We start from the raw sequence: 53,287 nt of genomic DNA on the forward strand, positions 1-53,287 counted from the left end.
CAGCGTCGTCTTCCCGTGGTCGATGTGCCCCATCGTCCCTACGTTCAGGTGCGGCTTCGTTCGCTCATACTTCTGCTTGGCCATGCGTTCATTCTCCTTCGATAGTTGATAACCAAGACGATGTTCTCGTATAAACGGCTCAAAGAGCCCCCAATGGGATTCGAACCCATGACCTTGCCCTTACCAAGGGCACGCTCTACCTACTGAGCTATGAGGGCTTGCCGTCTTTGACCCTTGCGGGTCATTCATTTTTAAGGCTTTACAGCCCTGTGGGCAGTGAAGGATTCGAACCTCCGAAGGCGTCTGCCAGCTGATTTACAGTCAGCCCCCTTTGGCCACTTGGGTAACTGCCCATTTGAGAACCGTTGCCGGTTCGAAAGCGAGGTCATTCTTCGAACCACCCCGCTTGCCAACCTGCAACTGGAGCCGACGACGGGAATCGAACCCGTAACCTACCACTTACAAGGCGGTTGCTCTGCCGATTGAGCTACGTCGGCGTAGAGATTGTTAAGGCTCATAAAGCGGTCAGATTATACCAAAGGTCATTCACTACGGCAAGGATTTTTGACCATACTCTCTTGATCTGATTATAACCGGGTTCTGCGCTGGCAGGCAACCTGGTTTCTGCGTGGGAATATGGGGAAAGATTCCCCGTCAGGTATGCCTCCGGTTGAGGCGTCAATGCCGGAATCATTCTGCGATATAATTACCTCACACTGGAGGTTTCATGGAAATTAACTGGTATGGGCATTCCTGCTTCCGATTAACCGAACGCGGAATGGCAACGGTGGTAACTGACCCTTACGATCACCGGGAAACCGGTTATGAGCCGCTCAAGCTGCGGGCTGATGTCGTGACGATCAGCCACGATCATCCATCCCATAACTTTGTGGATGGGGTCAAGGGCATGGAGCATGTGATCACCGGCCCGGGCGAATTTGAGATTGGCAATGTTTTCATAACCGGGATTCAGACCAATCATCGCAGTGGTAAAGAGGCTGAACCGCGCAATACGTTATATGTATTTGATTACAATGGCATTACTGTGGCTCATTTAGGAGATATTAACCACGTGCCTTCACAGTCTGAGGTGGAGGCTCTGGGGAGTGTGCATGTGGCGCTGGTGCCGGTGGGAGACGGAAAGAGCCTGAATGCTGCCAAGGCGGCAGAGGTGATCAGCCTGATCGAGCCGAGTTATGTGATCCCTATGCATTTTGGAACTCCGGCCTGTAAGGTGAAGCTGGACCCGGTATCCAAGTTTCTGAAGGAAATGGGGTTGAGCGACGTGGAGACACTCCCCTCCCTGAAAATAACGAGCACGGCAGGGTTGCCAGAGGAGACTCGGGTGGTGATTCTCGATTACCAGCACGGGTAAAGGAGCGCAGGATGGCTTATAAACTGATCATGACCTGGGATATTCTCCCGGAGCGGGAACAGGAGTATTTTGAATTCGTAGTGCGCGAGTTCATCCCCGGGGTTCAACGGCTTGGTTTTGAGTTGACCGATGCGTGGGCAACGATTTATGGAAGCCGCCCGCAGATCATGGTCGGAGCAACCCTGCCTTCCCTTTCACGTATTCAGCATGTGCTGGCGTCGGATGAATGGAAGCGGTTGAACAGCCAGCTGCAAGATTTTGTCCTCAATTACAGTCAGAAAGTGGTGGAAGCACAGGGGGGCTTCCAGTTTTAACAGACGACGATGATGAGCGAGGTCTCGCGGCGCCTGCTGGAGTGGTATGAGCGATCGGCACGCAGGTTGCCCTGGCGAGGGGAGCATGACCCTTACAGGGTGTGGGTATCAGAGGTCATGCTTCAGCAGACCCGTGTTGAAACGGTGATCCCTTATTATTTGCGCTGGATGGAGCGCTTCCCAACTTTACATTCTCTGGCTGAAGCTTCTCTGGAAGAGGTACTTAAAACCTGGGAGGGGCTGGGGTATTACCGCCGCGCGGTGAATATTCATCGGGCGGCGCGCCTTGTGGTTGACAAGTACGGCGGTCAGCTTCCCAGAGATTGCTCCACACTTCAAAAGTTACCAGGAATTGGTACATATTCCGCCGCCGCCATTGCTTCGATTGCTTTTGGACAGGACGAACTCGCGCTCGATGGAAACGTCCGGCGGGTGGTTTCGCGGGTGTTCAATGTGCGTGAAGCACTGGATACAACCATTGGTGAGCGCACGGTTGGGGAACTGGCCCGGGCTCATCTTCCCCCGGGGCGGGCGGGAGAGTACAACCAGGCCTGGATGGACCTGGGTACAGCGATTTGTACTCCCAAAAAACCCGACTGCCCGCTCTGCCCGTTAGGGGAAATATGTGAGGCCAGAGCTCTGGGGGTACAGGAGCAACGACCGGTAACCCGCGGGAGGCGGCCTATTCCGCAGGTTACAGTTGCCGCCGGGGTGCTTCACCGTGATGGGCTGGTGCTGATCGCCCGCCGCCCTGAAGGAGGGTTACTGGGCGGGCTGTGGGAGTTCCCTGGCGGAAAGCAGGAGGGCGAAGAAAGTCTGAGTGAGTGTTTACAACGCGAGCTTTTTGAAGAGCTGGGGGTTAAAATAGAGGTAGGCGAAAAGCTGGGCGTTTTTAAACATGCCTACACTCACTTTCGGGTCACCCTGCACGCCTTTGCCTGCCGGATTTTAGAAGGAGAACCTTGCCCACTGCAACCCAGTGAACTACGCTGGGTAAGGTTATCTCAACTGGGGGAGTACCCCATGGGGAAGATTGACCGTCAGCTGGCCCGGTTACTTCAAGGGGGTGGGTGATGGAGGAGGATGAATTCAGGCTTGAGCGAGAGGCGATGGTACGTGAGCAGATCGAAAGGCGCGGCATCCGTGATAAGCGGGTGCTGGAAGCGCTGCGAAACGTGCCCCGCCATCTTTTTGTTCCACCGGAAGAACGCCGTTATGCATATCATGATGGACCGCTTCCGATTGGAGAGGGGCAGACGATCTCACAGCCGTATATTGTGGCGGTGATGACCGAATTACTCGAATTGCAAGGTGATGAGAATGTGCTGGAAATTGGCACCGGTTCGGGGTATCAGGCGGCGGTGCTGGGGCGGCTGGTGCGCACGGTGCACACAGTAGAGCGGTACGCGCGCCTGGCACAGCGGGCTGAGGAAATCTTACGCAGCCAGGGGATTAATAATGTGTTTGTGCACGTCGGAGATGGGTCACTGGGGTGGCCGGCTCATGCTCCGTATCATGCCATTGTAGTTACTGCGGCCGCCCCGGTTGTTCCTCCGGCACTGCTCGATCAACTGCTGCCGGGGGGACGGCTGGTGATCCCCATTGGAGGACCTGAAGGGCAGATGCTGGAACGCTGGGTGCGCAAGGCGGATCATCTTGAACGAGAAGTGCTTTTTGCAGTTGCTTTTGTGCCTCTGCGCGGGGCTGCTGGCTGGAGCGAAGGCGAGTGGTCACGCATGGGAGATTTTTAAATACAAAAACCCTCACCGGATTCAGGGTGAGGGTTGTGGTAACCGTTCTCTCAGATCGATCGCGAAATATTGACAAAGACCATGGGGCGGCGGCGGGTTTCTTTGTATAAAAACTCCCGCAGTGTGTCTTCCACCACCCGGCGTACGTTTCCGTTCGCGCGGCTGGCCGCCTGAATGATCTCGCGGCGGGCACTGGCCAGAAGCTCATCACTCTCTCGCGAGAGGATAAAGCCCTTGGTGATGATCTCAGGTTCGTAAACCACTGCATTAAAATCACGGGTGAGCGTCAGGTTCACCAGCACAATGCCGTCGCGTGAGAGCGCTTCACGCTCACGCATAACATCTGGATCGACATCGCCCACGCCGGAGCCGTCTACGAAGACGTACTGGGCAGGAACCTGTTCGCCAGTGAGGCGCATCTTCCCATCGAGGAATTCGATGACCTGGCCATTCTGGATGATCTGGATATTTTCTTCAGGAATGCCCACCTGCCGGGCAAGGCGTGCATGTTGATAAAGCTGGCGAAGTTCGCCGTGAATGGGGAGGACATAGCGAGGACGGGTAAGGTGGATGAGCAGTTTCATCTCTTCCTGGCTGGCATGCCCTGATACGTGCACCGGTGCAATGGTTTCGTAGATCACATTGGCTCCGAGCTGGAAGAGCCGGTTAATCACCCGGTAAACGCTTTCTTCGTTTCCAGGGATGGGATGGGACGAAAGCACCACGGTATCACCGGGGATGATATCGAACAGACGATTTGTACCCATCGAAAGCCGCCCCAGGATGGAGGTGGGTTCACCCTGCGAACCCGTGCACATGATGACGACCTGCTCCCTGGGCATGTTCAGTGCCTGTTCGATAGGAACCACCAGGTTTTCGGGAAAGTCGAGATAGCCAAGTTTAACGGCCATCTTCATGTTATCGATCATGCTGGTGCCCACGAAAGCCAGCTTGCGCTTGTGTTTGCTGGCCGCGTTGGCCACCTGTTGCATGCGTGAGATCAAAGAAGCAAAGCTGGCCAGGATAATGCGCCCCGACGCGTTGGTAAAGACGTCTTCAAAAGCGGCGTCGATCGTCTTTTCAGAGGGTGTCCATCCCGGGCGTTCGGCATTGGTGGAGTCGGCCAGCAAGGCGAGGACTCCCTTCTGCGAGAAACTGGCCAGGCGGGCGTAATCGGAGGGCTTTCCGTCAACGGGGGTGTGATCAAATTTGTAATCACCCGAATGCACGATTAACCCTGCCGGGGTATGGATGCCCAGCCCCACACCATCGGGAATGGAATGGCAGACGTGGAAAAATTCCACCTCGAACGGGCCGATGGACACAGTATCTCCGGCCTGCACGGTATGTAAATTGGCCTTACTGCCCAGTCCATTACGCCCCAGCTTTACTTCCAGAAGGCCCCGGGTGAGGGGGGTAGCGTAAATGGGGGCGTTTACCTCATTCAGCAGGTGATGAATGGCTCCGATGTGGTCTTCATGACCGTGGGTAATGACAATACCGCGTACTTTGCTGCGGTTCTGGCTCAGGTAGGTCAGATCGGGGATGATGTAGTCAATCCCCAGCATGTCATTTTCGGGGAACATTAAACCCGCATCAACGACGAGGATCTCGTCGTTGTATTCATAGACCATCATATTTCTACCTACTTCCCCTAATCCCCCCAGGGGAATGATCCGTAATGGCTTCGAACTCATATTAACAATAACCTCTTCTATTGTTCGGGGCAGTGCCCCGGCATAAAAAAAGCCCTGGCCTGAATTCAGCCAGGGCACGAATGACCCAAGAAATGCTCCAAAACAAAAGTTTCAGATCACCGGTTGCCCGGCCTTACGGAGATGATTGTAACACAGAGAAAAGGAAAAGTCAAAGTTTCGCATCCCGGGGTGATTGGCAGGGCTAGACCATGCTGACACTGCGCCCGTAAAGCCGCTCACGGATCTGGATTACCTGACGGCGCAGACGGTCATCGCGTTCGATCATATCGGCGATTTTTTCGCAGGCATACATGACGGTGGTGTGATCCCGTCCGCCGAGGGCCTCGCCAATCTGTGGAAGCGAGGCGTTGGCCTCTTCGCGCATCAGATACATGGCCACCTGGCGTGGGAGGGCGACGTCGCGTGAACGGCCCCGCCCGCACATATCATCGATGGAAATGCCAAACTCACTGGCAACCGCGCGGATGACCTGGTCGGTATCCAGGTTGTTGCGCTGGGGGAGGAGATCGGCCAGTGCCGTTTGTACGAGCTGGGTGGAGAGGGGCATACCTGATAGCTCCGAAAAGGCCAGCACCCGGGTCAATGCGCCTTCCAGTTCGCGGATATTGGATTGAACAAGGCGGGCAATCGTTTCCAGGATAGGGGCGGGCACGTCTTTGCCCGTGCGTTCGGCCTTTGAACGCAGGATGGCCAGGCGGGTTTCCAGGTCTGGTGGCTGGATATCGGCTGTCAGGCCCCACTCAAAACGCGAGCGCAGCCGTTCTTCAAGGGTGACGAGCGCTTTGGGAGGACGGTCTGAGGTGATGACGATTTGTTTTTCCTGGCCATGCAGGGTGTTGAAGGTATGGAAGAACTCTTCCTGGGTGGACTCCTTCCCGGCGATGAACTGGATGTCATCAATCAGCAGAACATCGATGCGGCGATACCGATCGCGGAAGGCGGGGGTGTTGTGAGTGCGGATGGAATTAATGAGATCGTTGGTGAATTCTTCCGAGGAGACGTAGAGAATCTGCAATCCACGTTGATGGGCGGCATTGCCGATGGCATGAAGGAGGTGAGTCTTTCCGAGCCCGACGCCTCCGTAAAGGAAAAGCGGGTTGTAGGCTTTGGCGGGGTTATCGGCAACGGCCATACAGGCGGCGTGGGCCAGCCGGTTGCTGGCGCCCACCACGAAATTGTCGAAGGTGTAACGCGGGTTAATGGTGAAGTTATGGGCTGGCGAAGAGGGGTTTTCCGCTTCAACCATGGAAGGTTCGGCCTCGGTTTCTTCTTCATGGTGGTGCACTACGAAACGAACCGATTGAGGAGATCCCATCAACCCGGTAAGCAGCCGGGACACGGTGCTGGAGAGGCGGCTTTCTAACCAGTCTCTGGCATAGGCATTCTGGACGCCAATGGTGAAGGTGCCTTCCCCGTACTGGAGGATTTGCGTATCGCGCACCCAGGTATCAAAAGATGCTTTGGGCATTTCCATTTGAAGCTGTCCAAGTGTTGCCTGCCATGCCTGGTGAGGGTTCATAGCGGTCCTCCTTGATGGATGAAAGTGGTCTTAATCGATCGCAGACAACAGGGCACAGAAACCCGCTGCCTCTGGTTCGCAGCGGGAGGTTCCCCCAAATGTGTACACCTGTTTATCTTGCTGGTGAAGGAAGGCGGTGGTTGGCCTTCGTGGATCGATCTAAAGAGTATTCTAACAAAAACCTCAGGATGAAACAAGTCGAGAACCCTACGCCAGTTTAAAAAGTTCACGGTTTTTAAGATGAGTAACCTTAAAAAATGATAACCCATTTACAACACTGTCCCTTCCCCATCAACCGTGCAGGGTATCCATATCTGTGGTTGGCAGCTCAGCAGAGTCCCTATATATGGGGGGTTGGCGAGAAATCCCGGGGTGGCATCATAGATATAGCCAGCTATGTGAAAAAAAGCCAAAATAAGCTTTGGCTTTTTTTCGTAGAGTCAGGCTCGGAAAATTGCATCACAGCTACACGCCCTTTAACATGAGGGCTGCAGCTTTCCGTCCGATTTCAATGGCAAAATTCGTTCCCCGGTCCCAGGGGTAGACCTGACTCATGCTGGCGAAAAAGAGGCCATGAATGGGGGTCTGGATGGGAGGGATGTTTCTGGAATGGTTGACCAGCGGGATCGGCTGGGCATAGGAAGTGCGCCAGAGCCAGCTTTTGATGAGCCAATCGGGCCGGAAGCCAGGATTAAAACGCTGCAACGCCGGCAGAAAACGCTGAAGGAGTTCTTCCTGAGAAAGGCGGAAATATTCGTGGTCGGGGTCGAGGTAATCTCCGATGTACACGATGTGCTCACCGCCAAAGTTCTCCGGGCTGACGAAATTGGTGTGCTCCACCAGCGCCAGGAACGGGAACCCGGCGGATTTGGGCAGGTTGAACCAGTAATACCCCTCGGTGGAGAGCTGGTGGCGTAAGGATAACACCATCACCACTGCTCCCATACTTTTCAGGTTCAACAGACCCTTCAGGTATTCATCGGGCAGGGAAGGGGTCAGCCGGGCCATGAGAGCAGGAGAGGTGGTTGAAAGACAGGCATCGAAGGTCTGTTCTCCATGCTCGAAGGTGAGGGTGATCTTTCCTTCAGGGGTGGGTGAAGTTTGCCTCACAGGGGTGTTCAGGTGAATTTCGATCCCTCTGGTGCGAAGGTACTGGGCAAAAAGGTCACAGAAGGCCTGGAATCCGCCTTCGAAGGTGGCCAGGCGGGTTGTCCTTGCTTTAAGCCGCGCCCACATCCAGGCCATGTTGACCTCTTCGTAGTGAGGGCCAAACTTGCCTACGAGGAGCGGTTCAAAGAGGGTGTTATAAATGCTTTCGCCGTACCAGGTACGCATCCAGTCGTGAGCGCGGGCCTTTTCCAGGGTTTGCCAGCGGGAGAGGAAACGCAGGTAAGCCGTTACCAGCCCGAAGCGAATCATCCCCAGTGGAAAACGAAACCCGGGAAAGGTGATAGCTGCTAACGGGCTATCCAGCGGGTAGAAACGCCCGTTGAAGTAGGCGACGGTTCGGGGTCGGGGCACCACCACGCGATCTCTGAGGCCCAGCTCATCCAGCAGAGAAAATACCCAGCGGTCGGTCAAAAACCAGTGGTGATAAAACCGTTCCACCGACCAATTCCAGTGAGGCTCTTTAAATCCGGCGGCCAGCCCGCCTACATAATCGGCGGATTCGAAAACCGATACCCGGTGTCCGGCTTTGTTCAGGTCGAGCGCGGCAGAAAGCCCGGCCAGGCCTGCTCCAATGATGGCGTAGTGTTTCATGAAGAGAAAGCCCCTTTCATGGTGGATGTGGTTTTCATGGGTTTGCCGATGTTGCACCCCGGGTAGATATTTCAAGTTGTTTCCCCCATCTCAGCGGTTGGCGCAGGTAGTAATAAGCGCCGAGTAAAGTGATGGGGAACCACAAAGCCGCATGAAGGACAAGGGTATAACCGGCGGCGATCTCCGGCGGGACAGCGTAAGCTACCAGAACAGCGATGCCCGGTGCGTCGAAGGTGCCCACGTAGCCCGGAGCGGATGGCAGAGTGGTGGCGAGGTTAACAATGCCATTCATGAGCATCAGACCGAAGAAGCTCACCTCGAAGGAAAAGGCATGCATGACGAACCAGTATTTGGCAGTTTCTAACAGCCAGATGATCACGGTGGTGATAAAAATCATCAGGGCTTCCAGAGGCGAGCGGAGTGACTCGAGGCCGGAGAGAAACCGCAAAGTGAGGTCGCGGGTTTTTTCTCGTAATCGAGCCGGGAGGATGGGGAGAATACGGTCGAGCAGGCGCTCGGTGACGTGCGGAAACATAGCCGCCAGCAGGAAAACAAGCAGCGCCCCGAAGAATGCCAGTGAACCGACCAGTGCCAGGGTGCGGATATCCATCCTGCCGATGACCCCCGAATTATGGGTCAGGCGGGCCAGCTCAGGAAGGTTGATAAATACGAATCCCAGCATCACCACGCCATCGAAGATGCGTTCCACGATGACCGTGGCCAGAGATGCCGAGACCGGCACCCCTTCCCGCTGTTTGAGGATAACCGCCCGCAGAATCTCTCCGGCACGTGCCGGATAGATGTTGTTGCCCATGTACCCGATGGTAACGATGGGAAACATGGTGGCGGTGGGGATTTTCTTCAACGGTCGCAGCATGTAGTGCCAGCGCCAGCTTCGCACCCATACCCCTACAAAATAGACCGCTACCCCCGGGATGAGCCAGAGATAGCGAGCCGATTGCATGATCTGCCAGACCTCAGAGAGCTTGAGGCCCCGCAGTGACAGGTAAATGAAAACGGCGCTGATGATCAGCCCGGCCCAGAATTGCCAGCGCTTGAGCATTAGAAGCGAACCAGGGAAAGCACCATCGCCAGGATCAACAAGACCGACAGGCCCATGAAAATCAACTGGTTTCGGCGCATAATACGCTGGTCACGGCTGAGCTTGGTCTTCCCGCTTTTCGATTGCTGTGCCATTTTCTTACTCCTTGACAGATTTCGCGCTTATTGTACTCGAATTTCGCAACAGCACAGGGGTGAACCATTATTCTTGAAATGCCGTCAGGGTGAGGATTTCTTCATCGGTGAAATTCTGCCCTTCCTTTGCCAGCACCAGTTTGTCGTCCTTGTCATCCAGGCGGTGGATGACGGCAATGCAAACCCCGAGGAATTCATGGAGAGGGTAATCAATCCCCAGCACATAGGCGTCAAGGTCTTCGCCATCAGGGGCGGGCACACCGGGTACGTACCCGTAATTCACCGGGTAGGTGAACCCGTGCTGCGGGTGTTGTGAACCAAGCGGACGATCGATTACAACCTTTACCGATTGACCGATCCAGGTGCGCAGTATGCTGGTCTCTGGCACGGCTTAGCCTGACCGATCTTCTTGAGATAACTGCCGCCGAAATTCGGCTATCTCCTGGGCTGAGAAGGGGGCCGGCAGGCGGATTTCAAGGTTTTGGAGGGTTTCAACCAGCAGGGTGCTGATCACCAGGTCACGATACCACTTTTTGTTTGCCGGAACGACATACCAGGGTGCCCATGGAGTGCTGGTTTTCTCAAGCACATCTTCGTAGGCTTTCATGTACTCTTTCCACAGAGCGCGTTCCTTGAGGTCTCCGGCATTAAACTTCCAGTTTTTTTCGGGCTTTTCCAGGCGCTCAAGCAGGCGTTCTTTCTGTTCCTGAGGATCAATGTGGAGGAAAAATTTGAGGATGGTCGTCCCTTCGTCAGTGAGGAGGCGTTCGAAGGCGTTGATTTGCTCATAGCGCTTCTTCCACACAGCCTCAGGGACAAGGCTGTGCACCCGGACTACCAGTACATCCTCGTAGTGACTGCGGTTAAAGATGACAATCTCTCCACGAGCCGGGGTTTGCTGATGCACCCGCCAGAGATAATCGTGGTCAAGCTCTACGGGTGTGGGCACCTTAAAGCTGGCCACGCGCACTCCCTGTGGATTGACACCCTCGAAGACACGTCGGATCACACCGTCCTTTCCGCTGGTGTCCATACCCTGCAATACCACAAGCACCCTGTGCTTATGCTCGGCATAAAGGCTTTCTTGCAGGGCTTCCAGCTGACGATTCAACTGAAGCAGGCTTTGCTCGGCGTTCTCCTTGCCGCCGGGGGCATAGCGGGTTTCGGCGGGATCAAAATCATCCAGGTTGACCTTTTTGTCAAGGTCGATACGATAGGTGTGCATGGGGTAATGCCTTTCTGTGGGAAGAGCTAAACCCATTATACTCCTCGTGAAAGGGGGCGGAACGCAGTGGGATAGCGAGAGGACGTTACCCTTTGTGAGGCTTTCTGGATATAATGATTTCATCAATCACCTCAGGAGTGTTCTATGGCTTTCTTTGATTTTCCTTTTGACCAGCTGGTTACCTACAAGCCGCCGCGCGGTGAGCCGGCGGATTTCGATGCCTTCTGGCAGTCCACGCTTGCTGAAGCCCGTCAGAAGCCGCTGAATCCGCGCTTCACCCTGTACCCGATGGGTTTAAAAGTTTTGGAGGTGTTCGATGTCACTTATGCCGGATACGGCGGACAGGATATCAAAGGCTGGTTGATTGTACCGGCCCGGCGGGAGAAGCCATTGCCCTGTGTGGTCGAGTATATTGGCTACGGCGGGGGAAGGGGTTCTCCGCTGAACTGGCTCACCTGGCCGTCAGCCGGTTATGCCACTCTGGTGATGGATACCCGCGGACAGGGGAGCTCCTGGCAACCCGGCGATACCCCTGATCCTGAACCTGATGGGAGCAATCCGCAACATCCTGGCTTTATGACACGCGGTGTGCTCCATCCGAAAACTTATTATTACCGGCGGGTCTTTGTAGATGCCGTGCGTGCGATTGAGGCGGCGCAAAGCTTCGAAGGGGTTGATCCTGAGCGTATTGCGGTCACTGGTGGAAGCCAGGGAGGCGGGATTACGCTGGCGGCGGCGGGGCTTTCGGCAGCGGTTAAGGCCGCGATGCCCGATGTGCCTTTCCTCTGTCATTACCGGCGCGCCACGCAAATTGTGGATACACACCCCTATGCGGAAATTGCCAATTTCTGCAAGGTGCATCGGGATAAGGTGGAGCAAGTCTTCCAGACTCTGGCGTATTTCGACGGTATGAGCTTCGCGGCCAGAGCCACAGCCCCGGCGTTGTTCTCCGTTGGATTAATGGATACCATTTGCCCGCCCTCTACAGTTTATGCGGCGTACAACCATTACGCCGGCCCAAAGGAAATTCGGGTGTATGAATACAATAACCATGAAGGCGGCGGTGTGTATCAGACGGAGGCAAAATTGAAGTTCCTCCAGAATCTCTGGCCGGTGTAGGATTAGGAGGAGGTGTTGCATGGAAGTTTTCCTTGGAATTGATGTCTCCACCACAGGAGTCAAGGCATTGCTGGTTGGACGAGATGGCAGTGTAGTGGGCAGTGCCACTACCGAGCAACCGCTCTTCACGCCGCATCCTTTATGGAGTGAGCAAAATCCTGAAGACTGGTGGAAGGGGGCTGTCCAGAGCATCCGTGAGGTGTTACGCAGTACGGGGGTTTCGGGGGCCGATGTGGTGGGGATTGGCCTTACCGGCCAGATGCACGGCCTCACTCTGCTGGATGAGGCGGGTCAGGTATTAAGACCGGCCATTCTCTGGAATGATCAGCGCACCGGACCTCAGTGTGATGAAATCCGCGCCAGGCTGGGACGGGAGCGGCTCATCCAAATCACCGGCAACGATGCGCTCACTGGCTTTACAGCACCGAAGATCCTCTGGGTGCAGGAAAATGAACCTGAGGTCTATCGAAAAATCAGGCACATTTTACTGCCTAAAGATTATGTGCGCTATCGGTTGATCGGAGAATTTGCGGTAGACCGCGCTGATGGGTCGGGAACGATTCTTTTTGACCTGCACCATCGGGACTGGTCGCCCGAGATGCTGGCCGCCTTAGGCATCTCACTGGACTGGTTGCCCAAAACGTATGAAGGCCCCGAGGTGACTGGCAGAATTACGGCTGAAGCCGCACAGCTGACCGGTCTCCGAGAGGGAACCCCTGTTTGCGCAGGTGGAGGCGATCAGGCGGCTCAGGCGGTGGGTGTGGGGGCAGTACGGCCCGGGATCGTGGCCCTCACCCTGGGAACTTCAGGGGTGGTGTTTGCCACTACAGACCAGGCCTATATTGAGAAGGAAGGGCGCCTTCACGCATTCTGCCATGCGGTGCCCGGGCGCTGGCATCTGATGGGGGTGATGCTTTCGGCGGCAGGGAGTCTGCGCTGGTACCATGATACCTTTACCCCCGATCTTTCGTATGATGCGCTTATTGCTCCGGCAGGAGATGTGCCTGCCGGTGCAGAAGGATTGCTCTTCTTGCCTTATCTCACCGGAGAGCGCACCCCGCACCCCGATCCGCTGGCGCGCGGGGCGTTTGCCGGGTTGACCATCCGGCATGGAATGGCTCACATGACTCGTGCGGTTCTGGAAGGGGTGGCGTTTGGCCTGCGGGATAGTTTTGAGTTAATGCGCTCAGCCGGGCTGACCCAGATTGAACAGGTGAGAGTCTCTGGAGGAGGGGCCCGAAGCCCCATCTGGCGGCAAATTTTAGCGGATGTGTTCAATGTTGAGCTTGTAACGGTCAATACCACCGAAGGGGCTGCGTATGGCGCGGCCCTGCTGGCGGGGGTGGGGGTTGGCGTCTGGCCGAGTGTGGATGCGGCATGTGCCGCCACTGTGCGCTCGACCGGTGCAACTCACCCACGGGCCGAACAGGTAAAACGGTATGAGAAAATTTACCCGCTTTACCGCCAGCTTTACCCGACATTGAAGGAGCTTACGCATCAATTGAGCAGCGTTTAGGTGGCTCGTTGGTTGTTCTGGTCTCCATCGCGGTACAGCCCGGGATATCCCGGGCTGTTTGACTGGAAAAGGCTGGCTTGAGAGGACGTAAAAACGGAGCTTCGCAAATCGTTCAAATCTACTACAATAAGGATATGGAAGATCATTATGCTCTTGCTACACAGGTTGGAGAGGCGTTGCGCCGACGCCGCCTGAAACTGATAACGGCAGAATCATGCACAGGTGGGTTGATCGGAGACTGGATTACCGATGTGCCGGGCTCATCCGATTACTACCTGGGGGGTGTGGTGGCATATTCTTATGCGGCGAAAATCAGCCTGCTTGGGGTGCCGCCAGGGTTACTGGCCCAGTTTGGTGCGGTGAGCGAAGAGGCTGTACGTGAAATGGCGCGCGGGGCTCAGCGGCTATTGACAGGCGAGTATCCAATCTCTGAGGTGGTAGCGCTGGCAGTAAGCGGGATTGCCGGGCCGGGTGGGGGCATGCCCGATAAACCGGTGGGGCTGGTGTGGATTGCCCTGTGTGCTCCGGATTTTGAGCAGGCTTACCGGTTCATCTGGAGCGGAAACCGGTTGGAGAACAAGGCGCAATCGGCGCATGAAGCCCTGCGGTTATTGCTGGAATATTTAGAAGGAACACCCCGGGAGAAGGCATGAAATGGCCCGTGGAGGAAATCCTGGTGCATTGGGAAGGGGATGGCTCCATTACTCCCCGGTGGTTTACTGTTCGCGGAGATAAGATTCAGGTCGATTCTACCGGCCGCTCCTGGCGCGATGCGGAAGGGTATCACGTCCTTTGCATGACACACACCGGAGCGGTTTACGAACTGGTGTTAACTCCCGTAGCCGCATGGGAAGCACGTTTTCCAAGAGAAATGAAGAAAGGGTAGTCGATGGATCAAGAAAAGAAGCGGATATTAATCCTGACCGCCGATGCCGGTTTTGGGCATCGCAGTGCCGCCAATGCCATTGCGGCAGCGCTTTCTGATCATTATCGAGACCAGGTGGACGTGGATGTGGTCAACCCGCTGGAGGATCGGCGGACGCCTTTCTTTCTGAGAGAAGCACAGTCCGATTACGATAAACTGGTGCGCAGCGTTCCAGAGCTGTATCGCTTCGGGTATGATGCCAGTGATACCACCGTTACCAGTGCGATTGTTGAAAGCGCCCTGACCGTGTTGCTTTATGAAGTGATGCGCGATGTGGTGCGTTATTACCGGCCGGATGTGATCGTCACCACTTACCCTCTCTACCAGGCGCCGCTGGGGGCGGTGTTCACAATGTTAAACCGTGATATACCCCTTCTCACCGTGGTCACCGATCTGGCTACGGTGCATCGCATTTGGTTCAACCGGAATGTGGACTACTGCCTGGTGCCTACCGAAATCGTCCGTGATCTGGCCATCCATTATGGCCTTTCGGAAGAGCAGGTGAAGGTGACGGGAATACCGGTCAACCCGGAACTTGCGCGCGAACAGCGTTCTGTCTCGGAGATTCGTCGTGAACTGGGCTGGCGTGAGGATTTAATCACGGTTCTGGCTGTAGGGAGCAAACGGGTAGACCGGTTGATGGATACTTTGAATGTACTCAACCATTTTGGTCATCCTCTGCAACTGGCGGTGGTTACTGGAAAGGACGTGGAAACCTACCGCGAACTCCAGCAGGTTGAGTGGCATATTCCGGTTCATTTATATGAATTTGCCAGCAATGTTCCGGTGATGATGCGTGCAGCAGATGGTCTGATTTGCAAGGCAGGGGGACTGATTATCACGGAGGCACTGGCGGCGGGTTGCCCGATGATGCTGATCGATGTTATCCCTGGTCAGGAAACAGGGAACGCCGAATATGTGGTTGACGCGGGAGCGGGTGATCTGGCACGGAGTGATATCGAGGTGCTGGAAGTGTTTGCGCACTGGATGTTAGACGGGCAGAAACTCCTCCGGCAACGCGCCGCCAGGGCGGCAGCGTTAGGAAAACCTCTGGCAGCGTATGAAGTGGCGGGATTGGCTTATGAGTGTGCGATCCGCGGAGCCTCATTGCACCATCGTATGTTCAGCCGGCGTACATTGATCGACCTGTTCAACCGTAACCAGATCCGCTGGGGAGATACCCGCGATCTTAAATGACGACAGATCTCGTGAAACCGGTGCTGGTATTCATTTCGGCTCATGCGGAGTGGAAGGTGGTTAAGGCCATCTACTCACCGGGGCGGCTGGAACAAACTCCCTTCGGTGAATGGTTCACGGCAAGCGTGGCCGGGAAGGATTGTCTGTTCGTGCAGGGAGGGTGGGGCAAAATTTCGGCGGCGGCTTCTACCCAGTATGCCATCGACCGCTGGCAGCCGGAATGGATGATTAATCTGGGAACGTGCGGGGGCTTTGCGGGCTGTGTGGAGCGAGGAACCATAATCCTTGTGGAACGCACCCTGGTCTATGATATTCTTGAACAGATGAGCGACCCGGAAGAAGCGCTGAAACATTACAGCACCACTCTGGATTTACACTGGTTGCGTGAACCTTTACCTCATCCGGTGTGGCGGGGAGTGCTGGTTTCTGCCGATCGTGATCTTCTCCCGGCTGATCTTCCCTGGTTAAGAGAACGGTTTGGGGCGGTGGCCGCGGACTGGGAGAGCGGTGCGATTGCGTGGGTAGCGGCGCGGAATCACCGCCGATGTTTAATCCTTCGGGGAGTGAGTGACCTGGTCTCGGCCCAGGGCGGCGAGGCTTATGGTGCTCCGGAGGTTTTTCATACCGGTACAGAATCGGTGATGCGCGCGCTGGTAGCTGGACTGCCTGCCTGGCTTCGCTGTATGGAGGGTGAGGCAGAAGCACACAGCCCTGTGTGAGAAGAAGGGGAACCGCCGGACGGCGGCGGACGTCTATTTGAAATGAAAAGAATCCCTTTTATCCCTTCTTTTTGTATTCTCCTTGCCCTGCTACTGGCCGGATGCAACCTGCCGGAAACCGGCAGGGCCCTGCCGACTGAAACCCTTACGGCCATTCCGGTACAGACGGCTATTCCTCCTTCGCCAACTGCTCTGCCCGTGCTCTCTCCAGCGGTCACCCTGACCGTCAACCCTGCTGATGTTTCTGCAAAGCAACAGGTTGAGGTGAACCTAACTCGCATCGTCATGCTGGACCTCCAAACAGGTTGGGCTACCGGCGTGGTTGACCATGAAAAAGGGGAAGAGGTTTTACGTACCCGGGATGGGGGCGATACCTGGGAGGTAGTGACGCCGGCGCGGGCTTTGCGAGGGGCCGAAGTGCGGGCGGTCGCATTTTTTAAGGACGCACAGCATGCCTGGGTGGCCTTTACCCTGCCCCCGTACACTAATGACCAGCCGGTATTCATCTGGCGCACAACGGATGGGGGAGACACCTGGGAGGGGTCTGCCCTGCAGATGAGTAACCTGATGATGGAATTCTTCGCCGTAGGGCAGATTGGTTTTCTGGATGAGCTGCACGGCTGGCTTCTGGCTCATCTGGGAGCGGGTATGAGCCATGATTATGTTGCTCTGCTGACTACCTCAGATGGTGGGGCCAGCTGGCGTTACGTGGTTGATCCGGAAAAGAACAATTTGCCCATGTCCTGTTATAAGGACAGCGCCTGGTTCCTGAACAAACAGACGGGGTTTGTAGCTGGCACCTGCGGTGGGGTCATTTATGGGCTATATTTCTACAGTACATCTGATGGCGGTGAGACCTGGAACCCGGTGAACCTGCCTGCGCCGGCTGAAATGCCCGATGCCTTTACCAGCCAGGCGGTGATCTGTCTGGGACAGAATCTGCAGGGGAGCAGTTCCGCCTTGAAAATACTGGTACGCTGTTACAGCCCAGATGCGGGCAAAGACTTCCGCTGGCTCTATGTGACCAACGACGGTGGCCTGAGCTGGAAGCCCATGCTCCTCCCCGGCTCGTGGGGTGAGCTGGCTTTTCAGGGAGAAACCCTCGGCTGGTATTTTGCCCAGCCAGCTTCCGACCAGACTGCCGGAACGAAAGTGTACCTCACCCGCGATGGTGGGCAAACGTGGCGGCAAATCTCTACAGTAAACTGGAACGGCCAGGCCACCTTTGTCGATGAGAAGCATGGCTGGGTAGTGGCCATGACTCCGGAAGGTGAATCGGCTCTGGTGCACACCCGGGATGGCGGCGTGACCTGGGAGCTGTTGCACCCGGTGGCCTGGCGTTGAAAGGGTCGGAGGAATCAGGCGGGTCGGCCCAGGCGGGAACGCTCCTCTTCGACGATGGAGGGGTCGAGCTTTTTGAACAATGGCTGCGGCTGGACAAGCGTACGCCCGGCTTCCAGGGAAGAAGGCTCCCAACGTCCGCTGGCATTGGCCGGGTAGTAACGAAGGCCTTTGTGAGAGCCTAACTCGTCCTGAATTTCTTCCACTCCCTGCTGGCCAAACAAGGGTTTCTCATAACCGAAATAGGCGTGTAATTTTTCGCTGCTATGCGGCAGGAAGGGTGCCAGCAAAATGGAGAGATTATCGATGCAACGCAGGGCGGTGTACACGGAGCGGGCCGCGGCCTGGCGATCGGTTTTGATCGTCTTCCACGGCGCAGTTTGATCGAGATAACGATTCACTTCGGTGGCCAGGCGCATGGCTTCTCCCAGGGCGTTGCGCAGATGTACAGCTTCCAGTTCGGCACCGACGGTGGCAAATCCACCTTCTACTACCCGGATGATTTCTTCATCCTGCGGGGTGAGGGGGCCGGGATCGGGAACGCGGCCCTCAAAGTTGCGCACGGCAAAAGAAAGCACCCGGTTGGCCAGGTTGCCCCATGTGCCTACCAGTTCATCGTTGTTGCGGTGTAGAAAATCTTCCCAGTCCCAGTCGGTATCGCGGTATTCCGGCATGGTCACCGTGAGGTAATAGCGCAGAGGGTCAGGATCGTAACGTGAAAGAAAATCGCGTCCCCAGACGGCCCAGTTGCGGCTGCCAGAAATTTTCTGCCCTTCCAGATTCATAAATTGATTGGCCGGCACATCGTAAGGGAGGGTCAGGCGTTTTCCGCTCTCGCCGGTAAAGAGTTCCATGAACTGCTCCCCGGCTCCCATCAGCTCGGCAGGCCACATGGCGGTATGGAAGAAGATGTTGTCCTTTCCGATGAAATAGAAGGATCGGGCGGCGGGATTGGTCCACCAGTCCTGCCAGGCGTCTTTCTGGCCGGTGATGGCGGCCCACTCGATAGCCGCGCTGAGATAACCGATGACGGCCTCGAACCATACGTAAAGCTTTTTACCATCCCACCCTTCAACGGGCACAGGAATGCCCCAGTCGAGATCACGGGTAATGGGGCGGGGTTTCAGACCTTCGCTTTCAATCTGGCCGAGAGCCTGTCCGACCACCGTTTCACGCAATGGCGGCGTGACCTGGGAGCTGTTGCACCCGGTGGCCTGGCGTTGAAAGGGTCGGAGGAATCAGGCGGGTCGGCCCAGGCGGGAACGCTCCTCTTCGACGATGGAGGGGTCGAGCTTTTTGAACAATGGCTGCGGCTGGACAAGCGTACGCCCGGCTTCCAGGGAAGAAGGCTCCCAACGTCCGCTGGCATTGGCCGGGTAGTAACGAAGGCCTTTGTGAGAGCCTAACTCGTCCTGAATTTCTTCCACTCCCTGCTGGCCAAACAAGGGTTTCTCATAACCGAAATAGGCGTGTAATTTTTCGCTGCTATGCGGCAGGAAGGGTGCCAGCAAAATGGAGAGATTATCGATGCAACGCAGGGCGGTGTACACGGAGCGGGCCGCGGCCTGGCGATCGGTTTTGATCGTCTTCCACGGCGCAGTTTGATCGAGATAACGATTCACTTCGGTGGCCAGGCGCATGGCTTCTCCCAGGGCGTTGCGCAGATGTACAGCTTCCAGTTCGGCACCGACGGTGGCAAATCCACCTTCTACTACCCGGATGATTTCTTCATCCTGCGGGGTGAGGGGGCCGGGATCGGGAACGCGGCCCTCAAAGTTGCGCACGGCAAAAGAAAGCACCCGGTTGGCCAGGTTGCCCCATGTGCCTACCAGTTCATCGTTGTTGCGGTGTAGAAAATCTTCCCAGTCCCAGTCGGTATCGCGGTATTCCGGCATGGTCACCGTGAGGTAATAGCGCAGAGGGTCAGGATCGTAACGTGAAAGAAAATCGCGTCCCCAGACGGCCCAGTTGCGGCTGCCAGAAATTTTCTGCCCTTCCAGATTCATAAATTGATTGGCCGGCACATCGTAAGGGAGGGTCAGGCGTTTTCCGCTCTCGCCGGTAAAGAGTTCCATGAACTGCTCCCCGGCTCCCATCAGCTCGGCAGGCCACATGGCGGTATGGAAGAAGATGTTGTCCTTTCCGATGAAATAGAAGGATCGGGCGGCGGGATTGGTCCACCAGTCCTGCCAGGCGTCTTTCTGGCCGGTGATGGCGGCCCACTCGATAGCCGCGCTGAGATAACCGATGACGGCCTCGAACCATACGTAAAGCTTTTTACCATCCCACCCTTCAACGGGCACAGGAATGCCCCAGTCGAGATCACGGGTAATGGGGCGGGGTTTCAGACCTTCGCTTTCAATCTGGCCGAGAGCCTGTCCGACCACCGTTTCACGCATATAGTGCTGCCGTTCTTTTAGAAAAGCGACCACTTCCGGCTCTAATTTGGAGAGGTCCATATAGAAATGTTCGGTCTCGCGTAATTCGGGGGTGGATCCATCCACTTTGGAACGAGGGTTGATGAGTTTCTCCGGCTCGAGGACATTCCCGCATCGGTCGCACTGATCGCTGCGTGCCCCTTCGAAGCCGCAAATGTAGCAGGTGCCTTCCACGTAACGGTCGGGGAGAAAACGCCCGGCAGAAGGAGAATACCACTGGGGGCGGGTTTCGGTATACAGAAAACCATTTTTAAGCAGTGCCAGGAAGATTGTCTGAGAGACTTTAAAATGGTTGGCGGTGTGGGTGGAGGTAAACAGGTCGTAGTGAATCCCCAGCTGTTGAAAGAGATCAAGGAACCCTTCATGAAAACGCTTATATACCTGTTCTACCGGCAGGCCTTCGCTATCGGCACGGAGGGTTACCGGTGTGCCGTGCGAGTCGGTGCCTGAAACCATGAGCACACGGTTGCCTTTCAGGCGATGATAACGGGCAACAATATCTCCCGGCAGATGAGAGCCGGTGATGTTCCCTACATGGATTTCGGCGTTTGCATAAGGCCACGCGATGGCAATCAGGATATTTTCTGGAGCGGTCATGTCGAAACCTCGAAGGATGATAGGATTAATAGAAAGCCGGCTGGCTTTCCGCCAGCCGGGCTGAATGACATGGAATTCAGAAACCCTGACGTGGCGGTGAGAAGAACCTCCCGCGCATGCTCAACATCGACATGCTCATCATCAGGCGTTTCATGGTTACGGTTTTCCTGGCCTCAATCATAGCATAGACCGCCCGGAAATTCAATCTTTGAAGAGGTTCAGGATGGATTGAAGGAAGGCCACTCCCTGCGGTGTGGTAACCAGAAGAACAATGACCACAAGGATGCCGATCACAGCCAGGATGAGTAAAAAGAAAAGGGTATCATTTTCAAACCATCCCCGTGGAGAAGCAGGGGCACTCTCGGGCTCAGATTCATCTTCGGGGAGCAGGTTGGAGATTGCATCGGCCAGCGGGGGTTCGGATGAGGGTTCTGCAGGAAGAGACTCCAGTTCGACAAGGTCTTCGCTAAAGAAAGGAGGAACCCCGGAAGTCGGCTCAGGCACTTCAACGTTCCGCAGGGCTTCGATGGCTTCGGGGTCATACGGATTGAGGCGCAAGACGTGCTCGTAACATTCCTTAACCTCGCGCGGATCATCCAGTGCGTGGGCCAGTAAACGCCAGGCGGCAATGTTATCAATATCCCGGCGGAGGATGGCTTCCAGTTCACGAACTGCCTCTTCACGCTGCCCCTGTTCGAGCAGGGTGATGGCCATGGATAAGTCGGACATGCTCCCCCCTTTCTGGCTGGTAAAATGTGTGCCAGCCGTTCCTTTATAAGTAATCCTTGAGTTGGCGGGCGCGGCGAGGGTGACGCAATCGACGGAGGGCCTTGCTCTCAATTTGCCGAATACGTTCGCGGGTGAGGCCAAATTTCTGGCCAACCTCTTCCAGGGTATAGGCCCGGCCATTCTCCAGCCCAAAGCGTAAGCGTAAAATGCGGGCCTCGCGTGGGGGAAGGGTTTCCAACACTTCCTGTACCTTCTCACGGAGCAGGCTGGAGTAGGTACTCTGAATGGGGGAAGGGGTCACCTGATCTTCGACGAACATGCCCAGTTCAGAGTCTTCTTCATCGTCATTGATGGGGCTTTCGAGCGAGAGGGGAAGCCAGCTGACGCGCAACATCCAATCCACTTTGTTGGGTTTGATGCCAATCGCGGCGGCGAGCTCGTCGTTGGTTGGGGTGCGGCCCAGCTTTTGCTCCATCTCATGTGTGGTGCGGTATAGCTGGCGGATGCGATCTACCATGTGTACCGGCACACGGATGGTGCGTCCCTGGTCGGCAATGGAGCGGGTGATAGTCTGGCGAATCCACCAGGTAGCATAGGTGGAGAAGCGAAAACCGCGCTGGTATTCGTATTTTTCTACGGCTTTCATCAACCCGAGGTTGCCTTCTTGAATGAGATCGAGGAAGGGCACGCCCCGGCCGATGTAGCGTTTGGCAATGCTGACGACAAGGCGGGTATTGGCTTTGATCAGATGTTCCCGTGCAGCCAGCCCATCGTTAATCAGGTTTTCAAGCTCCATTCTGCGCGCCGGGGAGGTGTTCCCGTTAGAGCGGGATAATTCCTTACGTGCTGTCCGCCCTCTTTCAATGCGCTGGGCCAATTCCAGCTCTTCTTCGCTTGAGAGAAGAGGCACCCGAGACATTTCTTTGAGATAAAGCCCAACAGTATCGTCACTGGAAATGCGACTGAGATCCATTGGAGGGCTTAGCTCGCCGGTGATATTGTCATCGATCTCATCCAGAATAGGGTCGCTCTCATCGTGGTCGAGGATATCTACCCCACGCCGGCGCAGGGCCATAAGAATAGCCTCAAAGCGTTCTCGATCATCGGTGACGTTGGGGCAGATCTCCATGAGATCTTCCGTGGTTAAATAACCCTGAATATCTGCTTTTTCGAGGAGCATATTCAGGATTTCGGTATTGCGTTTATGCCTTCCCGGATTCGTCACGCGCACCCTCCTGATATGACAGATTCCGGTAGATCGTAATCGTTTCCGGTCTATCAATAAGTTGATCGTTCACATAACCCATCAAGAAAAGAACCAGAGAACCAATGCGGTGCAACGGGCTAATCAGTCACGCGAACACTGTGTTCGCAAATTCCAAGGTTGAGATTTTGACCGCACTCCGGGCACAGGCCCAGGCAGTCGGGTCGGCAGAGTGGAGAAATAGGGATTTCGATGAGTAAATATTCCCGCGCCAGCGATTCGAGGTCAATGTTTCCGTCTTCACGTAAAACCAGGTTGGATTCGGTCGTTGAGCGCCGGTTGAAGGCATACAATTCACTGAACTCACAGTGCAATTCCTGCGCAAATTCCTCAAGACAACGCACACATTCTACAGTATGGAAAGCCAGAAAGTCACTCTGGACTAAAATTCCCTGTGGGGTACGATTGACCCGCACCATCCCCGTGAAGCGGGTAAAATATTCATCTTCCAGGCGGATTTGAGGATAATCGAAGTGGATATCTCGGCTATAACCGATGGGAGCATTAAGGAGAAACCCAACATTGATGCGCAGTGGATGACGCGGAATGTTCACAGTAATAGAATCTATCGGGTAGAATACAATGAGATGTTGTCATTATAGCACGTCAGTTCGGACAAGTCAAGTTTATATGAATAATGTCATAAATATTAACATTGGTGTTCAAAGGATGGGGCGATGCAGGTTTTAATTGCTTCGGGTAATCCCGGAAAATTGCGTGAAATTCAAGAAATTCTTGCCGATGAATCTTTTCACTGGTTATTACCGCAAGACCTTGGTCTGGATTTGAAGGTTGTGGAAGATGGGCAAACCTATGCAGAAAACGCCGTTAAAAAGGCACTGGCCTACTGGCGCGCTTCGGGCCTGGTAACTCTGGCGGATGACTCAGGGTTAGAAGTGGATGTTTTAGGAGGAGCTCCCGGGTTGCATTCGGCACGTTATTCTCCACTGCCCGGTGCAACGGATGCTGACCGCCGGGCGTTGCTCCTCGCCAACCTGCGCGGGTTTCCCCGGCCATGGCGGGCGCACTTCCATTGCACGGTGGCCATTGCCGGGCCAGACGGAACACTGTATCTGACGGAAGGAGACTGCCCGGGAGAGATCGTTCCTGAAGAACGAGGAACCAATGGCTTTGGTTACGACCCCATTTTTCTTTTACCAGAACGCGGCCTCACGATGGCCGAGTTAAGCAGCGCTGAGAAAAACCAGATCAGCCACCGCGCGCTGGCTGTGCGGGCGGCTTTACCGATTCTCCGGCGTCTAGGCGGTGGGTAAGGTTGTGCTTATTTAGGGGCTCTCTGATGCAGACGGTCGAGTGCGGCCTCGGTAAGAGGAATGTAGACACGGATGCGTGTGCCCTTACCGGGGGCCGAGTCTACTTTTAGCAATCCATTGATGAGGTCTGCCCTTTCCTGCAGGTTGATCATTCCCAGGCTACCGCGCTGTTCATAATTACCCATGACTGCGGCCACATCAAATCCGCGCCCATTGTCGCTGATTTCCAGGCCAGCCATGGAGCGGTCGCCGGTGATGAATTTCAATAAAACCTGGATGCGGGTAGCTTCGGCGTGCTTCCGTGCGTTGTTGACCGCCTCTTCGACCAGGTAAAACACCACCGTTTGTTGATTCGGGTCCAGAGCGGCCACCACTGCGGGGTCAACATCCAGGATGACGTTTTGCTGGTATACGTCGCGCATTTTTTCTGCCATGGTTTGCAGGGCGGCGATGAGCCCCTCGCTTTCAAGCACCAGAGGGCGAAGGGTGAAGAGCATGTGTCGAATTTCCTGCGTGGTGCGCCGGGCAAGTTCTTCGATCTTTGCCAGCTCTTCCATGGCCGAGCGCGGGCTTTGTTCAAACATGCGGCGGGCGATGCTGAGGCGCATGGCAATGGCAGAGATCGATTGCGTTGGGCCATCATGCAGATCTCGGGCGAGTTTTTTCTGCGCTTCTTCCTGAGACTGTACAATGCGCTCTTTTTCTTCAGCGAGATCCTGGAAGAGTCTCGCATTCTGGATGGCGATGACGGCCTGGTTAGAGATGGTTAACAACCATTCGACTTTTTCTTCGTCGAAGAAGGTGGGGGAAGGATGGGCATAGAGGAGCACGCCGTAGGCATTCATTCCACGGATCAACGGGAGCACCAGCACTGACCGGCAGGAATGCAGGGCGATGAGCTTGCACAGCTCCGGATCATTGCAGGTATCGCTGACCACAAGGCGATGCTCACCGGAACGAAGTGCTTCTCCGAGGATGCCGCTCTGGGCCGGGAGCGGAACGTTCTGGTCGCGGGCAGGGAAGCCCCTGCCGACGATGTAGCGCAGGTGAGAGTGGTCGAAGAGGAAAAAGGCCGCGAGCAACGAATCGCTGTCTTCCGGAGAAAGCGCCATGGTTGAAACGGATGAATTAAGAGCAGCCTCGAGTGCGGTTTTGTAATTCAGAGTGGCGCTGAATGTAGCGATCATATCGAAGAGAGCTTTCATGCGTTCGCGCTCTCGCATTTGGATGCGCTGTTCGTGTTCGCGGCGGTTTTGCACCAGGTTGCGGTATGTATCGCGCAAGCGCCGAATCAAAGGCAGGCTGAGCAGCCCCATGGTCAGCCCTACCGATAGATTGATCCCGGTGAGGATAGCCAGTGGCTGAGGCGCGAATAAGGCCGGCTCCAGAAAGTACACCGTGGCACCTTCCAGCAGGGTGATGAGTACGGCGGCAAGCGATGCCCCCCGGATTTCGTAGAAAATGGAAGCGGGAGCAATACTCAGTACCCCTGCCCATTGTGCCGGCCCGCTGAGATTCCCGCTGACCACAAAAATCATCAGAGAAAAAAGAAGATCAGCCCCAAAGTTGATGGCTCGATGGGCATTCATGCGGCGGTTAAAGGCAGCCAAAACCGTCATCACCAGATTCCAGAGGGTGGGGAGGGCCAGGGCAACCATGGCGGGTGCATTGAGGTGGCGGGTAGAAACGAGTAAAACCGCCAGGCTGAGCACGATCAACCAGCGGTAGGTGATGGCAAACCAGTCCGCTAAAAACGGAAACTCACTTGATTTCACAGGCTCCATCTTAATAGGGGCAGGGCGCCAATACAATACCAGTAGAAAAGTTGTGGGTGAATTGTAATTTTTAACCGGGGAATCGGTGAGTTGTCGTAAGGAAGGCTTCCGTGTACAATACGCGTGGGATTCATCCTGAGAGGCGGGAAGAGCGGATTTTTCTATTTGGGAGGTTAATTTATGGAAATTCATCTTGTTCCCATCGAGAAACCGGAAGCCATCAACTTCATCCTCGGGCAGTCGCACTTCATAAAAACGGTTGAAGATCTGCATGAAGCACTGGTATCCAGTGTGCCGGGGATTCAATTCGGGCTGGCCTTTTGCGAGGCTTCCGGGAAACGCTTGATTCGCTGGAGTGGAACCAACCAAGAAATGATCGCCCTGGCCCAGAAAAATGCCCGGGCTATTGGAGCTGGACACAGCTTTATTCTTTTCCTGGGTGAGGGGTTTTACCCCCTGAACGTCTTAAAAGCTGTGCAAAATGTACCGGAGGTCTGCCGTATCTTTTGTGCCACGGCCAACCCAACCTCGGTGATTGTGGCTCAGGAAGGGGAGGGGCGTGGAATCCTGGGTGTCATCGATGGGTTCAGCCCTCTGGGGATTGAAGGTGAGGAAGATATTGCCTGGCGCAAGGGTTTCCTGAGGGCAATTGGCTATAAGGCGTGAACAGGGGACAACAGCTGTAAAACTTGCAAGAAAATAGGGGCTTCTATTGTGGTGCCGATTCGGGTATACTGATTCTATCTACTACGGTAAAAACGGGGGTGTGCACGGGAACCGATTCACCACATTCGACGTCCAATATACTGGAGCGATCTCTGTCGCCCGGTTGCACCTTGAGGAGTAGTGGATGAAGAAACTTTTCCTGATCTTTTTCGTGCCGCTCTGGCTGGCGGGATGTGTGTTGCCCTCCAGCGGGGCCAGGCCAACCGAAGCACAACCGACCCTCTCGGACGCCGAGATGCAAACTCAGCTGGCCATGATGCTCACGGCCATGCCCACCGCGACCGAGAGTCTTCCCCTGCCTCCCACCAGCACCCCGGAACCGTTGCTGGTAACAGCCACGAGCGAGGCGTCCTTCCCGACCGAAACTCCACCCCCCTCACCAACCTCGGAGCCGGAGACGGCTCAGCCAACCCCGACCTTTACCGCGTCACCGCCGCCAGCCACGGCCACGCCGGGCCCGGTTTTCACCGTGGTTCCGGGTGATCCCCGGGGACGGCTGGGAAGCCCCACTTCAACTGACCCGATGAATGATGCCACTGCCTGGGTTTGGCCAACCGGGGCGAATGATTTCACCTCGGTCAGTTTTTCGGGGGGATTTCTTAATCTTACAGCGCTTACCGATAAACTGGGATGGCGGCTGGCCAACCCCGAAGGTACCGAGCTGGGCAACCTTTACCTGGAGGCAACTTTTAAAACCTCGGGATGCAGTGGGAGCGATCAGTATGGATTGATCGCCCGGGTGCCTGTGCTCAAGGATGCTGATCGTGGCTACCTCTTCGCCTTTACCTGTGATGGACGCTATTCACTGCGAAAGTGGGATGGTACGGAGGGGGCCAAGGGCACAATGACCCGTCTTAAGGACTGGACCAAATCAGAGGCTATCCTGGCTGGCTCTAACCAGGTCAACCGCATGGGTTTGTTAATGATTGGGAGCAAGCTGGTGATGTATGCGAACGGACAACTTCTTGGCGAGGTGACCGATGGCACCTGGACGAGTGGTTACTTCGGAGTGTTTGTGGGCGCCGGGCCTACGGAAAAATTCCTGATCCAGGTCGATGAGATGTCGTATTGGAAAAATCCTGCACCATGATTACCGGGAGGTGGGAGCCCCTGACCCCCTCGAATCGATCCCCCGCCAGAGAAAATGGCGGGGGATTCATATATCGAGTCGATTGGTGGGGATAAATGGGGTTACTGGAGATAATCCAGCGGGTTGACAAATGCGCCCATGTACCGGATTTCGAAGTGCAGGTGAGGGCCGGTGCTGTTTCCGGTGCTACCGGCGTAGGCAATCACCTGTCCCTTGGAAACGTTAGCGCCGCACCGTGTCAAAATCTGGCTGTTGTGCGCATAGAGGGTATGGAAGCCATTGCCATGATCAATCATCACCATCAATCCGTAGCCACCTCCGATGGGTCCGGCGTAGACCACCACGCCGCTATCTGCCGCATAGACGGGGGCTCCGGTGGCGGCGGCGATGTCGATTCCAAGGTGCCCGGACCAGAAGGTATTGCCGGAAATGGAATGATTATCGGTGGGCCACATGAAGTAGCCGGTACCGTAAGCCGAGGCGCCACTGGTATCGCAGGCGGCATTGATGGTTTTGTTGGCTCCGGCGTTGGCACGCCAGATGGTGGGCACCACCCAGGAGCGCATTTCGCGCTGACCGCCGGGAATCATAATTTCCTTCCCGGGCACCAGTTTTGGATCGGCGATGTCAATATGGTTCCCTGGCCAGCTGATGATGTCTTCGGGCTGGGCCTTGAACTGCCGGGCAACGCTTTCCACTGTGTCGCCCTCTTTGACGGTGTAAAGCACGCCATCGGTGGCGGGGATTTTTAATTCCTGACCAATCGAAAGCATGTTGGGGTTGTCATTGAGCAGGTCGTAGTTGGCCCACAGCACTGTTTCTGGCTTGAGCTTGTAAGCCTGGGCGATGCTGAACACCGAATCACCGGCCTCAACGGTGTATTTCTCTGCCGAGGTGCGCGGGCGATCGGGAATGATGGTGTGCAGGGAAGTGTTGCGAGCCACGGCCTGCACGGGCAGGGCAAAAGTCAGGTCGGGGAGTGGGGCGCTGTTTCCGGCGTCAGGGGGAATGATCTCGGAAAGCCGGGAGCGTGTTTCGGAAGACTCTTGAGCGGCCTGCACCACACCGGCACGCAGGGCAATCACATACCCAAGCCAGCTTAGCATGAGGAAAGCTCCAACCCAGGCCAGAATAACCCAGGGGAGACCAGGATGAGAGGCTACGGCTTTCTTCTCTACCTGTGGGGTGGAGGATGCCGCACTGGTTTTGCGAATCACATATCCTCCGTGAGATTTTCCAGGAATTCCAGGTTGTTGCGGGTGCGCATCATGCGCTGCAGAATGGCCTCGGTGGCCACCGCAGGATCCATCCCGGCGCCCTGGGGTGGGGTACCGACCATCTGAAGGTACATGCGCCGCATCAACCAGACGCGCTGGAGAATATCCGGGCCGAGGAGGAGGTCTTCACGGCGGGTAGAGGAGCGCTCGATGTCGATGGCGGGGAAAATCCGCCGTTCCTGGAGCCGCCTTGAAAGGTGCAACTCCATGTTACCGGTACCTTTAAATTCTTCGTAGACCACATCGTCCAGCCGGGAACCGGTATCTACCAGGGCAGTGGCAATGATGGTGAGGGAACCGCCTTCTTCCAGGTTGCGCGCCGCGCCAAAAAAGCGTTTGGGCGGATAAAGCGCTGATGGATCCATGCCGCCTGAGAGGGTGCGCCCGGAGGGGTTGACCACCAGGTTATAAGCGCGCGCCAGCCGGGTGAGCGAGTCCATCAAAATGACCACATCGCGGCCCACTTCCACCAGGCGTTTGGCACGTTCAAGGGTGATCTCGGCAGTGCGGACGTGGCTGGTGACCGGTTCATCGAAAGTTGAGGCCACCACCTCGCCGTCTACCGAGCGATCCATATCGGTTACTTCTTCAGGACGCTCGCCAATGAGGGCGATGATGAGATGAACATCGGGATAGTTTTGTGAGATGGCGTTTGCCACCTGCTTCAGGATGGTGGTTTTCCCGGCCTTGGGGGGAGAGACGATCATCCCGCGCTGTCCGCGCCCTATGGGGGCGATCAGGTTGATCATGCGGGTGGCGAGGATGGATCGATCGGTCTCGAGGTCAAAGCGTTTGTTGGGGAAAATGGGGGTCAGCTCATCAAAGTTAGGCCGGCGCCGGGCTTCTTCGGGGGTTAAACCGTTAATGCTTTCAACTTTGATTAAACCGTAGTGGCGCTCGGACTCGCGCGGGGGGCGAACATGACCGATGACCAGGTCGCCATTGCGCAGTTCATAGCGGCGAAGCTGGGCCTGAGAAACGTAGACATCATCGGGCCCAATGCGATAGTCGGTGCGGAGAAAACCGACCCCTTCATTCATAATCTCCAGAATTCCGCCGCGCACTTCCAATCCTTCTCGTTCGGCCTCTGCCTGCCGGATGCGCAGGATGAGGATTTCTTTTTTCAGACGGTGGGCGTTGGGAATATTTAATTCTTCCCCCATTTGACGGAGTTTCGCCAGGGGTTCGTTTTCAAGCGTCAGAATGTTTATCATATGCAGTTTTCAATGGTCTCCAGCAGAATGGAAAAGATACGCGTTCCTGCGTGTAAAAGATAAAGTGGATTGCAAATAAATCGATTTGGGATCGAAGCAAGGCCCCCCAACTGTTCCGGAAAAGCTCCAGGATTGGCCTTCATTTATAAAAAAATAGAGAATAAACGGGTGTGTTTGCATTATAGCAAGAAATAAAAATTCATGCAAGCCAAATTTTCGACAATTCCGGTTATGTAGAACCCATTTTATAGCATTTTCTGGCCCGGGTGAGGCTAAAGGGGAGGGTTTCCCCTTATCCTTTCACTGCTCGGTTGGGAGGCGGGCGATGGAAGCCACGGAATCGCCATCGCCGACGCCCATCAGGCGCACTCCCCGTGAGGCACGCCCGGTGACCGGTATTTGGGAGACCTTGAGGCGCACCGTCTGGCCGTTGGCACTGATCAGGGCAATATCATCGGCAGGTTGGACTACCCGGGCCGAGGCCACTTGCCCGATTTCTTTCAATGCTTTCTGGTTGATGGTCATCACTCCGCCGCCTGCGCGGTTTCGCAGGGGATATTCTTCAAGGGGGGTTTGTTTGCCATACCCTTTTTCAGTGACCACCAGCAGGTTGCCGCCGGGCTCGACGATTTCCATCGAGGCAACCCGGTCGCCGTTCTCCAGGCTGATGCCGGTTACTCCGGCGGCCTGTCGCCCCATCACCCGCACCTGATTTTCTTCAAAGCGCAGGGCCTGTCCGTTAGCCGTTACCAGCAGTACGTGGTCGTTCCCGGAAGTGAGGCGGGCCCAGCCCAGCCGGTCGCCTTCCTCGAGGGTGATGGCGATCAGCCCGGAAGGACGAACGCTGGCGAACTCGCTCAGAGCCACACGTTTAATCCGTCCCTGGCTGGTGGCCATGGTGCAGAAACTGGCCCGCTCGAAATCTGGAACAGCCACTGCGGCGGTGATACGTTCGTTGCCTTCCAGATTCAATACGTTGATGGCCGGGATACCCCGGTCAGAGCGGTTGGCTTCAGGGATCTGATGGGCTTTGAGGGAGTACACCTTGCCACGGTCGGAGAAGAAGAGCAGGGTATGAAGGGTGCGGGCGGCAAGGAGGAGAGAGACTTCATCTTCTTCCCGAACTTCCTGCCCTGAAACACCCCGCCCTCCACGGTTTTGTGAGCGGTAAGCAGTTGCGTCTACACGTTTGATGTAACCACGCGCGGTCAGGGTGATGAGCACCGGTTCATCTGCGACCAGATCTTCTTCTGAGAAATCTTCTCTGGCATCAGCGGCAATACGCGTCCGACGGGGGTCGCCGTATTTCTCGCTGAGCTTTTGCATCTCATCCTTGATGAGGGCAAGGATTTTTTGCGGGCTGGCGAGCAAATCTTCCAGATAGCTGATTCTGTTTCGTACTTCCTGGTACTCCTCGTCAATTTTCTGGCGTTCGAGGGCGGCCAGCCGGCGTAATTGCATATCGAGGATGGCCTGTGCCTGCAACTCGGTCAGCTTGAACCGTTCGACAAGCCGAGCGCGGGCGGTTTCGGCATCGGGCGATTGCCTGATGGTTTGAATGACGGCATCCAGGTTGGAAAGTGCGATGAGCAACCCTTCCAGAATGTGGGCGCGTGCGCGTGCCTTGTCCAGCTCAAAACGGGAACGGCGTTCAATCACAACCTGCCGATGCTCGATGAACAAATGCAGTGCCCGTTTTAAGGGCAGAAGGCGTGGTTCGTTATCCACCAGGGCCAGCATTTGTACGCTGAAAGTGGATTGCAGGGGGGTGAATTTATAGAGCTGGTTAAGCACCTTCCGGGGCTGGGCCCCCCGTTTGAGTTCGATGACGATGCTCATCCCCCGCCGGTCTGATTCGTCTCTCAGATCGGAGATTTGATCGATTTTGCCGTCTCGTACCAGTTCGGCAATGCGTTCGATGAGGCCGGCTTTGTTAATCTGGTAGGGGATTTCGGTGATGATGATGTTGTACCGTCCCCCTTTGACCTCTTCGATGCGGGCCATACCGCGTACTGTAAGTCGGCTGCGCCCACTGCCGTAAGCCTGGATGATGCCTTCCCTGCCGACGATGATCCCACCGGTTGGAAAGTCGGGACCGGGGACAAAATTCATGAGGTCTTCAACGGTAACATCCTCGATGGTGTCGTAATGATCGATCAGGTAGTTAATCGCACTGGCCAGTTCGGTGAGGTTATGGGGAGGAATGTTCGTGGCCATGCCGACAGCGATCCCTGAGGACCCATTTAACAGCAGATTAGGCAGGCGTGAAGGCAGGACGACGGGTTCTTTGAGGGTACCGTCGAAGTTGTCGATGAAATCGACGGTATCCATGTCAATGTCGGCGAGCAATTCTTCTGAGAAGGCATTGAGGCGGGCCTCGGTATAGCGCATCGCGGCGGGAGCATCGCCATCAATCGAGCCAAAGTTGCCCTGCCCGTCAACCAGAGGGTAGCGCATGGAGAAATCCTGTGCCATGCGCGCCATGGCATCGTATACGGCCATATCGCCGTGAGGGTGATACTTACCGAGCACCTCACCCACGATTCTGGCAGATTTCTTATAGGCTGAATTTGCACGAATCCCCATGTCGTGCATGGCGTACAGGATGCGCCGGTGGACGGGCTTCAGGCCGTCGCGGGCATCGGGCAAAGCACGGGCTACGATGACGCTCATGGCGTAATCAAGGTAAGCCGTGCGCATTTGTTCGTCGATATCTACGGATTGAATCGTGCCAATATCCATTCTTTTTTCCTCGTTAATGCGAACCTGAATTATACCAGAGCCTGCCCGTGCTGCCAGAAAACCCGGGCAGGGGACTCACTGGAATGTGAATCCATTTTCCATGCAGGCACAGGGCCCGGGATGTGAGTAAAGGGGGGGCCGGCTCTGGGGGGAGGATGAGGTTAAGAATCGGTTAACGCCGTTAATCGAACCTTAATCGCGGTTATAATCAAAATTGGATGAAACCTTTCCTGCGCTTCATGTTTGCTGTCATCCTCATCCTGCTGGGGGGATGTGCCTCCGGATCGAGTATTTCTTCTGCCCCTGCTGCTCAACCAACCAGGGTCGCGGCTTATATCCAGAACAAAGGGTCGGATACGATTGTCAATCTCGCTCTGGCCTGGGCGGAGCGCTATCAAGAACTGCATCCCGATGTGCGTATCTCGGTGACGGGGGGCGGTTCTGGAACCGGTATCGCGGCCATGATTGATGGGACGGTAGATATTGCCAATGCCTCAAGAGCAATGAAAGCTGAAGAAATTGCTGCCGCCAAGGCCAAAGGCATAGAGCCGGTAGAGCATGTAGTGGCACGGGATGCCATAGCGGTCATTGTCAACCCCGCAAACCCGGTTGAACAGCTGACGCTGGAGCAGATTTCGTTGATTTATCAGGGGGCGATTAATAACTGGAAGGAAGTGGGAGGTGAAGACCGCCCGATTGTACGCCTTTCACGGGAGACCAATTCAGGCACTCATGTTTACTTTTTAGAAGAGGTCCTTCGCCTGGGCCAGAAAGAGAACAAGGCCCTGTTTTCTATGGATACCTTACTTCTGCCCTCTTCCGAAGGAATTATTTCTGAGGTGATGGATAACCCGAATGCGATTGGTTATGATGGGCTGGGGTATGTCATTCCAGAGGTCAAGGTCGTGGCTGTGGCACGGCGCGCCGGGGAAGCGTACATTAAACCTTCTGTGGAGACGGTCAATAACGGGGAATACCCCATTTCGCGAGATTTATACATGTATACCAGGAGAGATGCGGGGCAGGCTGTGCTGGATTACCTGGGGTGGATCAAATCATCTGAGGCCCAGAAGATCGTTTTAAAACTGGGCTTTGTACCCATTGTTGGGCAATCGGTTACCCGAAAATAGTGCACCGGGAGATTCCGTCCTGAAGCGAGGAGTGAAGGAAAATCATGGCTGACGCAACTCTGGTTTCATCCCCCCGGCGAACTCAGGAATGGGTGATCAATCTGATCATCAAGTTATCGGGATATTCGAGTATCCTCTTTGTAACCCTGATCTTCATCTTCCTGATGCGCGAAGGCCTGCCAGCCTTGCGAAATGTGCCTCTTTCGAGTATTTTGGGAGAACGCTGGTACCCCATTGAGGGGTATTTTTCGATCTTACCGCTGATCTATGGCTCTCTGGTGGTTACTGTTGGCGCGTTGCTTCTGGCGATTCCATTCGGGGTGGGGACGAGTGTGTTCCTCTCGGAGATTGCTCCCCCCTGGATGAATCAAATCATCAAACCGCTGATTGAGATCCTTGCCGGTTTGCCTTCGGTGGTGCTGGGTTTCCTGGGGATTCAGGTGGCGGCACCTTATTTACGCCGCCTGCTCGATTTACCCACCGGGCTTTCGGCCTTTTCTGGGGCAGTATTGCTTGCGCTCATAGCCACGCCAACTATTGTTTCGATTACCGAAGATGCACTCAACACCGTGCCTTCCGGTTACCGCCAGGCAGCGCTGGCGCTTGGAGCTACCCGCTGGCAGGTGATCTGGGGAGTAACTGTTCCGGCGGCTCGTTCGGGAATTCTTACCGCGGTGATGCTGGGTGTGGGCCGGTCGATTGGTGAGACCATGGCGGTCATGATGGTGACGGGAAACGCACCGGTGCTGCCCTCTGGCTGGGATTTTCTGTTTACCCCGGTGAGGACGATGACGGCCACCATCGCGTCTGAAATGGGTGAAGTGGCGAATGGTAGCACGCATTATCAGGTGCTATTTTTCATCGGGATTGTATTGTTTGTCATTTCGCTGGTGGTGAATATTGTGGCTTCGTCGGTCAGTTTACGCGGGCGTACCCGCGCAGAACGGGTGCTTTCCTAAATGGACATGAAGCGTTCGCTCACTTCTGCACGAATCCAGGAGCTGATTGGCGAGAATTTACTGCGCCTGGTCAGTTTTGCTACCGTCCTGCCGGTGCTGGCGATTATTGTTTATATCGTGATCAAAGGTGCTCCGGCGATTAGCTGGGAATTTCTAACCTCGATGCCGCGTGATGGAATGCGCGAGGGCGGCATTCTGCCGGCCATTGTGGGCACCTTTTACCTCACCCTGGGGACGGCGGTGTTTTCGGTTCCTCTGGGAATTGCAGCGGCTATTTACATTGCCGAATACGCGCCGGATAACTTCTGGACGCGCCTGATTCGGATTGCGATCATTAACCTCGCGGGCATTCCTTCGGTGGTGTACGGGTTGTTCGGGCTGGGGTTGTTCGTTCTTTTCCTCAGATTTGGTACGAGTATTCTGGCGGCTTCGCTGACGCTTTCGATCATGACTCTACCGGTGATCATCTCAACGGCAGAAGAGGCGCTCCGTAGTGTGCCGCAGGCCTTTCGCACGGTGAGTATTGGGCTTGGGGCTACCCGCTGGCAGACCGTCTGGCGCATTGTGCTGCCGCAAGCCCTGCCGGGTATTGTCACCGGCGTTATCCTGGGTTTGGAACGTGCCGCCGGAGAAACTGCTCCGATTCTTTTTACCGGGGCGGCGTTCTTCCTGCCCCGGCTGCCGCAATCGCCGCTGGATGCCACCATGGCGCTTCCGTATCACATTTTTGTTATTTCAACCCAGGTGCCGGGAATGCCGGTGAAGATTCAATATGGCACGGTGCTGGTGCTGCTGGTATTTGTGCTGGGAATGAACCTGATTGCCACGCTGATCCGTCAACGGGCACGGGCGCGCCGAATGTGGTGAGTTATGGATAAAATCGTCATTGAGAACTTCAGTATTCGCTATTCGGATGGCGTGGAAAGCCTGCGAAATATCAGCCTTTCCATTCCGGCCAACGCAGTAACGGTGCTGTTCGGGCCAGCAGGTGGGGGGAAATCTACCCTGTTGCGGGCGATTAATCGTCTGAATGATCTGGCGGATGTGAAGGAAACCAGCGGTCGGATTTTGTTCAACGGGCAGAATATCCTTGACCCTAAAGTTGATGTGGTGGAATTACGCCGAAAAATCGGCATGGTTTTCTCACGCCCGGTGGTTTTGCCGATGAGCATTTATCAGAACGTGAGCTATCCCCTCGAATTGATGGGAGAAAAACGAAAAAGCCGCCTGGATGAGGCAGTGGAAAAGGCGCTAAAACGAGCTGTGCTGTGGGATGAGGTGTATGATCGTCTGCATGATCCGGCGACTGCCATTTCAGGAGGACAGCAACAGCGGCTTTGCCTGGCCCGGGTGTTTGCCCTGGAGCCGGAGGTGATCATGCTGGATGAGCCGACTTCGGCGCTTGATCCGGTGTCTACGGCGCGCATTGAAGGGCTGATGCATGAGATAAAAGAAGAATTCACCATTGTCTGGGTGCCGCATAACGTTCAGCAGGCGGCACGGATGGCTGATTATGCGGCGTTCTTCCTGCAAGGTGAATTAATTGAGTATGCTGAGGGGAAGAAATTATTTGTGAACCCGAAAGACCAGCGCACGTCCGATTATGTAACCGGGCGTTTCGGGTAGAGCTATGAGAATGAGAAGATGGCTCATGCTTTGAGCGCCTTGAAGGTTGAGAACGCAGAAAAATTCCTTGTCAAGCAGCGGGTGTTCTGCTATAATCCAGACACGTTACGGGCGCGTGGCTCAGCTGGTTAGAGCGCGTGTATCACACACACGAGGTCGGGGGTTCGAGTCCCTCCGCGCCCACACGATAGAGCCGGTGAACCGGCTTTTTTATTGGGAGTGAGGTCGGGTGTCCCCGGAGGGGGATGTTATTCGAGTCGCTCCGCGCCCACACGATAGAGCCGGTGAACCGGCTTTTTTTATTGGGAGTGAGGTCGGGTGTCCCCGGAGGGGGATGTTATTCGAGTCGCTCTGCACCCACACGATAGAGCCGGTGAACCGGCTTTTTTTATTGGGAGTGAGGTCGGGTGTCCCCGGAGGGGGATGTTATTCGTGTTGCTCTGCACCCACACACGATAGAGCCGGTGAACCGGCTTTTTTTATTGGGAGTGAGGTCGGGTGTCCCCGGAGGGGGATGTTATTCGAGTCGCTCCGCGCCCACACGATAGAGCCGGTGAACCGGCTTTTTTTATTGGGAGTGAGGTCGGGTGTCCCCGGAGGGGGATGTTATTCGAGTCGCTCCGCGCCCACACGATAGAGCCGGTGAACCGGCTTTTTTTATTGGGAGTGAGGTCGGGTGCCCCCGGAGGGGGATGTTATTCGAGTCGCTCCGCGCCCACACACGATAGAGCCGGTGAACCGGCTTTTTTTTTTGGGAGTGAGGTCGGGTGTCCCCGGAGGGGGATGTTATTCGAGTCGCTCCGCGCCCACACGATAGAGCCGGTGAACCGGCTTTTTTTATTGGGAGTGAGGTCGGGTGCCCCCGGAGGGGGATGTTATTCGAGTCCCTCCGCGATTTGCTTTGCCCATGCTGCGGCGCGTTCCAGTTCACCTTCCAGCAGCGGGCCCTGAGTGCCCTGTACGTAAAACCCCTGAGGAGAGGTGAGGAGTTCAGCGCCTTTTTTCGTCAGCTGTTTACCGATAAACTCGGCGGCGTACCCAAAGAGTTTCACGAAGAAAGCCAGAATAACCACTCTGGCCACTTCTTCAGGGCTGATACGGGTATCGAAAGCCGCAACCCGCACGTTCTTTAATGCATTGGGGGCAATCTTTTGTAACAATGCTGTAACTGAAGGCAATGGCCGAAACTTTTGCGTGGGTGAACCAACGATGAGAAGGTCTGCAGTGGTTAGATCTTCTGGTTGGGCGTTGCCTGCCTTTACAACGTTAACCGCTGCCCTCTCTTCCAGGGCTTTGCCAATGGCGAGCGCAATCTTTTCGGTGTTTCCGAAGGCTGTATCATAGACAACTACTGCTTTCATGGAAAGAATCCTCCCTGTGGGTGAAACCAATCCATCGGGCACTCCCTCTCTCAGGGATTCCCTCCGCCTGATGGAACACTAGATGTATCATAGCACGGTTTCTTCCTGGCCTTCATGGAATGCCCGACGATGTCTTATCATTCCGGGATAACCACTGGCGCTGGTCATATCTCACCAGGTTAATAGAGTAGGCTCCATCCACATAGAGGGTAGTGCCTGTGCAATACGAGGCCAGGTCAGATGCGAGGAAGGCCACTGCGTTTGCCACTTCCTGGGGTTTCCCGAACCGCCCCAGGGGAATCCACTCGTTGAACTGGTTGAGGAACTCAGCCATATCTGGAGGAGGCGGCCCGGCAGGAGTGCCGCGATCGGCGGCAATGGCTCCGGGTGAGACCCCAACCACGCGAATGCCGTACTCAGCCCATTCCAGGGCGAGCATCTTTGTGAGCATGGCGACCCCGGCTTTGGAGACGCAATAATGCACTGCCCCTTTTCGAGCGATGAGGTCGTGAATGGATTGGATGTTAATGATCACCCCGCCGTTTCCCTGGGCTACCATCTGTCTGGCTGCGGTGCGGGACATGATGAACGTTCCACGCAGGTTCACATTCAGGATTCGATCCCATTCTGCCAGGGGCAAATCCAGCGCCGGGAAGACACTTTCCAGAGCGGCGTTGTTGACCAGCACATCCAGCCTGCCAAAAGATTTCACTACCGTGTCTACAATTTGTCTGGCCGAATCTTCTTCGGCGATGCTTCCCTCGATGGCGATAGCCGTTCCGGGGGCGTATTTCTGGTTGAGGTCTTCAACCAGCCTCTGCGCACGTTCAGGCAGAATGACGTAATCGATGGCAACCCGGGCGCCAGCGGCGGCCAGGGTGCGGGAGATTTCGGCACCGATGCCGGTATTTCCACCGGTTACCAGGACACATTTTCCACTCAAATCGATGGGAAGGCTCATTTATTCCTCTCCTGTGGATCGATTTTTCGCCACATTTTGCCTGTGATGATCAGCACCAGCACCACCCCGGCCAGAAAAGCGATGGAGATGGGCGTGCTTTCCATCCAGGCAGAGGCGGTGTTGAAACTGGCATGGAGTAAAGTACACACCAGCAGGTTACCTGAGGTTCGGTTATACATCCATGTGTAGAGGAAGGAAACCAGGGTGGTGGTCAGCAGGCGGATTCCCAGTTCCCACGGGAGGTTTTGTGGCCCTGCCGAAGGGTAAAACCCGTTGAGATGCATGGGAATATGCCAGATTCCCCAGATGACGCCGATGAGCAGAGACGCCCATAGGGGAGAAAACTTTTGTTGCAGTTGGGGCAACGCGAACCCTCGCCAGCCGGGTTCTTCACCGAGTGGCCCGCCAAAAAGGAAAATATAGGTAAAGGATGTTAATACCCGCCAGAGGAGTAGCGGCCATTCCCGGGCGGGAAGGGTAACTTCCAGCGTCTGCCCGAGGGCGGCTGAGAGGAGCAACCCGCTGGCCAGTAAAAAAGGGTAAACCAGAATGGCTATTGCATACCATACCAGAGGATGAGAGGTAGATGCCTGTTGGAAGGGTCGTCTCGCCATTCCGGAGGTGAAGAAAACCAGAATCACTCCGGCAGCTGCCAGAAACAAAAAGAACCTGGCCAGCCAGCCGGAGAGAGAAGCTTCCAGGGGGAGGGCCGAGGCATAAGGGAGGCAGATGAAATACAACACTCCCACAGCCAGGAATGCAAGAAAGAAAGGTTCCATGGAGCGGGGCTTTTCGCGCTGTTGACTGGAAAGCATGGTCATCACTAGCCCACCAAGCGCTGGCCCAAAAGCTCCGATGGATACCAGATGCCGGAAGGTAAGCGGGTCGTCCAGATGGATCCACAGGGGGAATAGCCACAGCCCCCATGAAAAACCGAAGGTAATCCACAGATAACCTGCCAGGGGATGATGTTGAGCCCACCGGAGGATGGCGGGCATGGCGTGGGGGCTTTTTTCAGACAAACGCACCTCCTCCAATGCAGAAATTACGATCTTTAGTATAACTATCAAGGGGTGGAATCCACAAGCGAGGTGTGGAAGGATTTTACCCCACGGCGGTGTTTCAATCTTGCTGGAGATGAAGCCCAGACACGCCCGGTTTGGGTTCGTCTTTGACTATAATAGAGCCTGTGGAAAGCCAGTCTCAACGTGGAAAATTGAAGATTTTTCTCGGTTATGCGGATGGCGTCGGGAAAACCTATGCCATGCTCGAGGCGGCCCGTCGCCGCAGAGCGGAAGGGGTAGATGTGGTAGCGGCATGGCTGAAGGTGGAAAAAGGTACCGAGACGGAAGCCCTTGCCGCAGACCTGGAATCTTTACCTCCCCGCCGGATTGAGGCAGATCAACCGGTTGAAGAGATGGATCTTGAGGCTGTTCTGAACCGGAAGCCTCAACTGGCCCTGGTGGATGACCTTGCGCATCACAATGCCCCGGGCTCCCGCCATGCCCGGCGGTACCAGGATGTGCTGGAACTCCTCGAAGCCGGGATCAATGTTTATACGACGATGAACGTCCAGAATTTAGAGAGCCTGACAGACATCGTCCGGCAAATCACCGGCCAGGAAGTAGAAGAAACGGTACCCGATGGAGTGGTGGATGGGGCCGATGAGCTGGAAATGGTTGATCTTCCCCCGGAGGAACTTCTCGCGAGGCTTCAGCGAGGCGGGCTGGGTGAAGCCGCTGATCACGTATCGGCACGGATTGGGGAGCTGGCCGCTCTGCGGCAAATGGCGCTTCGCGAAACGGCTGAGCGCGTGGATAACGACATGCGTGATTTCATGGCCACGCATTCCATTCATGGCCCATGGGGAGCGGCAGAACGGGTAATGGTGTGCATCAGCGCCCATCCCATTGGAGACCGCCTCATTCGATCGGGGCGGCGGCTGGCTGAAGCCTTACGTGCTGAATGGTTCGTGGTTTTTGTGGAGACCCCGCGGCACCTGCAAATGCCGCCCGGTGAACGTGCCATGCTTTTGCGTTATTTACGCATTGCTGAAGAGATGGGAGCTCAACCCATCACCCTGACCGGAGAGTCGGTGGTTGAAGCGCTGGTGGAATTTGCCCGGCAGCAGAATATCACCCGCATCATCATCGGGAAGCCACGTCGGTCACGCTGGCTGGAACTGGTGCGCGGTTCGCGGGTAGATCGCTTGCTGGAGCGTTGCGGGAGCACTGATGTTTTTGTGATCAGCGATGCACAACCCCCGCTTCGGCCCGGGTGGTGGCAGGGAGTGCACTTTCGAGCGCCGCTCCGCCATTATTTTTATTCCCTTGGCATTGTAATTCTGGTCACTTTTATTTCTTTGTGGCTTCAACGCTGGTTTGAGCCGACGCATCTGATCATGCTTTTTCTGGGCGGGATTGTGATTTCCGGCGCCTATCTGGGGCGCGGCCCCGGGGTGGTCTCTGCCCTGGTGAGTGGAGTGGCTTTTGTATCCCTGCTGGATCATCCGGCGCCTTTGCTTACCCCGGGCGATCTCCGTCATCTGGTTACGCTGGGCGGAATGATGGCGGCAGGATTGTTTGCCGGAACGTTGACCGGATGGCTGCGGGCTCAGGTAAGGGCTGCCCGGCAACGGGAGATTCAAACCTCTGCACTGAGTGCGCTCAGCCGCGACCTGACCACGGCCATTCAACTGGATGAGATGCTTAAAGCGGTTTTACATCATGTGAGCCAGATTTTTCACTGCCAGGCGGCGGTGTTGCTGCCTGAGGTGGGACAGTTAAAGGTGCGCCTGGCGACACCCGCTATCACCCTGAATGCCCTGGATCTGGAGGCTGCCAGCTGGGCGTTTTCACACCGGCAGTCAGCTGGTGCAGGAACGGACACGATGCGAGAAGCTCACGTACGTTGCCTGCCGCTGGAGACCAGGAATGGCGTGGTGGGGGTGCTGGCTATCTTACCTCAGGCAGTGGAGCAGTTTCAATCTCCAGATCAACGTGACTTACTGGCCGGGTTTGGTCATCTGGCTGCGCTGGCGATCGAGCGCGCCCGGCTCAACGAACAGGCTCAACAGGCGGCGATTCTGCAGACGACCGAGAAACTCCAGGCGGCGTTGCTCAATTCTATTTCCCACGACCTGCGCACTCCGCTCTCTACGGTCAGCGGAGCAATTTCCAGCCTGCTGGAGGCAGAGCAATCGGGAGAAGAACTGGATGATTCCATCCGCCTCGACCTGCTCGAAAATGCCGATGAAGAGGCTGACCGGTTAAATCGCCTGGTGGGGAATCTGCTGGATATGACCCGCCTGGAAGCCGGAGCCATGCGCGTGCACAAACGCCCCTGCGACGTTCGCGACTTGATCGGTACTGCGCTCTCCCAGGCTCCAAGGCGGCTGGCGGGGCGAGAGGTGCATACCCACATCCCGGATGATTTACCCGATGTGATGCTGGACTTTGTTCTCATGGTACAGGTGCTTTATAATTTGCTGGATAATGCCGCAAAATACTCGCCCGAGTCATCAGAGATTGACATATCAGCAGGCGTCTATGGAAATGAGTTGTGGATATCCGTGGCTGACCGTGGGGTGGGGATTCCCTCCGATGATCTGCAACGGATTTTTGATAAATTTTATCGTGTCCAGCGACCGGATAGCGTCCCCGGAACAGGGCTGGGGCTTTCCATCTGTCGGGGGATTGTTGAGGTACACGGAGGGCGCATCTGGGCGGAGAATCGAATGGGAGGCGGGGCAGTCATCACACTGGCTATTCCTGTGGGCGAGCCTCCAAAAAATCCAACAGGACAGGAAGGGTAAGGGAGCATGGAAGAATACCCGATGCGCATCCTGGTTGTGGACGATGAGCGAGCGATCCGGCGATATTTGCGCGCTTCACTCCTGACGCGTGGTTTTGAGATTCTTGAGGCCGGTTCAGCCGGTGAAGCTCTGCAGAGCCTGACCAATGACCGCCCTGATCTTGTGATCCTGGATCTTGGCCTGCCCGATATGGATGGGGTTGAAGTGGTGCGGCGTGTCCGTGAATGGAGCAAAATTCCGATCATCATTCTTTCAGTAAGAGATCGAGAGGATGATAAAGTAGCTGCCCTGGATGCCGGCGCCGATGATTACCTCACCAAACCTTTTGGAATGCGGGAATTGCTGGCGCGAATTCGGGTGGCGGCTCGCCATGCACACCGGACGGCTCAGGAACCGGTTTTTGAGCTGGGCGATTTGCGCATCGATCTGGCCCGCCGCGAGGTGACCCGCGCAGGGGAGCGCATCGCATTAACCCCCACAGAGTATGATTTGCTCCGCGTGATGGTCCAAAATGCCGGTAAGGTGCTGACCCATAACCAGATTTTACGTCAGGTGTGGGGGGCGGCCTATGAGGAGGAAGCTCACCTGTTAAGAGTGAACATCAGTAATTTACGAAAAAAAATTGAGCCTGATCCCGACCGTCCCAGGTTTATTCTCACGGAACCGGGGGTGGGTTATCGGTTTCAGGATAGACAGGAGGTGTGATTTGCTGCGGGTTGGATACATCGGCTTGGGAATCATGGGCAAGGCCATGGCACGCAATATCCTTAAAGCGGGTTTTCCGCTGGTCGTTCATAATCGCAGTCGGAGCGCGGTGGATGAGCTGGTTTCTGAGGGAGCAGAGGCGGCTTCTTCTCCGGCTGAGGTGGCTGAAAAGGTGGATGTGGTATTCACCAATCTGCCTGACTCACCCGACGTAGAGCAGGTGGCTCTGGGAGAAAACGGGATCATTGCCGGGGCGCACCCTGGCCTGATCTTTGTGGACCATTCCACGATCAAGCCATCAACCGCGCGCCGGATTGCTGAAAAGCTGGGGGAAGTGGGTGTGCAGGCGCTGGATGCTCCGGTTTCTGGCGGTGATATTGGTGCACGCAACGGCACGCTGACCATTATGGTAGGTGGAGATCGGGAAGCGTTGGAGAAAGTACGTCCGGTGCTGGAAGCGGAAGGGAAGACCATCACGCACATTGGCGGGCCGGGAAGCGGGCAGATTGCCAAGGCGGCCAACCAGGTGATGGTGGCGGCGCAAATGGTTGCCATGGGAGAATTGCTCATCCTTGCGCAGAAGGCCGGGGCCGATCCGCGAAAAGTGGTGGAGGCTATTCGAGGGGGAGCGGCACAGTGCTGGACGCTGGACGTCAAACCGCCGCGGCTTTTCGCAGGCAACCGTCAGCCGGGTTTCAAGGCACGCATGCAGGCCAAAGATTTACAAATTATCCTGGAGACTGCCCGGGAATACGGCGTGCCATTGCCATCAGCCGCGGTTCACAGCCAGCTGTTTCAGTCAATGGTTGCGCAGGGTCTGGGGGAGCTGGATAACTCCGCTGTGGTGGCCATCCTTGAACAACTGGCAGATATTCACCTGATCGAAGAAGAATAAACGGGCGCGACGCGCCCGTTTATTCTTTCACCCGAGTTGAATGTTGAATCCGGGCCCTTCGGTTTTGCCCTCAGCCTTAGGCATGTACTTGCGAATCGTGCCTGCCAGCTTTGACATGGGCATGGTTTGTAACCAGATACGCCCGGGGCCGGTAAGGCTCACCAGGAACAGTCCTTCGCCGCCGAAGAGCAGGTTGCGGATGCCCTTGATCATGGTGATATCATACGTCACCGTGGGTTCAAACATGGCCAGGTGACCGGTGTCGACTAGCATACGCTGCCCTGGTTGCAGTGTGTATTCGACGATTTCGCCATCGAAAGAAGCGAAGAAAGTGCCAGGGCCTTCAAATTTCTGCAGAATGAATCCTTCCCCTCCAAAGAGTCCCGCACCGAGGCGTTTTTGGAAAGCAATGGAAAGATTGACGCTTTTTTCAGCGACCAGGAGGGTATCTTTCTGGGCAATCATCGCCTGACCCTGAGCCAGATTAACCGGGACGATTTTCCCGGGAAAATCATTGCTGAAGGTGGCCAGCGCACCCTCCACCGTGGCGGTATAGTTGACCACAAACAGCGACTCGCCGGTAACCGCCCGTCCAAGGGCGCCAAGCAATCCACCTTTTCCCAGGTTGGTGTCCATGCTGACCCCGTCGCTCATCCAGGAAAGCGAGCCGACTTCGGTGTAGAATCCCTGTCCGGGGCGCATGCGCAGGGTGACTGCCTGCATGATGGAACCAATGATCTGAAAATCTGTCCCCCCCAGGGTGCGCCCGGTGAGGGTGACTACCGGTTCAGGAAGGTCGAGGCGTTGCCCGGGAGCATTCGTATAGTCTGACATCGTTTCATCTCCTTACTTGAATAAAAGACCAGTGAAGATTCTATAGTACAGGTACGAATTAAAAATCCTAAAAGTTGTATACCCTTTAAGCCCGGGTATTAAATTGCAGATGAGGGGGTAGCGTGGGGCATCTTGCGGCTGCCGGGTGATCCAGCTTCTCGCCAGAAGAAAAAGCCGAGAAGGATCATAAGCAGAAGGCGCAACAGAATGGTGAGCGGAAGGGTGTAAAACAGACCGCGCGAAAGCAACAGAGGCCATTCCAGGAGGTTGACCAGTACCAGTAAAGCCGTCAGGAGCAGGCCCGGAGAGTAGGGCAGGAGTAAGAACGCTACAGGAAGAAGGTGTTGCACCCATTGAGGGCTCCAGGCTGGCGACCAGAGGAAAAAGATAACCAGGGTTAACCCATAAAAGGCAACCATGCGCGCCGGTGTGTTGAGCTTTGCCTTCAAGAAAAGGAAGAGCCCCAACGCGCCGAAGGGGAGCAAAAGGAAATAAGGATGAATGACAGGAGGGTTGCGATAGGAGACCTCGGCCATGGCCGGGTCAAGCCGGTCTTTGAGCGGGCCAAATCCCCCGGTGCGATAATTTCCATCGATCAAAGCCCAGATCGTCTCGAGAGACCCGCGCGAAGATTGAATGGTAAGTGTAGCACGGGTGAACTCAGGGGATATTCGATAAAGCAGGATGGTAGGAAGGAAGGTCATCAGCAGGGCGACCCCGCCTACCATTACTGTACGTTGGAGTTTCTGGGTGCGGGCAAGGGCAGGTAGGAGCAGGACAGGAAAAAATTTGATTAAAATTCCGGCTCCAAGGGCCAGCCCTGCGGCCAGTGAACTCCGCCTGGAAAGTACCAGGTACAGGGTGAGGAGGGTGAAGAAAACGGTGAGGGAATCGAAATACCACCAGGCATAGGGGAGACCTCCCAGCAAGGCCGCATACCCCAGACTGCGCCAGGTGGGTGTGGAAACGCCGGGATAGAGAAGGCGCTCCAGGTGAGTGAACAGGATGACACTGCCGATATCAGCGAGGAGGAGGAGAAGAACAAAGAGATAAGTGTACACATGTTCCACGCCCCCGGCCAGTGCATACAGAGCCTCGTTGAGAAAGGCAAACCCGGGGGGAAATTCGATCCAGAAACTCAGATAAGGCAGGCCGGGAATGTCGGCCAGGTTATAGAAATGGAGTAAATCACCGTATCCTCGCAGGCCATCGAAGGGAAGAGCAAGTAAAAGAGGGATTCGTACAAGAAAGAAGAGGATGAGGGGGAGGGGCAGGGCGGGTATGGCTGGTTTTTGGGTTGCGGGCATAGATATTACCTACAGGGTGATATCGCTCAACGGGTCATGGGGTGGCAAGAGTCTTGCAAAGGTGTTTTCCATTATACGCTACCCAGCACTTTCCTGTACAATCGGAGCATGGTTGTGAGATTACGGAAGACCCTTCAGAAAGTCCACATTCCCTGGAAGAATTGGCCGGGTTTGATCGCTCTGGGATTTTTTACCCTGATCATTGCTCTTGCAGCCGTACAGCATGAAGGGGAACTGGAACCTGTCCCGCTGAGCCGGATGGCGGCATCTACAGTAACGCGCACGCCGTTTCGCGCCCAGACTTTTACCCCCACGCCCAGTTTTACCCCATCGCCCACGTGGACTTCCACACCAACGCCCTCTCCAAGCGCGACTTTCACCCCCACCATGGAGCCCACCCTCCCGCCGCCCTCGCCCACTGAGCTCCCTGCTGAGGCAGTGATTAAGGGGGTCGTTGGGCACCCTCAGACCCTGGCGTTGAGCTGCGAGTCGCGCTCGGCGGTGGATTGGGCTGCATTTTTTGGCACTAAAATTGGAGAGCTTGAGTTTTTGAACGCTCTTCCGCGCAGCGATAACCCGGAAAAGGGTTTTGTGGGTGATCCCAACGGGGTTTTCGGGCAGATTCCGCCCAATCCTTACGGGGTACATGCCGCGCCGGTGGGAGCCCTTTTACGGGCGTATGGAATCCCGGCGGAGGATGAACGGGGAATGTCCTGGGATGAGTTGCGTGCGGAAATTGCCGATGGTCAGCCGGTGATTGTGTGGGTGGTTGGCAGTGTGTGGTGGGGAAAAGCCGTGCCTTACGAAGCCTCAGATGGGGAGACGGTTATGGTTGCGCCCATGGAGCATACCGTAATTGTTATTGGCTATTCTCCCTATTCGGTGGCCGTGCTGGATAACCATCTGGTCTACAGTGTGCCCATTGAGCGCTTTCTGTCGTCCTGGGGGGTGCTTGGGAACCAGGCGGTTTATTATCGTTAAGGGGTGACCAGATTACCGATCATGGACCATGGACCGGTCCAGGTAATTTTTACGGGCAGAATTTGTCCGCGCAGGTCGGCTTCGCTTTCCACAAAGACAAGCTTGTTGGTGGGGGTGCGTCCCTTCCAGCGCCGTTTCACTTTTTCTTCAAAGAGCACCGGGGTGGTTTGGCCGAGGTAGGCCTGATTGATTTCGGTGGCGATCTTTTCCTGTAACTCTTCGAGAAGGCGGAAGCGGCGCAGCTTCTCTTCTTCCGTGACGTTGTCTTCCATGCGTCTGGCGGCAACGGTGCCTGGTCGGGTTGAGTAACGGGCCAGATGGGCTACATCGAGCTTGAGTTCTGCCAGTAGTTCGTAGGTGTGCATGAATTGAGCTTCGGTCTCACCGGGGAAGCCGACGATGATGTCGGTCGCGATGGATACCCCTGGAATACGTGCTCGAATGCGCGCTACCAGGCGCCGGTAATCCTCTGCGGTATATCCACGATGCATGTTGGCCAGCACTTCATCGTCGCCGGCCTGTACGGGGACTTCAATGTGGGGCATGACCTTAGGCAGTCTGGCCACGGTATCGAGAAGTTCTTCTGTCATCCAGTTGGGATGAGAGGTGAGAAAGCGGATGCGTTCGAGCCCTTCGATCTCGCTCAGACGGATGAGCAATCCTGCAAGGCTGGGGTATTCGGGCCGGTCTTTCCCGTAACGGTCGACAATCTGGCCCAGCAGGGTGATTTCTTTGACCCCTTGCCGTACCAGTGACCTGGCTTCGTTAAGAATATCAGCCGGGGGGCGGCTCCGCTCTACCCCACGGCGGTAGGGGATGATGCAGAAGGTGCAGGCGTGGGAACAGCCGTACACTACCGGAATGTAAGCGGAAACCAGGTTGCCCCGTTCGGCCTGCGGAAGCGCCAGTTCTTCGTCCATGATGGCATAGCGGGTAGCTGTAGCGCTTTCTTCGAGCGAACGTACCTCGGACTGGGTGAGGAATGCAATAAGGGGGGTTGGATCCGAGGGCGGTGAGAAGACATCGACAAAGGGGAAACGTTTTTTAAGCGCCTCGTGATTTCGAACTCCCACCAGACACCCCATTAAATTGATCACCAGTGCGGGATTTTTTTCCTTGAGCGGACGTAGAGAATGGAGACGCCCGTAGGCTTTATCCTCGGCGCTTTGCCGCACAACACACGTGTTGAGCACAATAATATCGGCTTCTTCAGCCTCTGAAGTGGCAGAAAAACCGAGATGCTCCAGCGCTGAAGCCACGCGCTGGGAGTCGGCCACATTCATTTGGCAACCTTCAGTCCAGATGTGATATCTTTTCATCGTTGCCGATTATATCAAATTCCGACTATTCAGGGATGAATTAAGGAGAGCAGCTGTTTGCCTTTTCAGCCTGTTCTTGCGCGAATCCAGGCACTCACTGCGCGATAAACCGGGCAACGATCGTAAACGGCGCTGAATAAGAGTGCGCCACCTGCCAGTGCCAGCAACAGGGGCTGGGAGGGGAGCGTAAAGGCAAGTGCCAGAAGAGCCACACCTGCTCCTCCACGGAGAAAGCGATCTACAGGACGGAGGGTCGTGGCGGGCCGTTCACCTGTAAGAGCAGATGTGAAAATTGCCTGCAAATCATTCACCGATAAAGCACCGGTACGACGATAAAGCTCTTTCCCGTTGACCACCACCAGGAGAGTGGGTATACCAAAGATGCGCAGTTCGCGGAGAAGATCGGGGTGATCATCGGCATTCATGCGAAGGAGTTCAACGCGCCCGTTAAACTCGCGGGCAGTTTGTTCCAGGGCAGGGGCCATCACACGGCATGGGGCGCACCAGGGAGCCCAAAATTCGACCACTGTGGGGTGCGGCCGGGATGCGAGTTCCTCCAGGAGTTGTTGCTGGTTCATAAAAGATCTCAGATTTTGAATGCACACGGCGAATCTGGAAAGAGCCGCCGTGTGTAGTTTAATTTAGAAGGTTGTTCTTCCGGGTGGGAAGATCAGGCCTTGTTGGTGCGAATTTTTAAGAGAGCATAGGCCGGGCAAAATCCCACCAGGCCGGTGAGCAGGGGGACAAACCCGATGATTTTTAAAAATACCCCCCAGCCACCGGTTACCACACCACCCCAGCCCAGAGCCAGAAGAACAATACCGACGATGACACGGATAACGCGGTCCATCCCTGATTCATTGGTCCATTGATTCATAAGAGCCTCCTTTACAGTACTCTGATCGAAAATCTCTGTATCTATTCCTTTGGATTGAAATAAGCAGTAAAAGTTACAAACGGATTGGATGGGAGGAAAACTTATCAATCATTATTTTAAATCTTGAAATATAATGTGATACATAGTATAATGTATTATAAGGAATAAGGTATGGCACACAATCAAATTATGGAAAGTATTATTTTAGAACTTCGACGGGGGGTGATTGTACTGGCGGTAATGGCTCAACTCGAGCAGGAGCAATATGGTTATTCGCTCATCAAGCATCTTTCCGAGCGCGGGTTGGAAATCGACCAGGGGACACTTTACCCCTTACTGCGTCGACTGGAATCGCAGGGACTGCTTGAATCGGCCTGGCGGATCGACGATCCCCGTCCCAGGCGGTATTATGTTCTCAGCAGTGAAGGCAGAAAAATGCTTCCAAAGTTAAAAGAGGAATGGAACCAGATGGTGACTCTGATGGAAAAGGTTCTGGAGAAGGAGAAAGACCAATGAATGACTTGATTGATCGGTATGTTGCTGAGGTGGGCCGCCACCTTCCGGATAAATTACGCCCGGATATTGAAAGAGAGATACGCTCGTTGCTTGAAGACTCGCTGGAAGATCGCAGCAGAGAGGCGGGGCACCCGCCGGATGAGGCCATGGTAGTTGCGTTGCTTAAGGAATTTGGAGAGCCGCAAAAAGTAGCTCGTTCTTATGCGCCCCCTCGTTACCTCGTCGGGCCGACGCTTTTCCCTACCTTCATCAGTATTCTCAAGCCGGTCGTGGTTGCGATTGGAGCAGGGTTTCTTATCAGTTTTGGAATTTCGGTAAGCCGGCCTGGTTTGACGCTCTCAGAATCAGGTCTGATATTGCTCCAATCGCTGGCGAGTTTCTGGCAGGCGTCCCTGATGTTCTTTGGCATTCTGACGCTGGTGTTTGCTATCCTTGAGCATACAGCACCCAGGGGAGAAAGCAAAGATGCTGATTGGGATCCTCGAAAACTAAAGCCGGTGACGCCAGAGGCCAGCCGGGTTTCTTCTGCCTCGCTCTTAACCGGTATTGTGCTGAACATTATCGCTCTGTTTCTTTTCAACGTGCTGGGAAACCGCATCGGGCTATACATCTATGATGGGGGGGTATGGCATTTTATACCCGTTCTCAGCCGGGTATTTTTCCTGTATGTGCCCTGGTTCAGCGCCATCTGGGCGCTGGAGATCGTTCTCTACAGCTGGGTGCTCCGTGATGGGAGCTGGAAGGTGACTTCGCGGCTGGCTTCTGCTGGCTTAAATTTGCTGGGATTAATCCTCGCTCTGGTGATGCTTACCGGCCCCTCGATTGTAGAGGTCACCCCTCAAACGCTCGCCGCGTTACAGGGAGCCGGGTTGACCGAGGATGTGGTGAAAGTTCTGGAAACCGTATTTCAGATCGCTTATCGTCTGGTGCTGGTATTTGTCGTCATCGGGAAAGCGGCAGATATGGGCAAGGACATCTACCGCGGATTATGGAAGCCCGAGGCATGAGACCGGGATAACGGCCAGGAATGCTGGTCAAAAACCGAAATGGAGGAGGGTCTGGTGCCAGGAAACCCTCCTCCTGGTTTTTATACGAGGGGTTTTATCAGATGAATGGTTGTGGTTCCGTCTTCCTGGTGCCGGGGCTGGCCGATGGGAAGAAATCCTTCGCGTTGCCAGAAACGAAGAGCCAGGGGGTTATTCACCTGCACATCGGCTTCCAGGGTGGCTACACCGGCGCTTCGCAGTGTTTTCTCCACCATGGCAAGAATATTTTTGCCCAGGCCACGTCCTCGAAATCTGGGGGCGATCATTAACAATTCCAGATAGGCCCTGCTTGCGTCTCCCTGAAAGCCCGAAAATACCAGATCAAGCACACCTGCCAGGTTCTTTCCCTGAAATACTCCGTAAAAAGTGCCGCCATGCTGGCGAGAAAGCGCCAGATCGGCGAGAACCATTTCAGGAGAGGCGTGGGGGCTGGGGCCAAGGGCAAGGAAATCTTCACACTGCTGGTAAAGTTGCAAAAGCCGGGGTAAATGGCTTTCGTTCATCGGGAGAAAGGTGATACTCTGACCAGGGAGAAGGGAAAAGATCAACCCTGACCACGGATGGATGATGGCACAACACCTTCCCGGCAGACCTGCCGGGTGGGAGTGATAACGCGGACTCATGCAAGCGCTTCTCTTAACACCTGCCCCTGCCACTCAGGAGGTGTGGGCAGGCCGAGGAGGTGGGTGATGGTGGGAGCAATATCCAGAATGCTGGCTTTGCCTTCCAGGGTATGCCCTGGACGGATGCCCTTTCCATGCAGGATGAGAGGAACGGTCATATCTTCGGGAAGGGGCGTTCCGTGGGTGCGGTCATGACCGCCGTGGTCGGCAGTAACGATTACCAGAGAGTCATCCAGCACCCGGGCTTGCTGAAGCCGATCGAAGAATCCAGAGAGAGCGGCGTCTACTCGCTTACAGCCGGAAAGGTATTCTGAAGAGAGATAACCAAACTTATGTCCAAGCTGGTCGGGGAGCTCGATATAGACGAAAGAGAACCCCGGGTGGTGGCGAACGATCCAATCCGCGGCGAACTGGCAGACCTCTGCCTCGGTTTGAGAAGTGATGGGGTCTCCGGAACGGTGGTAATACGCGAAATCGAGCACATCGGGCTGGGAAAGGTCGCGTAATGGATCCCAACCGTGGAATGAAGCTGTGAGCAGCCCCCCGGCACGGGCCATTTCGAAAAGACCGGGAAGTGGACGGCGGTTGTGATGCCAGGTGTTGGTAATCGTTTTGTGACGGGTGGGAGGAACCGAGAGGAAAATGGAAGCAATGCAGGGAAGGGTGATGGAGGGCATCACAGAGCGGGCTTTGAGGGTGGACGTGCCACCGGCGGCGAGGTGAGAGAGGGCGGGCATCAGCCCTTGTTCCACAGGTTCGGGGCGTAACCCGTCGACTAAAATGAGGATGGCAGGTTGAGGTGAGTCCATGGGATGATTATAGCAAGGGAGAGAAAAATCAGAGGAACGAAAAAACCGTCGGGGCGGCGGGATGGGTCTTTCAGGGGGTAACGGCAGGCATTGGTGTGGAGGTAGGAAGCTGACTCGGATCGAGGGAATGTACTCGCAGGTTGGAGAAAGCCACGGTGAGAGAGGTGTTCCCTGAAGCTCTGGCATACAGCCCTACCTGGCCGGAGGGATATAGCGGATCGCGCACACTGAATTGATACACATCATTGAGAAACACGCGTAATTCGTTCCCGGTCATCCACACCCCTACTCTGACGGGTAGCATTCCTCCCCGCGGTAGTTCACCGGAGGCAGTCCAATCTTGCAGGGGGATTGTCTCAGAAGGACGCAGGCGTTCCATACGCAAATTCCCGTTGCAGGAGCCCAGCAGACGGTAACCTTCTCGCTCACTGCGGGCTCGCAGCATTACCCCGAAAACGTCATCATTCCGACAAATGGCGGGTTCAATGGTGATCTCCAGGTAGGAATCTGCCGGGATTTCTTTCTTCCCAAACGAGAACAGGCTTCCCCGGGGAGCGGTGACCACCAGGTTTAGTGCGCGGTTTCCAAAGGTGATGCGGCCATCCTCAAAATCTCCTGTGCGCCAATCTTCCGGGTGAGTAAAATCATCTTCCAGAATGACACTCCCCACCCCGGGTTTGTATTCTTGTGTGGGGCGGGGGGTCAACGTGGGGGCGAGGGT

General features: G+C 55.5%; 52 protein-coding genes and 4 tRNA genes. 25 read left to right on the top strand and 31 right to left on the bottom strand.

The window, feature by feature from the left end; all coding sequences use genetic code 11:
* The 4 genes from ATHL_RS19215 to ATHL_RS01990 form a co-directional block, all read right to left on the bottom strand.
* On the bottom strand, nucleotides 1-84 hold an 84-nt coding region (locus ATHL_RS19215; protein WP_236822386.1), incomplete at its 3' end, for a GTP-binding protein.
* Nucleotides 85-145: 61 nt separating this feature from the next.
* Nucleotides 146-218 (bottom strand) — tRNA-Thr (locus ATHL_RS01980).
* A gap of 52 nt (nucleotides 219-270) precedes the next feature.
* Nucleotides 271-353, bottom strand: a tRNA-Tyr gene (locus tag ATHL_RS01985).
* A 68-nt stretch (nucleotides 354-421) separates the two neighbouring features.
* Nucleotides 422-497 (bottom strand) — tRNA-Thr (locus ATHL_RS01990).
* A gap of 230 nt (nucleotides 498-727) precedes the next feature.
* Here ATHL_RS01990 and ATHL_RS01995 point away from each other — a divergent pair.
* From ATHL_RS01995 to ATHL_RS02010, 4 genes are read left to right on the top strand one after another with little or no spacing between them, the layout of a single operon-like run.
* Nucleotides 728-1,375: an MBL fold metallo-hydrolase gene (locus ATHL_RS01995; RefSeq protein ID WP_062189240.1), complete on the top strand. Its 648-nt coding sequence runs from the start codon at nucleotides 728-730 to the stop codon at nucleotides 1,373-1,375.
* A gap of 11 nt (nucleotides 1,376-1,386) precedes the next feature.
* A complete protein-coding gene (locus ATHL_RS02000) occupies nucleotides 1,387-1,689 on the top strand; it encodes a hypothetical protein (RefSeq protein ID WP_062189243.1) in 303 nt (100 codons plus the stop codon).
* 9 nt (nucleotides 1,690-1,698) lie between these two features.
* Entirely contained in the window at nucleotides 1,699-2,763 is a 1,065-nt protein-coding gene (gene mutY / locus ATHL_RS02005) for an A/G-specific adenine glycosylase (RefSeq protein WP_062189244.1), read from the top strand.
* Nucleotides 2,763-3,440 (top strand): protein-L-isoaspartate(D-aspartate) O-methyltransferase, encoded by a 678-nt coding sequence (locus ATHL_RS02010; RefSeq protein WP_062189246.1) that lies wholly within the window; start codon nucleotides 2,763-2,765, stop codon nucleotides 3,438-3,440. The genes mutY and ATHL_RS02010 overlap by 1 nt, the downstream gene beginning before the upstream one ends.
* Nucleotides 3,441-3,490: 50 nt before the next feature.
* Here the strand turns inward: ATHL_RS02010 and ATHL_RS02015 are convergent, their stop codons facing one another.
* The 7 genes from ATHL_RS02015 to ATHL_RS02040 form a co-directional block, all read right to left on the bottom strand.
* Nucleotides 3,491-5,137 carry a ribonuclease J gene (locus ATHL_RS02015; protein WP_062189328.1) on the bottom strand — a complete coding sequence of 549 codons (1,647 nt, stop codon included), beginning with the start codon at nucleotides 5,135-5,137 and terminating at the stop codon, nucleotides 3,491-3,493.
* A gap of 202 nt (nucleotides 5,138-5,339) precedes the next feature.
* Nucleotides 5,340-6,677, bottom strand: a complete 1,338-nt coding sequence (gene dnaA / locus ATHL_RS02020; RefSeq protein ID WP_062189248.1) for a chromosomal replication initiator protein DnaA — start codon at nucleotides 6,675-6,677, stop codon at nucleotides 5,340-5,342.
* A gap of 465 nt (nucleotides 6,678-7,142) precedes the next feature.
* A complete protein-coding gene (locus ATHL_RS02025; RefSeq protein WP_062189250.1) occupies nucleotides 7,143-8,438 on the bottom strand; it encodes an NAD(P)/FAD-dependent oxidoreductase in 1,296 nt (431 codons plus the stop codon).
* 34 nt (nucleotides 8,439-8,472) lie between these two features.
* The gene (locus ATHL_RS02030) at nucleotides 8,473-9,501 is read right to left on the bottom strand and encodes a lysylphosphatidylglycerol synthase transmembrane domain-containing protein (protein WP_062189252.1); all 1,029 of its coding nucleotides are present in this window, start codon (nucleotides 9,499-9,501) and stop codon (nucleotides 8,473-8,475) included.
* Entirely contained in the window at nucleotides 9,501-9,635 is a 135-nt protein-coding gene (locus ATHL_RS19470) for a hypothetical protein (RefSeq protein WP_272897326.1), read from the bottom strand. Before ATHL_RS19470 ends, ATHL_RS02030 begins: the two co-directional genes overlap by 1 nt.
* Before the next feature lie 67 nt (nucleotides 9,636-9,702).
* Nucleotides 9,703-10,023: an inorganic pyrophosphatase gene (locus tag ATHL_RS02035; protein WP_201797918.1), complete on the bottom strand. Its 321-nt coding sequence runs from the start codon at nucleotides 10,021-10,023 to the stop codon at nucleotides 9,703-9,705.
* Nucleotides 10,024-10,026: 3 nt separating this feature from the next.
* A complete protein-coding gene (locus ATHL_RS02040; RefSeq protein ID WP_062189332.1) occupies nucleotides 10,027-10,860 on the bottom strand; it encodes a polyphosphate kinase 2 family protein in 834 nt (277 codons plus the stop codon).
* Nucleotides 10,861-11,004: 144 nt separating this feature from the next.
* Between ATHL_RS02040 and ATHL_RS02045 the strand changes: the two genes are divergently transcribed.
* From ATHL_RS02045 to ATHL_RS02075, 7 genes are all read left to right on the top strand, one after another.
* Complete coding sequence (locus ATHL_RS02045) at nucleotides 11,005-11,979, top strand: acetylxylan esterase (protein WP_062189254.1); 975 nt, start codon at nucleotides 11,005-11,007, stop codon at nucleotides 11,977-11,979.
* Nucleotides 11,980-11,998: 19 nt separating this feature from the next.
* Entirely contained in the window at nucleotides 11,999-13,495 is a 1,497-nt protein-coding gene (xylB, locus tag ATHL_RS02050) for a xylulokinase (RefSeq protein ID WP_062189256.1), read from the top strand.
* A 134-nt stretch (nucleotides 13,496-13,629) separates the two neighbouring features.
* A complete protein-coding gene (locus ATHL_RS02055; protein WP_062189257.1) occupies nucleotides 13,630-14,148 on the top strand; it encodes a CinA family protein in 519 nt (172 codons plus the stop codon).
* Nucleotides 14,145-14,381, top strand: a complete 237-nt coding sequence (locus ATHL_RS02060) for a hypothetical protein (protein WP_062189259.1) — start codon at nucleotides 14,145-14,147, stop codon at nucleotides 14,379-14,381. The genes ATHL_RS02055 and ATHL_RS02060 overlap by 4 nt, the downstream gene beginning before the upstream one ends.
* A 3-nt stretch (nucleotides 14,382-14,384) precedes the next feature.
* Nucleotides 14,385-15,617, top strand: coding sequence for an MGDG synthase family glycosyltransferase (locus ATHL_RS02065; RefSeq protein WP_062189261.1), 1,233 nt, complete (start codon nucleotides 14,385-14,387; stop codon nucleotides 15,615-15,617).
* On the top strand, nucleotides 15,614-16,336 hold the full coding sequence (locus tag ATHL_RS02070) for a 5'-methylthioadenosine/S-adenosylhomocysteine nucleosidase family protein (protein WP_062189263.1): 723 nt from the start codon (nucleotides 15,614-15,616) through the stop codon (nucleotides 16,334-16,336). Before ATHL_RS02065 ends, ATHL_RS02070 begins: the two co-directional genes overlap by 4 nt.
* A 42-nt stretch (nucleotides 16,337-16,378) precedes the next feature.
* Nucleotides 16,379-17,680, top strand: a complete 1,302-nt coding sequence (locus tag ATHL_RS02075) for a beta propeller repeat protein (protein WP_062189265.1) — start codon at nucleotides 16,379-16,381, stop codon at nucleotides 17,678-17,680.
* A gap of 14 nt (nucleotides 17,681-17,694) precedes the next feature.
* On the opposite strand, the gene ATHL_RS02080 is transcribed toward ATHL_RS02075, so the two are convergent.
* The 5 genes from ATHL_RS02080 to ATHL_RS02100 all read right to left on the bottom strand — a co-directional run bounded on the left by ATHL_RS02080 (nucleotide 17,695) and on the right by ATHL_RS02100 (nucleotide 23,259).
* The gene (locus ATHL_RS02080; protein ID WP_062189267.1) at nucleotides 17,695-18,855 is read right to left on the bottom strand and encodes a methionine--tRNA ligase; all 1,161 of its coding nucleotides are present in this window, start codon (nucleotides 18,853-18,855) and stop codon (nucleotides 17,695-17,697) included.
* A gap of 60 nt (nucleotides 18,856-18,915) precedes the next feature.
* Nucleotides 18,916-20,712 (bottom strand): methionine--tRNA ligase, encoded by a 1,797-nt coding sequence (gene metG / locus ATHL_RS02085; RefSeq protein ID WP_062189269.1) that lies wholly within the window; start codon nucleotides 20,710-20,712, stop codon nucleotides 18,916-18,918.
* A 201-nt stretch (nucleotides 20,713-20,913) separates the two neighbouring features.
* Entirely contained in the window at nucleotides 20,914-21,441 is a 528-nt protein-coding gene (locus ATHL_RS02090; protein WP_062189271.1) for a tetratricopeptide repeat protein, read from the bottom strand.
* Nucleotides 21,442-21,484: 43 nt separating this feature from the next.
* Entirely contained in the window at nucleotides 21,485-22,666 is a 1,182-nt protein-coding gene (locus ATHL_RS02095) for a sigma-70 family RNA polymerase sigma factor (RefSeq protein WP_062189273.1), read from the bottom strand.
* A 119-nt stretch (nucleotides 22,667-22,785) separates the two neighbouring features.
* Complete coding sequence (locus tag ATHL_RS02100) at nucleotides 22,786-23,259, bottom strand: YceD family protein (RefSeq protein ID WP_062189275.1); 474 nt, start codon at nucleotides 23,257-23,259, stop codon at nucleotides 22,786-22,788.
* A 123-nt stretch (nucleotides 23,260-23,382) separates the two neighbouring features.
* Here ATHL_RS02100 and rdgB point away from each other — a divergent pair, with 123 nt between their 5' ends.
* Nucleotides 23,383-23,979, top strand: a complete 597-nt coding sequence (rdgB, locus tag ATHL_RS02105; protein WP_062189277.1) for an RdgB/HAM1 family non-canonical purine NTP pyrophosphatase — start codon at nucleotides 23,383-23,385, stop codon at nucleotides 23,977-23,979.
* Nucleotides 23,980-23,987: 8 nt separating this feature from the next.
* On the opposite strand, the gene ATHL_RS02110 is transcribed toward rdgB, so the two are convergent.
* Nucleotides 23,988-25,754, bottom strand: coding sequence for a GAF domain-containing sensor histidine kinase (locus ATHL_RS02110; RefSeq protein WP_062189279.1), 1,767 nt, complete (start codon nucleotides 25,752-25,754; stop codon nucleotides 23,988-23,990).
* A gap of 180 nt (nucleotides 25,755-25,934) precedes the next feature.
* Here ATHL_RS02110 and ATHL_RS02115 point away from each other — a divergent pair, with 180 nt between their 5' ends.
* Together ATHL_RS02115 and ATHL_RS02120 are read left to right on the top strand one after the other, a co-directional pair.
* Complete coding sequence (locus ATHL_RS02115) at nucleotides 25,935-26,420, top strand: adenosine-specific kinase (RefSeq protein WP_062189281.1); 486 nt, start codon at nucleotides 25,935-25,937, stop codon at nucleotides 26,418-26,420.
* Between the two features lie 184 nt (nucleotides 26,421-26,604).
* Nucleotides 26,605-27,570, top strand: a complete 966-nt coding sequence (locus ATHL_RS02120; protein WP_062189283.1) for a hypothetical protein — start codon at nucleotides 26,605-26,607, stop codon at nucleotides 27,568-27,570.
* A gap of 101 nt (nucleotides 27,571-27,671) precedes the next feature.
* Here ATHL_RS02120 and ATHL_RS02125 read toward each other — a convergent pair whose 3' ends face one another.
* The 3 genes from ATHL_RS02125 to gyrA form a co-directional block, all read right to left on the bottom strand.
* Complete coding sequence (locus ATHL_RS02125) at nucleotides 27,672-28,787, bottom strand: peptidoglycan DD-metalloendopeptidase family protein (protein ID WP_062189285.1); 1,116 nt, start codon at nucleotides 28,785-28,787, stop codon at nucleotides 27,672-27,674.
* Nucleotides 28,784-30,061, bottom strand: a complete 1,278-nt coding sequence (gene rho, locus ATHL_RS02130) for a transcription termination factor Rho (protein WP_062189287.1) — start codon at nucleotides 30,059-30,061, stop codon at nucleotides 28,784-28,786. The genes ATHL_RS02125 and rho overlap by 4 nt, the downstream gene beginning before the upstream one ends.
* A gap of 300 nt (nucleotides 30,062-30,361) precedes the next feature.
* The gene (gene gyrA, locus ATHL_RS02135) at nucleotides 30,362-32,803 is read right to left on the bottom strand and encodes a DNA gyrase subunit A (RefSeq protein ID WP_062189289.1); all 2,442 of its coding nucleotides are present in this window, start codon (nucleotides 32,801-32,803) and stop codon (nucleotides 30,362-30,364) included.
* A gap of 218 nt (nucleotides 32,804-33,021) precedes the next feature.
* Here gyrA and ATHL_RS02140 point away from each other — a divergent pair, with 218 nt between their 5' ends.
* From ATHL_RS02140 to ATHL_RS02160, 5 genes are all read left to right on the top strand, one after another.
* Nucleotides 33,022-33,933 (top strand): phosphate ABC transporter substrate-binding protein, encoded by a 912-nt coding sequence (locus ATHL_RS02140; RefSeq protein WP_062189290.1) that lies wholly within the window; start codon nucleotides 33,022-33,024, stop codon nucleotides 33,931-33,933.
* A 44-nt stretch (nucleotides 33,934-33,977) separates the two neighbouring features.
* Entirely contained in the window at nucleotides 33,978-34,892 is a 915-nt protein-coding gene (pstC, locus tag ATHL_RS02145) for a phosphate ABC transporter permease subunit PstC (protein WP_062189293.1), read from the top strand.
* A 6-nt stretch (nucleotides 34,893-34,898) separates the two neighbouring features.
* A complete protein-coding gene (pstA, locus tag ATHL_RS02150; protein WP_062189340.1) occupies nucleotides 34,899-35,759 on the top strand; it encodes a phosphate ABC transporter permease PstA in 861 nt (286 codons plus the stop codon).
* A 3-nt stretch (nucleotides 35,760-35,762) separates the two neighbouring features.
* On the top strand, nucleotides 35,763-36,518 hold the full coding sequence (locus ATHL_RS02155) for a phosphate ABC transporter ATP-binding protein (protein ID WP_062189295.1): 756 nt from the start codon (nucleotides 35,763-35,765) through the stop codon (nucleotides 36,516-36,518).
* A 109-nt stretch (nucleotides 36,519-36,627) separates the two neighbouring features.
* Nucleotides 36,628-36,701: transfer RNA gene (locus ATHL_RS02160), tRNA-Val, on the top strand.
* 692 nt (nucleotides 36,702-37,393) lie between these two features.
* Here ATHL_RS02160 and ATHL_RS02165 read toward each other — a convergent pair.
* The 3 genes from ATHL_RS02165 to ATHL_RS02175 all read right to left on the bottom strand — a co-directional run bounded on the left by ATHL_RS02165 (nucleotide 37,394) and on the right by ATHL_RS02175 (nucleotide 39,862).
* Nucleotides 37,394-37,879 carry a flavodoxin family protein gene (locus ATHL_RS02165; RefSeq protein ID WP_062189296.1) on the bottom strand — a complete coding sequence of 162 codons (486 nt, stop codon included), beginning with the start codon at nucleotides 37,877-37,879 and terminating at the stop codon, nucleotides 37,394-37,396.
* 112 nt (nucleotides 37,880-37,991) lie between these two features.
* The gene (locus tag ATHL_RS02170; RefSeq protein ID WP_062189298.1) at nucleotides 37,992-38,840 is read right to left on the bottom strand and encodes an SDR family NAD(P)-dependent oxidoreductase; all 849 of its coding nucleotides are present in this window, start codon (nucleotides 38,838-38,840) and stop codon (nucleotides 37,992-37,994) included.
* Entirely contained in the window at nucleotides 38,837-39,862 is a 1,026-nt protein-coding gene (locus ATHL_RS02175) for a CPBP family intramembrane glutamic endopeptidase (protein WP_114679456.1), read from the bottom strand. Before ATHL_RS02175 ends, ATHL_RS02170 begins: the two co-directional genes overlap by 4 nt.
* 167 nt (nucleotides 39,863-40,029) lie before the next feature.
* On the opposite strand from ATHL_RS02175, the gene ATHL_RS02180 reads away from it, so the two are divergent.
* From ATHL_RS02180 to ATHL_RS02190, 3 genes are read left to right on the top strand one after another with little or no spacing between them, the layout of a single operon-like run.
* Nucleotides 40,030-42,654: a sensor histidine kinase gene (locus tag ATHL_RS02180; protein WP_162787546.1), complete on the top strand. Its 2,625-nt coding sequence runs from the start codon at nucleotides 40,030-40,032 to the stop codon at nucleotides 42,652-42,654.
* Nucleotides 42,655-42,660: 6 nt separating this feature from the next.
* Nucleotides 42,661-43,359: a response regulator gene (locus ATHL_RS02185; protein WP_062189303.1), complete on the top strand. Its 699-nt coding sequence runs from the start codon at nucleotides 42,661-42,663 to the stop codon at nucleotides 43,357-43,359.
* Nucleotide 43,360: 1 nt separating this feature from the next.
* Nucleotides 43,361-44,254, top strand: coding sequence for an NAD(P)-dependent oxidoreductase (locus ATHL_RS02190; RefSeq protein WP_201797920.1), 894 nt, complete (start codon nucleotides 43,361-43,363; stop codon nucleotides 44,252-44,254).
* A 27-nt stretch (nucleotides 44,255-44,281) separates the two neighbouring features.
* Here the strand turns inward: ATHL_RS02190 and ATHL_RS02195 are convergent, their stop codons facing one another.
* Nucleotides 44,282-45,088 (bottom strand): TIGR00266 family protein, encoded by an 807-nt coding sequence (locus tag ATHL_RS02195; RefSeq protein WP_062189305.1) that lies wholly within the window; start codon nucleotides 45,086-45,088, stop codon nucleotides 44,282-44,284.
* A gap of 98 nt (nucleotides 45,089-45,186) precedes the next feature.
* Nucleotides 45,187-46,395, bottom strand: coding sequence for a hypothetical protein (locus ATHL_RS02200; RefSeq protein WP_062189307.1), 1,209 nt, complete (start codon nucleotides 46,393-46,395; stop codon nucleotides 45,187-45,189).
* Nucleotides 46,396-46,503: 108 nt separating this feature from the next.
* On the opposite strand from ATHL_RS02200, the gene ATHL_RS02205 reads away from it, so the two are divergent.
* On the top strand, nucleotides 46,504-47,376 hold the full coding sequence (locus ATHL_RS02205) for a C39 family peptidase (RefSeq protein WP_062189309.1): 873 nt from the start codon (nucleotides 46,504-46,506) through the stop codon (nucleotides 47,374-47,376).
* Here ATHL_RS02205 and miaB read toward each other — a convergent pair.
* The 3 genes from miaB to ATHL_RS02220 form a co-directional block, all read right to left on the bottom strand.
* Nucleotides 47,373-48,695 carry a tRNA (N6-isopentenyl adenosine(37)-C2)-methylthiotransferase MiaB gene (miaB, locus tag ATHL_RS02210; protein ID WP_062189311.1) on the bottom strand — a complete coding sequence of 441 codons (1,323 nt, stop codon included), beginning with the start codon at nucleotides 48,693-48,695 and terminating at the stop codon, nucleotides 47,373-47,375. The genes ATHL_RS02205 and miaB overlap by 4 nt on opposite strands.
* A gap of 65 nt (nucleotides 48,696-48,760) precedes the next feature.
* The gene (locus tag ATHL_RS02215) at nucleotides 48,761-49,273 is read right to left on the bottom strand and encodes a thioredoxin family protein (RefSeq protein WP_062189313.1); all 513 of its coding nucleotides are present in this window, start codon (nucleotides 49,271-49,273) and stop codon (nucleotides 48,761-48,763) included.
* A gap of 92 nt (nucleotides 49,274-49,365) precedes the next feature.
* Entirely contained in the window at nucleotides 49,366-49,572 is a 207-nt protein-coding gene (locus ATHL_RS02220; RefSeq protein ID WP_062189315.1) for a YgaP family membrane protein, read from the bottom strand.
* A gap of 171 nt (nucleotides 49,573-49,743) precedes the next feature.
* On the opposite strand from ATHL_RS02220, the gene ATHL_RS02225 reads away from it, so the two are divergent.
* Nucleotides 49,744-50,088 (top strand): PadR family transcriptional regulator, encoded by a 345-nt coding sequence (locus tag ATHL_RS02225; RefSeq protein ID WP_062189317.1) that lies wholly within the window; start codon nucleotides 49,744-49,746, stop codon nucleotides 50,086-50,088.
* Nucleotides 50,085-51,095 carry a hypothetical protein gene (locus ATHL_RS02230; protein WP_062189320.1) on the top strand — a complete coding sequence of 337 codons (1,011 nt, stop codon included), beginning with the start codon at nucleotides 50,085-50,087 and terminating at the stop codon, nucleotides 51,093-51,095. The genes ATHL_RS02225 and ATHL_RS02230 overlap by 4 nt, the downstream gene beginning before the upstream one ends.
* A gap of 80 nt (nucleotides 51,096-51,175) precedes the next feature.
* On the opposite strand, the gene ATHL_RS02235 is transcribed toward ATHL_RS02230, so the two are convergent.
* The 3 genes from ATHL_RS02235 to ATHL_RS18720 form a co-directional block, all read right to left on the bottom strand.
* On the bottom strand, nucleotides 51,176-51,757 hold the full coding sequence (locus ATHL_RS02235) for a GNAT family N-acetyltransferase (protein ID WP_062189322.1): 582 nt from the start codon (nucleotides 51,755-51,757) through the stop codon (nucleotides 51,176-51,178).
* Entirely contained in the window at nucleotides 51,754-52,566 is an 813-nt protein-coding gene (locus tag ATHL_RS02240) for an alkaline phosphatase family protein (RefSeq protein WP_062189324.1), read from the bottom strand. Before ATHL_RS02240 ends, ATHL_RS02235 begins: the two co-directional genes overlap by 4 nt.
* Before the next feature lie 70 nt (nucleotides 52,567-52,636).
* Nucleotides 52,637-53,287, bottom strand: a 651-nt coding sequence (locus ATHL_RS18720) for a hypothetical protein (protein ID WP_162787547.1), incomplete at its 5' end; no start/stop codon positions are given.

The organism is Anaerolinea thermolimosa, assembly GCF_001050195.2.
GTDB lineage: Bacteria > Chloroflexota > Anaerolineae > Anaerolineales > Anaerolineaceae > Anaerolinea > Anaerolinea thermolimosa.

Excerpts from the sequence above, each read along its gene's own strand:
- ATHL_RS02015 (WP_062189328.1), bottom strand. The coding sequence starts at position 5,137 with ATGAGTTCGAAGCCATTACGGATCATTCCCCTGGGGGGATTAGGGGAA.
- ATHL_RS02165 (WP_062189296.1), bottom strand. The coding sequence starts at position 37,879 with ATGAAAGCAGTAGTTGTCTATGATACAGCCTTCGGAAACACCGAAAAG.
- gyrA (WP_062189289.1), bottom strand. The coding sequence starts at position 32,803 with ATGGATATTGGCACGATTCAATCCGTAGATATCGACGAACAAATGCGC.
- xylB (WP_062189256.1), top strand. The coding sequence starts at position 11,999 with ATGGAAGTTTTCCTTGGAATTGATGTCTCCACCACAGGAGTCAAGGCA.
- ATHL_RS02235 (WP_062189322.1), bottom strand. The coding sequence starts at position 51,757 with ATGAGTCCGCGTTATCACTCCCACCCGGCAGGTCTGCCGGGAAGGTGT.
- ATHL_RS02195 (WP_062189305.1), bottom strand. The coding sequence starts at position 45,088 with ATGTCAGACTATACGAATGCTCCCGGGCAACGCCTCGACCTTCCTGAA.
- ATHL_RS02140 (WP_062189290.1), top strand. The coding sequence starts at position 33,022 with ATGAAACCTTTCCTGCGCTTCATGTTTGCTGTCATCCTCATCCTGCTG.
- rho (WP_062189287.1), bottom strand. The coding sequence starts at position 30,061 with ATGATAAACATTCTGACGCTTGAAAACGAACCCCTGGCGAAACTCCGT.
- ATHL_RS02225 (WP_062189317.1), top strand. The coding sequence starts at position 49,744 with ATGGCACACAATCAAATTATGGAAAGTATTATTTTAGAACTTCGACGG.
- ATHL_RS01995 (WP_062189240.1), top strand. The coding sequence starts at position 728 with ATGGAAATTAACTGGTATGGGCATTCCTGCTTCCGATTAACCGAACGC.
- mutY (WP_062189244.1), top strand. The coding sequence starts at position 1,699 with ATGATGAGCGAGGTCTCGCGGCGCCTGCTGGAGTGGTATGAGCGATCG.
- ATHL_RS02220 (WP_062189315.1), bottom strand. The coding sequence starts at position 49,572 with ATGAATCAATGGACCAATGAATCAGGGATGGACCGCGTTATCCGTGTC.
- pstC (WP_062189293.1), top strand. The coding sequence starts at position 33,978 with ATGGCTGACGCAACTCTGGTTTCATCCCCCCGGCGAACTCAGGAATGG.
- ATHL_RS02065 (WP_062189261.1), top strand. The coding sequence starts at position 14,385 with ATGGATCAAGAAAAGAAGCGGATATTAATCCTGACCGCCGATGCCGGT.
- pstA (WP_062189340.1), top strand. The coding sequence starts at position 34,899 with ATGAAGCGTTCGCTCACTTCTGCACGAATCCAGGAGCTGATTGGCGAG.
- ATHL_RS02055 (WP_062189257.1), top strand. The coding sequence starts at position 13,630 with ATGGAAGATCATTATGCTCTTGCTACACAGGTTGGAGAGGCGTTGCGC.
- ATHL_RS02045 (WP_062189254.1), top strand. The coding sequence starts at position 11,005 with ATGGCTTTCTTTGATTTTCCTTTTGACCAGCTGGTTACCTACAAGCCG.
- ATHL_RS02010 (WP_062189246.1), top strand. The coding sequence starts at position 2,763 with ATGGAGGAGGATGAATTCAGGCTTGAGCGAGAGGCGATGGTACGTGAG.
- ATHL_RS02200 (WP_062189307.1), bottom strand. The coding sequence starts at position 46,395 with ATGCCCGCAACCCAAAAACCAGCCATACCCGCCCTGCCCCTCCCCCTC.
- ATHL_RS02215 (WP_062189313.1), bottom strand. The coding sequence starts at position 49,273 with ATGAACCAGCAACAACTCCTGGAGGAACTCGCATCCCGGCCGCACCCC.
- ATHL_RS02120 (WP_062189283.1), top strand. The coding sequence starts at position 26,605 with ATGAAGAAACTTTTCCTGATCTTTTTCGTGCCGCTCTGGCTGGCGGGA.
- dnaA (WP_062189248.1), bottom strand. The coding sequence starts at position 6,677 with ATGAACCCTCACCAGGCATGGCAGGCAACACTTGGACAGCTTCAAATG.
- ATHL_RS02240 (WP_062189324.1), bottom strand. The coding sequence starts at position 52,566 with ATGGACTCACCTCAACCTGCCATCCTCATTTTAGTCGACGGGTTACGC.
- miaB (WP_062189311.1), bottom strand. The coding sequence starts at position 48,695 with ATGAAAAGATATCACATCTGGACTGAAGGTTGCCAAATGAATGTGGCC.
- ATHL_RS02205 (WP_062189309.1), top strand. The coding sequence starts at position 46,504 with ATGGTTGTGAGATTACGGAAGACCCTTCAGAAAGTCCACATTCCCTGG.
- ATHL_RS02230 (WP_062189320.1), top strand. The coding sequence starts at position 50,085 with ATGAATGACTTGATTGATCGGTATGTTGCTGAGGTGGGCCGCCACCTT.
- ATHL_RS02075 (WP_062189265.1), top strand. The coding sequence starts at position 16,379 with ATGAAAAGAATCCCTTTTATCCCTTCTTTTTGTATTCTCCTTGCCCTG.
- ATHL_RS02060 (WP_062189259.1), top strand. The coding sequence starts at position 14,145 with ATGAAATGGCCCGTGGAGGAAATCCTGGTGCATTGGGAAGGGGATGGC.
- ATHL_RS02115 (WP_062189281.1), top strand. The coding sequence starts at position 25,935 with ATGGAAATTCATCTTGTTCCCATCGAGAAACCGGAAGCCATCAACTTC.
- ATHL_RS02090 (WP_062189271.1), bottom strand. The coding sequence starts at position 21,441 with ATGTCCGACTTATCCATGGCCATCACCCTGCTCGAACAGGGGCAGCGT.
- metG (WP_062189269.1), bottom strand. The coding sequence starts at position 20,712 with ATGACCGCTCCAGAAAATATCCTGATTGCCATCGCGTGGCCTTATGCA.
- ATHL_RS02170 (WP_062189298.1), bottom strand. The coding sequence starts at position 38,840 with ATGAGCCTTCCCATCGATTTGAGTGGAAAATGTGTCCTGGTAACCGGT.
- ATHL_RS02025 (WP_062189250.1), bottom strand. The coding sequence starts at position 8,438 with ATGAAACACTACGCCATCATTGGAGCAGGCCTGGCCGGGCTTTCTGCC.
- ATHL_RS02030 (WP_062189252.1), bottom strand. The coding sequence starts at position 9,501 with ATGCTCAAGCGCTGGCAATTCTGGGCCGGGCTGATCATCAGCGCCGTT.
- ATHL_RS02040 (WP_062189332.1), bottom strand. The coding sequence starts at position 10,860 with ATGCACACCTATCGTATCGACCTTGACAAAAAGGTCAACCTGGATGAT.
- ATHL_RS19470 (WP_272897326.1), bottom strand. The coding sequence starts at position 9,635 with ATGGCACAGCAATCGAAAAGCGGGAAGACCAAGCTCAGCCGTGACCAG.
- rdgB (WP_062189277.1), top strand. The coding sequence starts at position 23,383 with ATGCAGGTTTTAATTGCTTCGGGTAATCCCGGAAAATTGCGTGAAATT.
- ATHL_RS02000 (WP_062189243.1), top strand. The coding sequence starts at position 1,387 with ATGGCTTATAAACTGATCATGACCTGGGATATTCTCCCGGAGCGGGAA.
- ATHL_RS02185 (WP_062189303.1), top strand. The coding sequence starts at position 42,661 with ATGGAAGAATACCCGATGCGCATCCTGGTTGTGGACGATGAGCGAGCG.
- ATHL_RS02070 (WP_062189263.1), top strand. The coding sequence starts at position 15,614 with ATGACGACAGATCTCGTGAAACCGGTGCTGGTATTCATTTCGGCTCAT.
- ATHL_RS02155 (WP_062189295.1), top strand. The coding sequence starts at position 35,763 with ATGGATAAAATCGTCATTGAGAACTTCAGTATTCGCTATTCGGATGGC.